Raw genomic sequence first — 57671 nt, 5'->3', positions numbered from 1 at the left:
CAACTTCACCGTTATCCGTCAGGGCTTGCAGACCCACCAGACCACCGTGGTAGCTGGAAAGGATCAAGTAACGTCCGGAAGGATCACGTTGGATATGACATGGCGGAGCCGAAATGGAGTCATGACGATTCAGCAACGACAATTTTCCTGTAGAAGGATCAATGCTCAGAGCTACAGCTTCAGACATTTTATTACCTTCGGCAGACGCCGTTTCACCGATCGCATACAGTTTGTTACCTTCAGCATCCACGTTTACAAACGTTGGATTTTTCACGCCCGAGATGCCGTCAAGCTTGGAGAGGTTACCTGTATCCTCATTCAATTCATATGCGTAAATGCCCTCATTTTCCGCTTCGGCATAAGAGCCGACCAATACGAGCAAGCGTTTTGATTCACTCATTACAGTTTCCTCCTCTATGTGTATGTAATCTGGTTGCACCTCTTCTATAATAAATCTGCCATATCAAAATAGCAATCCACTGCCTCTGCGCATCCATCAAAGAAGTAGCCTCAAACATAAGCTCATTAAACAGGTCAATACCAAAATCCATTCCCGACAAAGATCAACTTCTGCTATGATAAGATAGGTTTTTCATCCAGAAAGGACTGAATCCGGTTGTTTAATTCATTTCTGCTCACGTTATATCATGTTTTTTTGCCCATATCGCTTCCGGTGATCGGAGGCATATTGTTAAAACAGTTCAAAAATTGGGACACTCGGCCGCTGTCGACCTTTTCCCTTTATATTTTGAGCCCTGCGCTTATCTTTGATACACTGCTGCATGCCGAAATTACATGGACAGACGTAACAGGCACGTTCTGGTTCTCCATCTTCAATCTGATCGCCCTGTGGGCACTAGCTGAGCTGCTGAGTCGAGTATTCCAGCTTGGGGCAAGCGAAAAAGCAGGACTTACCCTTGTCTCCACGTTTACGAACTGCGTGAATTATGGGCTCCCGCTTGTATTGCTTGCCTTTGGACAGCTTGGATTGGATAAAGCTTCGGTATATGTCATCGGACAGATGATCATTGTTAACACAGTAGGAATTTTTTTTGCTGCCAGATCTGAATTCACGGTCAAAAATGCGATTCTGTCCGTCTTCCGTATGCCTTCCACCTATGCTGCTTCGATAGCCATCATCCTGCGTGCATCCAATCTGAGCTTGCCAGTGGCACTGGATGGAGGCATCTCCATGCTCGCAGCCGGTTACTCCCCTGTCGTACTAGCCATTCTCGGTGCACAGATGCTAAGACCGCGCGGTGCCTCCGAACCTTGGAAACCCAACGTTCGCAAAGCATTCTGGACGGGGCTTGTCGTACGACTGGCCGCAGCGCCAGTACTCTCATATCTAATCCTGACTGCACTTCAGATTGAAGGAACGTTATTCAGTGTGCTGCTGATCCTGGCTTCCATGCCAACTGCAGTGAACGCAGTCATTTTGGCCGAGCAATTCAATGCATCTCCGCAGTTTGTGTCTCGCTGTATTCTGTGGACAACCGCTGCCTCCATGGTCATTCTGCCGATTATGATTGTGATGTCTTCCTGATCAGCACGGGAGCTGGATTTGAAGACATTGCTGCCTGCTTGCGTTTCTCCAACCGGCGTTCAAAGCGGCGTTTAAGTGCTCTGACATAAAAAAACTTAACGACAAAGTAAGAAATAACACCCAGGATGACTCCAAAGACGGACATGCCTGCCAAAATATCCAGACCACCCAGCAAAAGTTCACTTAGCGCGGACCAGTTGCCGCGAAACAGCTCCATAAAGGCACTCTCATGAACAAGCCCCTGCCCCATGCTGTGCGCCGGCAATATCCAGGAACCGATTTGCTTGGCAAGCGGCATCAATATGATGGGCAGGAACGTTAGCTTGCCGACCACGTTGCCCACAATAGCCGCTGGCAGCGAGCCACCGGACAAACGTACAATGGGATAGAACACGAGATATACCAGTGACGCTGTCGAAATGACGATCAGTTCCAGACCAAAACCCAAAGCAAAGCCGGTAGATACTTTATGTGCCCCGCCGGGAGCACGTAACAATTTGAGAAAATTAAGCTTCAAAGCACGTGTTAAACGCGCAAAACGTGAGTTTTTGCTTTTCTGTAGGTTCATACCGAACTTCCCCTTATCTTACACAAATGACGGTCAAGCCGCCTATTCTTCAGTATATCACACCGCGTTAACCCCTGCTGTTATAATCACTGGCTGTGTCTCGAGGGCAACGTTACCTGCTACCGCTCTGGAGATCATGCAGGACTCTTCTGCTTTATGTGCCAAGCGCTCTGCCTTCGTTACATCAGCATCAGATGCGTCAGCTTTGAGCACAATGCGAGGTCTGTGTATGATCCGTTCGTACGTAAATACGTTATTGGTAACATCGACCGTCGCTTCGGACTCCAGTGTCAGCTCATCCGGTGTAATATCCGATCGCTCCAGCATTGCTGCCAGCGTAATTAAATAACAGGTGGAAGCTGCACCCAGCAGCATTTCATCCGGATTGGTACCGGTACCCGGACCACCCATCTCCTGTGGAATCGAAATGACTGTTTTTAACCCGCCCGCATCAATATGCCCTTCACTGTTACGTCCACCATTCCAAGTAGCTTTCAGGTGAAAAGGATGTTTCATTATATTCATTCCTTTCAAATTAGACACGGACACATGCTATAGATTGTTCATTCAGTGCGTTAACCTGCTCTTCCACTAAGCCCAGATCCGTTATTACTTTTGCCACACTGCCGAGCTCCGCCACTCTTGTAAAAGCCTGCACGCCAAACTTGCTCGAATCTGCCAGCAAAATAACTTCATCAGCGATGCTGATCATCTTCTGCTTCACCAGCGCCTGCAATTCATTCGACTCACTGATACCCTTGGTCAGATGTACACCTTTGCAGGATAAGAAAACTTTATCCACATGATAAGCATCAAGCGAACGTTCAGCAAGCGGCCCTACAAATGACAGGGACTTTGATGCAAGCTGCCCGCCTGTCGCGATTACACGGATCTGTTCCTTGTTACTCAGCTCCGCCGCGACCTTAATGGAGTTGGTTAACACAGTGAGTGGTATGTTTGGCAGACCTGCTGCCATATACCACGCCGTTGTACTGGCATCCAGCGCGATCCGGTCACCAGGCTCTACCATTTTCACCGCTTCGTCCGCAATTCTGCGTTTCTCTTCTGCATGAGTTACAGCCCGCTCCGGATAAGGGATTTCCGACTGCCCCTCTTCTTTATATTTTACGCTGACAGCCCCGCCATGGGAACGTCTGAGCCTTCCCGCCTGCTCCAGCTTGTCCAGATCACGACGGATTGTCTCTTCCGTTACGCCGCAGCGCTCACTAAGCTCGGTTACACGCATACTTCCCTGTGCATCTACCCATTCCACAATTTTCTCATAACGTTCAGCCACGAGCATCTTCATTCACTCCAAACCGTTGATTATCCAAGATGAATCCTGTTCATCCCATCATACCACAGTGCCCCTGGAAGGAGAATTTCATTGAGGGCGCAGAGGGTGCAAAAAAGAGGGAGCTTATGCTCCCTCCATTTTCAATGAAATAGTGTCTTATTTATCGTCAGCCATAGGGAACCAGCCCGGTGTGTGGATGATTGCATTCCACAGACCGTCAGGGATAACCAGACGTTCCTGATCCGATTTGGTGAGAATCGTCTCGATATCTTCCTCACGTCCACTTTCGATTTTCTCAACCCAGTCAGGCTCGATAATCAGCTCACGGCCAATCGCAAGCAGTGGCACACCCGTTTGAAGAGCTTCAGCTGCCTCATCTGCGGTACGGATGGCCCCTACACCAATCACAGGCAGTTTACCATCCACACGGTCAAGGATGAATTCAATTCTGGAACGAGTATCTGCTTCACCTCGTCTTGGTTTGGACCAGAACTCGTTGAGGGATACATGCAGGTAATCCAGATTTTTATCCTTCAGCGCATCCACCAGTGCATACGTCTCTTCCATAGTCAGTCCCGGTGTTTCCGGTTCTTCCGGTGAGAAACGGTATCCAACGATAAACGGCAGTTTCGTATGTGCAGCTACCACCTTCTGGACTTCATCCACCACAGCCAGTGGGAATGTGAGACGTTTCTCGATGCTTCCACCCCAACGATCTTCACGTCGGTTGGAATGCGGAGAGAAGAACTGCTGAATCAGATAACCGTTCGCACCATGAATCTCAACACCGTCGAATCCAGCTTCAATGGCGCGGCGGGTTGCTTCTCCAAAGTCCTTGATGATGGACGTAATTTCGTCATCAGACAGCTCTCTTGGAACAGGCGACCCCGGACGCTCACTCGCAACAGCACTTGGAGCAGCGACTTGACCCGCCGGTACCGCTTGTTCTGGCGTGAGACGACCTGCATGGAAGATTTGCAGTACGGCTTTGGAACCTTGCTGCTTAATCGTATCGGCCAGACGTTTCAGACCGGGAATAAAGCTATCATCATAGCTACCAAATTGAGCCGGAAAACCAATTCCATTCGGAGTTACATGAGTTACCGCTGTAACAGACATACCAGCACCGCCGGTACGACGTGCATAATAAGCAAGTTCAGCGTCTGATACAGTACCATCGGGATTCGATGACATATGAGTCATGGGAGCGAGCACGATCCGGTTTTTCAGTGTAATGCCGCTTGGCAGTGAAACTTGTTCAAACATTGGGCTATACTTTGGATTCATTCGTGGTTCCCTCCTGATTAAATATCTCTTTTAATAGATATATGAATATATGCGTTCGCTTACTGTAATGATTATAGTTACGTTTTACTCACATTGCAAATTTTCATTTTTCACCCCCTATTCATTCCATGCTTATAGGCTCGTTGCTCCTTTCATTTCCTGCCTTTTTTCCATTACACTTGTTCCTTCTTTCTCAACCCAAAAAGACGGAGTGTCTTACGACCCTCCGCCTCATTACACTCCTTGCTCAGCTTAGAAACTGCGTACGTATGCCAGCTTCTGGTCCATCTCTTCCACACATTCATAACAGTCATGCTCATCATTGGCTACCATCGGAGTAACCGGATACAGATTCATCTCTGTACTGTTGTAGGATTTCAACAACGGCAGCAGCTGGGTCACGCGTGTGTTCGCCGGATCCAGCCAGGTATTGATCTCTTCTTCAGACAGAATCGCCGGCATTTTGCTGCCAAACTCCCGTGTAACCATGTTCGCACCCGCCATCAGCATCGTGCAGGTACGCAGTGGTTGTTTGCGCGTATCTTTCCAGACCTCGTATAATCCCGCAATGCCAAACAATCCGCGATCGGGCATAACGACACGCACCGCATAGCTTTTCTTGCCTTCCTGACGCCAGTAATACAAACCATTGCATGGGATCACACAACGCTTCGTCTCTACCAGCTTATAGTAGGCTGGATTCTCATGCACCGTCATGAGGTTGGCGTTGACTGCATCGCGTCCCCAGAACGGAATGAATCCCCATCGGAACTCGTCCAATACCCGCTCACCATCCTGATGCAAAATAATCGGTGTATGCTGGGTTGGGCTGATATTGTAACGGTTTTTGTAGTAATACATCACCCGTTCAATCTTAAAATGATCCCTGACCTCATCCAAATCCGCTGCCAATGAAAAACGGTTACACATGCTCAGGCACTTCCTTTCCCTGCGTGAATTTGAATGTATTGTTTGTTATTGCAGGGAAATTATGCATGCACCTATGGACAGCAATCGACTTTTTCAGACGAAAAGAAGGTCTAATCCAGCAAAATCCTTTGTTTTCAAGACGAAAACAAAGACTTAAGACTCATTTCAATCGTTCTATTCCTTGTTACTATAATAGAGAAAAAATACAATTATTGGAGGTTTTAAGTATGAAAAGGAAGTTTCTCATGAGCATCATGTTGTTTTCAGCCATCGCGATGTTCGGCAGTACCATCTATGCAGCAACTTTTTTAACCTACGGCTACCCGAGCTCCACCATCCCGATTCGTACTTATAACTACGCCTCCGCGTGGCAAACCCCGATGGATGCCTCTCTCAGCAACTGGAACAATGCCGGTGCCAAAGTACAGTTTACCAAAACGAGCAGTTCCCCCAACACGATTACGGCCGGAAACTTCAATAACACAGCCTATGGTGTCAACTACGCCTCGGTGTCTGGCAGCCAGGTTGTAAGCTTCCGTATTGAATTGAACGCAACCACCATTACGGCTGACGCAACCAACTTGTCCAACTTTATTCAAAGCGTATTCGTTCATGAGCTCGGACACTCCGTTTGGCTCGGGGACAATCCCTCCACTACCAGCCCTTCCATCATGCTCTACTCCCGTAACCGGAACACAATGACACAGCCTCAAACTTTCGACATCAACAATGTCAGATCCAAGTACTAATCCGCTATTTTCAAACCCCTAAATCCAAGGAGGATTCCTATCCATGAAAAAAATTCGCGTATTAACGATGCTTGCCTCTTCCATTTTCATTTTATCTGCCCTAGGCTGCTCCTCAGCAACGACAAATACAGCTGCCACCAAGGATGAACCAATCACGATGATTGCTTCCGAGGACTTCCCGAGCTACTCAAGCATCGGCGATCTCTCCGAGAGAGCAAACACCATCGTTAGAGGCAGTGTCATCCAAACACGGGTTGAAGCATTGAATGATATGGTACAAGCCCCTGCTGTTAATGAAAGTGCTCTGGATGAGGAAACGAACCCGGGCGGTGAGGATATTGTTCCTTTTGATAAAATCTATACAATCTATACCATTAAGGTTGCTGAATGCTTCAAGGGGACTCATGCTGCCGGAGACACCATTGAAGTGAAACAGCTTGGCGGACAGCTGGGAAATACCGAGATTATTAACGATGACAATATCAAATTCATTCCTACCAAAGATTATGTACTCTTCCTGGAAACGTATGAGGACACCCCTGCCAGCCTGCTGAATTCCGTGCAAAGCCTGTATGTGATCAAACCCGCAGCCAAATCCACTCAACCGGGTGAGCAGGCATTGAAGTCCGACGTTATTGTGAGCGCGAACCCCGAGAATGATCTCAAATTAAGCATCGATGAGCTGCAGGAAATCCAAAGCCAAAATCAGAACAAATAACCTCGTTGGGCATGGATCTATCTCCCGCCTCCTACTGTTCAGTCATATAGCAAAAACGTGCCGCTCAGTAGAAACTGGGCAGCACGTTTTTTTAGTATTGATGGTAGCCTATGCCTGTTTGGTACGTGATAACTTATTCACTATATTTGTTGAGATCATATTTAATGTGATATTTATTTAAGTCTCACTTATCCCTCTTATCCCCCGTTTCCCTAACTGTACAATGATCTAAATTGCTGCGGTGTCATCCCGATATAGGACCGAAACATACGAATAAAATAACTGCTGTGTGTAAATCCGCACTGAGAAGCAATTTGTTTCACGGATAATTCCGAGTCTACGAGCATTCTTTTTGCGACCAGAATGCGGCAATCCAGCAGATATCTGCCCGGCGGAACCCCCATGATGTTCTTGAACATGCGATTAAAATAATACATGCTGTATCCCGCAGTATCCGCCATTTCAGAAAGACTTAACGGCTGTGTGCAGTGACGACGAATATAATCAGCAGTAGAGCGAATCGTATCCTGATGGTTCAGTAAAGACGCCCCTTTAATTGACTCTGAATTCCGTGCCAGTTCAACTAGTAACTCATACAGTACCGCCGACAATTTCGGTTCATGCACACTCTCATAACCTGCACCGAGCTGACATAATTGTTCATGCAACTCCTCGAAACGGTCCTCTCCAGAGAATGAAAATAGCCACACTTTATCCGGATTCCGCAAGTCTAACAGCCGCTCCAGATCGTGGGCTTGCAGATGAATCCATCCGATATCCCAGGGATCAGTTGGATCGGCATAATATTGCTGTGCCTGTCCCGGCGCATATAGAAAGCCTTGTCCAGCCGTTAATCGGACGTTCCCCTGCTCGGTCCTCACTTCACCCTGTCCGTTGAAAACCAGATGCAAATTATACTCCCGTATTCCGTGCGGACGATGTTCCTTGTGCTCTGGATCAAGATATCTTCCGTAGGCTACCGGATAACATGCATACCCTGCATATCCTGGCTCCGGCATAAACCAATGATTTCGCATGTGTTCTTCCTCCAAAAATAGCAAGATCATGATACCCTATCGCAACATGTTATTATATTCCCCTCTCATTATCCATTATAAAATGAATTAGACTCGACACTTCTCCACAAGATGATGATAGTGGAGTCAATAAGCACGGGCTTGACCGTACTTAAAAATCATTATTTTTCTGACCAAAGGAGCGTAACATATATGAACCAAAACCGACCTGTTCAAATGGGCGTTGATTATTATCCCGAACATTGGGACCCTCATCTGTGGGAACAGGATGCCAAATTAATGGCCGATAGTGGTGTACGTATTGTGCGTGTGGGTGAATTCGCATGGAGCCGAATGGAGCCTGCCGATGGGCAATTCGAATGGTCATGGCTGGATCAGGCGCTCGATACCCTTCATCGTAACGGGCTTCAGGTGGTGATCGGCACACCAACGATGACACCTCCGCGCTGGCTCATCGACAAGTATCCCGATATTCTGCCAGTGCTGCCAAGTGGACAGCTGTACCATGAAGGAGTTCGCGGCCATCGCTGTTATAACAGTCCGAGCATGCGAACGTACAGTGCACGAATTGTTCAGAAGCTGAGCGAGCGATATGTAAGACATCCGGCTGTGATTGGCTGGCAGACCGATAATGAATTCAGTTTCACAGATTGTCAGTGCACTGCATGTTCTGAGGCTTTTCGCGAATGGGTTCGTACCCGTTACAATACACTAGAGCAGCTCAACCAGGCTTGGGGTACCGTTGTCTGGAGTGGAGAATACAGCGATTGGGAACAGGTGACCCCACCCTATGGCGGCTCTCCGTTTCAGAATCCTTCCTTCCTGCTGGACTACTCCCGTTTTCAGTCGGATTCCATTGTCGCTTTTCAAACCATGCAAATCGAGATCATTCGACATAACTGTCCAGATCATTTTGTCACTCATAATTTTCATAGCTATCCGCAAAAGGCAGATCAATATAAAATCGGTCAGGATCTGGATTTCGCTTCTTTTGATTACTATCCCAACCCTTCACCGAACAAAACAGACACCGCACCTTACAGTGGCGCATTGTCGTTAGATCTGACACGTGGCATCAAACGCCGCAATTTCTGGATCATGGAGCAGCTAAGCGGACCTCCGGGATGCTGGTTTCCAATGTGGCGCACACCACAGCCCGGCTTCTTGCGTGCTTACTCATGGCAGACTATCGCCCGTGGAGCAGATGCGGTCGTGCATTTCCGCTGGCGCAGTGCCACTATTGGAGCAGAACAGTTCTGGCATGGACTGATTGATCACAGCAATGTTCCAGGGCGACGGTTCAAGGAGTTCCAGCAACTGTGTACCGAAGTGAACAGTCTGGGCGAACGCCTGCAAGGCTCTACATTGCAGAACGAAGTCGCCATCCTGCATTCGCATGATCAGTTAAACGCTCTACGAATTCAGCCACAGGCCGAAGGTCTGGAGTACTACGAAAATATTAAAGTATGGCATCGCGCCTTGACCAAGTGGGGAATCAGTACAGATGTTATCCATTCCTCGGAAGCGCTGGATGGCTACAAAATCATCATCGCTCCGCATTTGTATTTGCTGGACGAGAACACCGCGGAACGTCTGCAAGCTTTTGCAGCGGATGGTGGCATATTGGTCTTAACGCATCGCACTGGTGTCAAAAACGATAACAACCGCTGTGTCATGGCGTCACTTCCAGGTATGTTATCTGCCTGCTCGGGCGTGCGTGTTACCGAATATGATCCCGTCGGTGGTGACCAAATTCAGATTCGGGACGAGAAGAGCAACATATATGCTGCTTCACAATGGGCTGATGTGTTGGAACTGGACACGGCACAGGCGATTGCGGTTTATGCGGATCAATTTTATGCCGAAAGTGCGGCTGTCACCCAAAACAACTGGGGTAAAGGTGCTGTCTATTATGTAGCGACCCAGCCGGACGAAGCTTACCTGAGCCAGTTATTGCGAACCATCGCTGAACAATGTGGCCTCTCCGAGATTCATTCTCTGCCAGACGGTGTCCAGGTGACAACTCGCTCAGGACCGAATGGAACGTTTCGTTTTATCCTGAATTTAAGTCCTGAATCTGTCTCCATTCCGTTGCAAGCATCATACACCAGTGCCTTGGATGGAACTATAAAGGGAACTCGATTGGAACTGGGGCCGTATGATATCGAAATCCTGGAGATTCAATAATATGTAACATCTCTGCAGATCAAAACAAAATGAACCATGAAAAGGCCCGGTATACACGTCAAGTGCATACCGGGCCTTAAAGAATTGGCAAGAACACCGTAAACCCATCTTACTTGATTACAACTTGATGAAATCAGCCATGGAACGAACCTGAATGGCCCCTGCCTTGGAGACAGCACCATCAGATCCTTGCAATTCCTCTCGGGATGTGAACTTGACCTTCACCGGAATGCCAGGAATAAGGTCGAAGAAATTGTCCGAGAACACCCCTTCTGCTTCAGTAGAAATCCACACTTGTTTGGCTAGTACATCACTTTCCAGAACCAGATATACGCCATCATTCTCGGTAACTTCGGTTACTTTAATTTGCGCTGGTTGCAGTGCAATGTCCTTTGATGGTGCAAAATAATGCTCCTGTATGATATCGGCTGCCCCATCCTGCTTCAGATCCATACGCAGCAATGTTGCTGCAGCATCGCGACCTTCCAGCCATTCCGTCTGATTCAATGACAGCACCTGTTGACCAGAGTTCGATGCCAGAGCGACTTCATGCTCTTCCTCACGATAGACCGTGCCATCAAAGCCAATCAGGCGTACCTGGAGCTTGCCTTTCACAGGTTCAAGCTGATCCGAGATGAGGTAAATATCTGTCACATCTTCCTTCGTACCATCTACTGATACCAAGATATCACTGAAGCTGCGTTTCGCGTAATATTGCAGTGCTTTCCAACGTCCGAAATAATCCATACCCGCCCAGGAAGCCACCGGCCAGCAATCGTTCATTTGCCAGTAGAGCGTTCCCATACAGAACGGTTTGCGACGACGGTGAGCTTCAATGGCTGTTTTCATCGCCTCAGCCTGGAGTACTTGGCTCATATAGAGGAAGGATGGGAAATCCTTCGGTTCATGCATGTACATATCCATGTATTGTTTGATCAGACGATTACCTGCCCCGTTCTTCTGATGCGCCAGCATGACTTCAGACTCTAGTGCCAGATCCTCTTCCTCCGCATACTTGCGAACCGAATCATATTCAGGGAAAGACTGGAAGCCATACTCACTCATGAAGCGTCCAACATGAACATTGTAATTCTCAAAGGGCTCCACATTATGCCACACACCCCAATAGTGGATATCCCCTTCCGATGTGGAGGGGTGAGCATGCTGCCTGTCGTCACCCGAAAGTGATACCAGTGGTGAAGAAGGCCAATAATCCACACCAGGAGCATAGGTTTCGACCACTTCCGGCAAAAGATCATGGAAAATAGCTTCGTAATCCGCCCAAATGCGTTCTCTTTGCTCGGCGTTGTAATCTTTTTTCCAGCCCCAGCCGCCATCCTCAATGTAATGTGCCCACGCTGAATCAATCTCGTTATTACCACACCACAGCACAATGCTTGGATGATTACGCAGACGTTTCACATTATCAATCGCCTCATGTTTCACACTGTTCAGGAAAGCCTCGTCTCCAGGATACATGCTGCAAGCAAACATAAAGTCCTGCCATACGAGCAACCCATATTCGTCACACAACTCGTAGAACACGTCTTCTTCATAGAAGCCACCACCCCAGACACGAAGCATATTCATGTTCGACTCGGCAGCAGATACAATCTCATGCAGATAACGCTCACGTGTCACTTCGGTTATGAAGCTGTCGTTGGGAATGTGATTTGCCCCTTTGGCAAAGACAGCAACTCCGTTTAACTCAAAATAAAAGGAGGCTCCCACTTCATCTTTGTCACGAACCAGACGAATGGACCGAATACCCGTTTTGACTGTGGACTCAGCCACAGCCTGTTCGCCCTGAATCACTTCCGTATGGAAAGAATACATATGCGGTTCACCCAGTCCGCGACTCCACCACAGCTTCGGCTCAACAATAGAGATTGGAACTTCCACAGTCTGGACGCCCGGTTTAAGGGTTACAGCCTGCTCCCAGCTCTGTCCATCCGTTCCTACTTGAATAACCGTTTCTACTAATTGTGTAGACTCCACTTCCACAACCGCAGTGAGCGAAGCGGAAGCAGCAGTTACTTCATTTTGCTGAATGAATACATCATTAATTCGTATGTCCGTCCATCCTTCAAGGCGTGCTTCACGCCAGATTCCGCTGGTTACAAAACGTGGACCCCAGTCCCAACCATAATGATACGGGGCTTTCCGTGCAAAAATACTCACTCTTTTGTCGCCTAGTCCCCCCACGTCGGATTGATCATTCGATGCAGGCAGGGCATATCCGAGCTTCTCCAGCTTCGGCAGATCTTCATGGATCGGAGAACGAAAGCGTATTCGTAAAATGTTGCCATTTGCCTTTACAACGGATTTCACGTTGACTGTCCACACCCGGAACATATTGTCTGCCGACAATACATGTTGTTCATTTACATACACATCTGCATATGTATCCAGACCATCAAAAACCAGCTCCAGATGCTGCTGCGACAGCAGTGCTTCATTCACATCAAATTCGGTACGATATTCCCAGTCTTTCTTATCGACCCATTGAACTTCTTTTTCGTTAGTTCCATAGAAAGGGTCCGGAATTTTACCCAGTTTCAGCAAATCCGTATGCACACAGCCGGGTACGTGAGCCGGCAACCATTCCTGATCTTCACAAGCCTTGAACGTCCAATTCTGAAAAGTCTGCGATTGTATTTTGCTCATGACAGCCTCCGTTATCCTTATTGAAGTAGTTTGAAAAACACTTTGTTAGGTTTTGTTATTGTAAAAACGAATAACTTACAAAACAAAATTAACATGATATGCTTAATTCAGTCAATCTGTTTTGTGGATTATTTCTAAAAAATATATCCGATAAACAAAAAAGACATGAAGCCCAATGTCTCCATGTCTTTTCATCCCAAGTTTATAGCGCATTGGCGTGTGCTATTTTTCTCATTACCGATTCACGTTCGTTAACTTTACGGCAAAATAGCATTGTACTCATCACGAATGATTAATTCCGAATAGATCAGCTTTCTTTCAAAAGGCCCGTCCGGATGCTCCATGCGCCATAATAACTGGTCCACCGCACGTCTGCCCAGATTTTCCTTATCGATATGCATCGTAGCAAGAATAGGCTCTGCTGTACGGGTATTATCGAATCCGGTTACTGCACAGCGCTCCGGCACCTCAATGCCTCTGCTTTGAAGTGCACCAATCACAACAGCGGCCATGTGGTCGTTAGCACATACCATCACTTCGGGGATATCCTCCATCTTCATACCCACAATCGATTCCCGAATGTGATCCAGATCAGGTCCCAGCAAATCTGCTTGCTGTGAAACCTGCAGCTGCATCTCTTCCAGTACCGAACGATAACCGAGCCATCGCTCTCTGAAACTGGCTGCATCAGGCAATTGGCCAGCAAACTGCAGCCGTCTGTAGCCTTTTCCAACGAGCATCAGAACCAGTTCCTGCATGCATTTCATGTTATCTGTAAATATCGTGTCTCCATGAATTGCCGGGTCTTCATGATCAACCATCACAAGTGGAATATGCAGTCGATAAATCTCGAGCAATACGGATGTGGAGATGGAACCGACGGTAATAATTCCGCTGATGGCTTCAGGATTAAGCACAGAAAACATGCGATCCGAGGAAGGTTCCGTCAAGGTTAGGATATCCATGCCCTTCTCATTCAGGCGTGCAGATATTCCATCAAAGATGGGACCCCAGTACAGGGAGGAGCGATTCTGAGAACGAATGTTAGGAAACAAGATCAGAATAGTCCCCTGTCTATCTATCTTCATCTCCTGTTCAGCAGGGGTTTCCACTAGATAACGTTTCGGTTCCGCTTTGAAATATCCGAGCTGTCCTGCCGTCCTGACAATCATCTCCCGGGTATGTTCACTGACACCAGGTTTGCCGGTCAACGCACGAGAGACTGCGAATTTGGATACCCCCGCAGCATCGGCAATTTGCTGCATGGTTACTCTTTTGGCCATCTTTCTCACCCGTTTTTCCTTTATTTTTCATTTAGTGTAGCATAAAAAAAGAGATTCAACAAAACAAGTTATGAAAAGTTTCATTTTGTTAGGTTGAGGATTTGCTATAGATTTTTAAAATTGCTCAAATAAATAACAAAAAAAGTTCCTCCACCACCTTCACAATGAAGTTGATGGAAGAACTCTTGCTTTATTTCTAAATTATACGCCCGGTGCTCCCTGATCTCCCAGTTCGGTCTGCAATGCTGTCCGCTTTCTGCGCCAGAATACCGGATAAGGGACTTTGATCTCCGTTATCAGGACACCAATGAGCATCAGTGCTGCACCCGCATACCCTTGCAGTGTAAGGGACTCCCCTTGAAAGGTAAATGCAAATGCTGCTGCAAACAGTGGTTCGAGCGAAAAGATCAGACTCGTTCTCGTTGGTGATGCATGCCGCTGGGCCAGAGTTTGCAAAATGTAGCCAATGCCGCTGCAAAGTACCCCCAGTCCTATAATGGCAGCCCAAGATTGTGGTGTGTCAGGTAAACGTGGTGTCTCCAGGAGAAATGTAGCAGCCAGCCCCCACAGGGCCGCAACGCCTAGTTGAACCGTTCCCAGCGTTAGTGGATCATGCTTCGGCGTATACTTGCCAGCAATCATAATGTAGATCGCGTACACTAATGCTGCGAGAATGCAAAGGATATCCCCCATATGCAGACTAAGCTCATGTTGAAGTGTCAACAATGCAAGCCCGGTTACCGCCACGAGAATACTTATCGTTAACCGCAAGTCTGGCATTCGCCGGTGCAGAATTGTCGTCAGGATGGGCACAAAGATCACTGCCAAACTGATCAAAAAACCTGCCTGGGAAGCCGTTGTGCGCTGTACTCCATACGTGATAAATACAAAGGCAGCGAATAACGCTGTTCCCATAATAGCCCCTGCTGCAAGTGTTCTGCGGTCCATTTGGAACAGTCGCCGATGGAAAAGAACAGCCGCCGCGATAAAGGCAATTCCAAACCGGAAAGCGACCAAATTCAACTCCTGTATGGACTCCAATCCTGATTTCATAAACAGATAGGATGATCCCCATATTACCGTTGCGAGCAGCATCTGCAAATCCGCTCTTCTTGATGCCTGACCTTGTGGTGCACGTACTCCGTTCATCTTGCTTCGACCTTCATTCTATGTATTGTAATCTGACCAAGGCTCTGTCGAACTAACTCGCCTTGGCAAGTATAAACGATCTCTTTGCATTATAAAAATGAATATTTATAATAGTTAATATGAAATAAAGTCATGTATTAAATGAAGAGAGGAACGGAATCTTTCATGTCATTGGTCAAATACGAAATTTTGAATGCCGTAGTGGAATACGGCAGCCTCACCAAAGCAGCAGAAGCATTGAATATTACCCAATCTGCCGTCAGTCATGCCATCGCCAGTCTGGAGACCGAGTGTGGTTTTTCACTGCTGAATCGAGGCCGCTCCGGTGTACGACTTACTGCTGAAGGGGAACGTATTCTGGGCTATACTCGTGAAATTCTGCGGTGGACGGAACTGATGAACCAGGAAATTTCATTAATTCGCGGCGCCGAGATTGGAACCGTGCGTATTGGCACCTTCGCCAGTGTATCCACGCAGTGGCTGCCTGGTATCCTGAAGCAATTTCGCCTCGGTCATCCCGGCATCGAAATTAAGCTGTGGGAGGGGGACTATGCTGAAATTGAAGGCTGGCTGGCTGGAGGTGCCATCGATCTTGGTTTTCTGTCCCTTGGCGATTCTTCACCTTTTGAGACGATTCCATTACAAAAAGACAGGATGATGTGCATCCTGCCTCTGGAACATCCACTCGCTACGGAGAAGTCTGTTTCATTTGATGTACTGCTGGAACAACCCTTTATTTTGCCTAAATGGGGTGGTGATAACGAGATCGAACGGTTGATCCGGCAGCATGCGGCCAAGCTGAATGTGGTCTATGAGGTCGCCGAAGATCAGGCCATCATGGCGATGGTTCGAAACGGTCTGGGCATCAGTCTCTTGCCTGAAATGGTTCTTCAACACCATACGAACGAGCTCGCTCTTGTTCCTCTCACTGGAGATCCTTTTCGTACCATTGGCATCGCATGCCCGTCTCTCACCAATCTGTCTCCTGCTTCACGTCGTTTTATCAGAGCGGTACAGGAATGGCTAACTCCATCGTTCTAACCGACGTTACTTATAAATTGTATAATGCCAATGACCAGCATGAGAACAAATACAACGGCAATCACAATTGCAAAACCAATCAGGAAGCGTACACCGGGTGAGCGTCTGTTCGCATGTTGAGCTTCTGCCAGGTAATCCAGCTTCTGCTCAAGCCGGTCAAGTCTTTCGTGCACTTGTTCTTGTTCGTGATTCGAATTCATCCAATCATCTCCTTTAGATTAATTGTTATCGCTCGATTACATTAGTTTTACTCCCATACTCGATCCAGTTGATCTGCATAGAAACGGATGGCTCTGCTGTAGTCGGTTATTCCCTTATCTTTTGATGTTTCGGCCAGTTGTACAAGCAGCCGTCTCATAGCCTCCGCATGCTCGCCCAGATTGTAGAGCACCATGGCAAGAAAAACTTCAAATTCCCGGTTCTCCGGGAATTCATTTAACCCCTTTTCAAACCAGGCCTTCGCCTGCTCATACTGCCCCAGAGTCCGATATGTGCTGCCAAGTCCAAGTATGGCACCTGTCCTGTCCTCAACCGGAAGCCCCAGACTTAGAGCCTTCTCATAATGCGGTACTGCTTCCCGCTCCAGTCCAAGTGAATCATGAGCCCAAGCCAGCTGGTACCAAACCTGTGCATTGTCCGGTTCATGTAATGCCAGTTCCTGCAGCAGCTCTATCGCCTCCTGCATTTTCCCCTCCGTTCTCAAGAGGATAGCCTGCTGTAAATCATTCATTTACTCCACTTCCCATTCTTCCAAAATCATTTTCCATAGTATAATTATAACAAAAAAACACCCCGAGAAGTACGCCCGGGACAACCAGAGGTTGTCCAAGCCTATTCTACAGCGTGCTTTTTCGTAAGATGCCAGCTACCTTGACATCTTCATATTCGAATATTTCACAAAAGTACAAAAGTGATGAGTTGCTCAGGACCAGGTTGTGTTTGCCACCATGACAATGAATACAACCATGAGATAATTGACGGAGATCAGAAAGTTAACCTTGGCCCATTTCTCATTATCCTGAGTTTTCAATCCGCTTAGTGTATGGACAAACCAGATCAGACCACCAATGACGGATACAAGCAGAAACACAAGCCCAACATAGTTGTAGTAATACAACAGAAATACAGCAGGAAGCAACAGAAACACGTAAGGAATCATCTGCACCTTTGTACGCTTCACACCTTTGACTACCGGCAACAGTGGGAAACCGGCTGCACGATATTCTTCCACTCTGCGAATCCCGAGTGACCAGAAGTGAGGTGGCTGCCACAGGAATAACAGCGCAAACAGCAACCAGGCACCTGCATCAATCTGATTGGTTACCGCACAATAACCGATTACAGGCGGCATCGCCCCCGCAATTCCACCCAATGACGTACTCCAGGTCGAGCTGCGTTTGAGCCACATCGTGTAGATCACGATATAAGCAAACCATCCGAGCAGTGCCATCCAACCGGATAACGGATTGACCAGGAAGTACAGCAGCACAAAACCAACCACACCAAGAACAATTCCATACCCCAATACAAACTTGGGTTTAAGATGATTGATGTAATCAATCCGTTTTTTGGTGCGCTCCATCTTCTGATCCAACTCACGATCCCAGTAGTTGTTAATGACACAAGCCGAAGCGATGACCAAGGTTGATCCAATCAACACCATGAGCAGAGATATCCACGAGATATCCCATTTTGAAGCGACCCAGAACCCTACCGCTACCGCAAACACATTCAGCCGCAAAAGTCCGGGTTTCGTTAATGCAATCATGTCTTTAAGCATGAGAAGCCTCCTGAACTATGTAAAAACACCATTCCTATAATGATACATGTACATACCATGAATTACAATCTCCTTCATGAATTTGTCATAAGCAAAAAGCATCCCTGCCGGTTCAATGAAACCGGAGGAATGCTTAACCGTTGCATTTGATCTAATTTTAAGGGATGTACTGCTGTACAATTTTTGTCACTTTGCCGTCCTGCACAGTGAGGTGATACGGGAATACGGACAGATCAAGAATATTGGTATTGTCATACAAGGATTCAAACTTGCTGAGCGCCACGGACTCATTCCATTGAATAGTAGTGCCCGACACTGTTCCATCACGATCATACAACTGCATCAGCACTTCAGCATTCGCACTTACTTCTACCTTTTCCTGCTCTTTGCTGTCATTGACAATATAATAACCATCAGGAGCACCATCTATACCCGAGTCCGGATTGCGTTGTTCAAAAACTTTATCGGCCTCTTCCCCTTGGTACCAGCCAATCTTGTCTACAATTAAATACAATTTACCGTTCTCATGCTGTATGTCATTCACATACGCTGTAAACATCTCGGAGTTAGCAGCCTGCGCTTTGGCAGAAGCCTGTACAGAGTCCCTGCTCTCCTCAGCGTTCGCTGGTGTAAGTAAATATGTAGCAAGCACAATCATGCCAAGCAATGCAACAGCCGCACCCAGCATTCGTAATTTCCATTGTTTCGCCGCGTTCTTCATAGGCAGCATCTCTCCTTATTATGAACGTTACTATTCCTTAACCGGAAGGCTTACTCTTCAAACGCTCATATGAATATTTACTCTTTCTTTTACTCTCTCTATCATAACGGGTGTACACCCTGCAAAAGTATCAGCCAGATGAAAAATAGTTACAATAGATGTCATCAAAAAGAAACCCTGAATGCCATGGCATCCAGAGTCTCTATTGGCTTAGCTTTTCGTTGCAGCTAAATTTTAATGATTCGGGGTTGAACCTTGTGCCAGACGCACAAGCATATGAGCCAGCATATGGCGTTCTTCCTCTTTCCCGACATTCCACAGTTCTTGCAGCAACTTCTCTTCACGGTTACGCGGCTCTTCCCGGGCTGCCAAATAGTCTGCTACTTTCTCGGCAATTTTGGCCATCTGCTCCTCACCTAGTCCAATCGATTCTCCCATTGCAATTCGTTTGCCCAGATAGCCTTTAAAGGTATCAAAATTCTGTAAAATCTGTTCCCGTTCCTCCGGCGCAATCTTATCAATCGCATTATCTACCTTGTCAGTTGAAACTTGGCCATCCTTATGGATAACATGATTTTGTTCATTCATCTGAAAAACCTCCTTGAGAATAATTGCTTTGTGATATGTAAGCAAAATGCTTAATCATACCAGGTTATCTATAATATAAACTTCTCGCTGGAGATTAATCAGACCATTTCTATCCTTTATCCATCTATTGTCTCTTTAGGGATGCTTCGTAATCGCCATACTACCAGAGCTCCCCACATATACAGTATGGCACTCAGATAAAATAAAACATCAATCGTCAGCCAATCAATCAGCACACCGCCTACAATAACCGCAAATCCTGACACGGCGGATGTCCAGAAATGATAGTGACCTACAGCTGGGCCACGCTGCCCAGCCACCGTATTATCGGCGAGCAGCACTCGTTCACTCATTCGCTGCATCGCATTGCATGTCCCCATCATGATTTGCAGCAGCAGCACCCAGATGTAGGAAATGACCCACGGAAATGCGATCATGGCTGCGGCCATCCCCACCGAACTTACTATAAGCCACTGCTTGGCGTGTCGATCCATCCGGGGAGCGAGCCATTGTGAAGCAGCAGCCGAGCTGATTGTAAATACGGCAAAGGCAAGCCCATATTTGGAGAAGCTGTTACCCAGATTTTTGAGAAACAAAAGATAATACGGATAAATCATGCCCGAAGCGAGCGTAACCATGCTTTGAGATCGAACAAGCCACTTGATATTCATGGATGATTTCCTCCATACTGCTCCATAAAATAGTTCATAAAAAGATGATTGGGGTCAACCTTTTCTTTGGCTGCAAAAAACTCATTCTTTCGTGGATAGGCCTGTTCGAACTGCTCTGGAGTTGCATAACCTGCATAGGGCAGATAATATGTTCCGTTATATCGAAGGACGGCATGGATCAGCTGCTGCATACTTTCCTTGAACTTCCCTTGTTCTTCCTCGGACAATGAAGCGTGAAATAAACAGACAAGACCGAACATATCCTGCGTTGCATAAGAAAGCACAGCTTCTTCATCATGTTTCACATACCTGACTGTAATGTTAAGCAGATCCAATTGCTCCTGGGATACAATCTCACCCATCTCCTGAACAAATGCGGGAAAGGCATCAACCGGAATAAAATATTCCTGCAGCAGATCATTTTCGCCGGGCTGGTGATACTCCATAAAGGCAGACGCAGAAGCCATCGCATTGTTTCGGCTGAGCCTCTTGCCATCCTGTGACTCGAAGTATCGCTGCTGCAGCGGCCAAAACCAGGCCTGCCCCCACTCGAATTCACGGTTCAGGTTGAATAGAAGTTTGCTCGTGAGCACGCCCCTTTCACGTTCATCCAGATGATTATAATCATCCAGTGAAGCCGTAGGATCATAGGCATAATTCAATGCATACATCTCGCGAAAGTAACCTTCACCCGGCTGAACTGAAATTCGGGCCAGATGCATACGCATCATCGGGTCTCCCAGGATATTCTTTTGAAAATAAGACGGGTAGTCCTCAACCTGCACCTGCTCCGTTGTGAGACGATAGACTTCGTCATCCGTTAACGTCAACGTAACGTCCAGAATTACGCCAAACAGTCCGTAACCGCCGAGAACAAGCGGGAAAAGCTCGGCATTCTCGGTGCGACTTATTTGCCGAATTAGACCGTCTGCCATCAAGAGATGGAAGGAATCAACACTTTCAATCAAGGAACCCTGCTGAAGCTCTCGACCATGTGCATTTACACTGATAGATCCGCCTACGGTGAAAATATTTTGGGACTGCATATTTTTGACCGCCAATCCATATGGATTAATGGCTCGCTGTAGGTCAGCCCAGGTCGCTCCAGCCTGCACACGCACCTTTTTGGCATCGGCATTGACTTCCAGCACTTTGTTATACGAGGTCATGTCTATGACAATGCCGTCTTTATAATAGGTGTGTCCTCCCTGACTATGGCGCTGCCCGGCAATCGATATCGTCAGGTTTCGCTCTCGGGCATCCTGGAGCAGTTCAACGAGCTGCTGCTCTTCATGACCTTTCACCACACGTTCAACCTTAACCGGATGAAGGCGGCTGTAGTCGGTAATCAGATACGGATTCTGATCATCGCTATCTGTCCTCCAATATGTCCACACACATAAAATCAGAAGTAACAGGAGCATGCTCGTTTTTTTGAACAGATGAACTCCTCCTCCCCTAACACTTAGCGTTTCAATTTGATTTAATTGGTTAATCGTTTACATATACATTACAAGGATTGGATATGTTAAGGAACACCTTAAACATACCTGAATAAGGAGGAATTTTCCATGAATGAACATAAAAAAGAACGAAAAAACAAAGATCTGCAGCCCGGTGTGAATGCAATTATTCAACCTGACCCGGACAATCCCGGACCAACGGACATGATTGAAGAAGCCGTAGGAGAAATCGTAGACAACATCACCCATCCTCACAAAGCCAAAACAACAGAGACCCGCAATACAAACAGCAAATAATTTCAGACCATACTTTTGTAAACAGCTTGCGTACAACGCAAAAAGTCCTCCAACCTTTGTCTTAACGGTCGGGGGACTTTAAAATTGTTTTTTCTATGAATGGGGCTGTTCACCATCTGCATTTTAATTTGCGTTTAGATCTGCTTCACCTTATTTTCCTTTTTCATCTGTTGCAATGCCTTGTGAATCCAGATCGCAGCAATTGAGCCTTCACCCATGGCAACCGTAGCTTGTTCCGCGTGCAGACCCAGATCCCCGGCAATCCATACATTAGGGGCAGCCTGCATGCTGCGTGCGTTGGCTTCCACGTGTTTATTTTCCGCAATGACGGCTCCAAGCTGCTCTGCCAGTTCATAATGTACACGATTGCCTCCAAATGCGACAAATCCACGCTCTGACTCATATATCTGTCCATCTTCCGTCAATACACCTGTAATATGGCCATCCTCCATCTGTTGCACTTCTTGAACGGCCGCCTCAAGGTAACGAACTCCTGCCTCTTTCATGCTTCGATGAAGCTCAGCGGAGATTGGCGACTGCTCATGGTTGATGTACAACAATTCATTCGTGCGTTGAATCAAAACCATAGCCATGTTTGCACCGGCTTCGCCTGCACCCAGCAATATCGTGCGCTGGTCCTGAATCTCATATCCATCGCAATCCGGGCACACATATACTGTTCGTCCCAACGTAGGCCTTAATCCCCGAATAGCGGGTATTCTGTCCGTTAGTCCGGTTGCCAGCAAGACTGTTTTTGCCATATATTCAGAGCCGGAAGAGCCGAACAATCGAATCTGTTCTCCCCGGCGTCCTGCCTTAATGATACGGTCTTTCTCAAAAGACACTCCAGTCCGCTCTGCCTGCATTCTGCCTTTGGAGCGCAGCTCTTCACCGGATACTCCATCGGGAAAACCAAGAATATTATGATAGGTTCGGCATAACGTTGATCTGCCTTCTCCGGCGTCCACTACCAACACCCGATGGCAAGAGTAACGCCCCATCTGAATGGCTGCCTGAAGTCCTGCGAGTCCTCCACCTACTATGATGCAATCATACTCTCGCATGCTCCATCTCCCTCCTATGCTTCTATCTACTCATATGTTATTGGACAGTTCACTATCCTTCTATCCATTTACACCATTCAACCAAAATCAAACGTGATCCGTTACAACTTAGCTTTTACCAAAATAAAATAACCCAAACCATCCGTCTGAATAACGGTGCGTTTGGGTCAGTTAAGAAAGGGTTATGATTCCTGAATTCAGAAAATATATGATTCAAATCGTGAAGCATTCGAAATGGCATTCCATACATCTGCCGTCTCTCCACCCATATACCAGTAGGCCAATCCGGCAATATTACGTTCTCCGCTCATCATTACTTTCGCGGATAATGAACGACTGTCCTCTGCCCATATATATCTCGGTGTCCCATTACTGTTGTAGCCAATGACATATTGGACCAGATCTGCATCCCATCGTCTCACGGAACCTGAAGCTCGTGCACGAGTTCCCTGTTCTGCCAAGGTGATGTCCCATGAACTGGCTGCCGGATTAACGGAAGACCAATCCCGTGTATATAAAGGCAGGGCCAGAATGCTTTTGGCGCGAACGACCTCAGCGAGCATCGTGTCCAGAGCCTTTTCAACCCAAGGGAGAGAGGCCACAGACCCTGCTTGCGGATCGCCGTTCCAATGCTCCTCATATCCCATCAGTACCATGTAATCCGATACAGCGCCCAATTGCGCATAATCAAATGCATCCGTCCAGTCTGTCCCCAGATCGGGTGATACGTCCACGGATACAACAGCGCCCAGTGCATGTAGAGCCGTTGTCAGTGAAGTAATAAATGCGGTCATTCCTTCACGATCAGCTGGCAGTACGTTCTCGAAATCCACGTTAATGCCATCCAGTTTATATGTTTTCACATAAGATGCGACCTGTGAGATCACTGACGTCCGGTTGGCTGAGCTCGATAACATCTGGTGGGTAAGGTCCGGGTTCGAACGATTGCCAAGCAACGGCCATACCTGTCGGTCTGTAGCAGATGCCCATGATAATAACGATGTGTCCGTGAGATCCGTGACTTTCATGCTGCTATTCAGGAAGAACCAACGGGGAACCAGCGTATTGGCTTCCGATTGTTCGACCTGTTTCTTGAACTCAGCAGTAGAGGCATTATATTGCCATCCTAGCTGAATACCAAGCTGATCGTGGCCTTTCAGCTGATCTGACCAGGTTTTCTTTTGCAAAATGGCATCCAGCATCACTGCTGCCTCTTCTCTGGTCACTTGGTCATGCGGGCGAAACTTGCCATCACTGCCGCGCATCAAGCCAAGCTGATATACGGTCTGCACATAAGGACGCGCCCAGTCGGAAATCTCAGCTGCATCATCATACGTGGATGAGAGGAGATTCGTTGATTTGGAGGATTGTTTCAGCATCCTTACCAGCAGTGCAGCCGCTTCTTCCCGAGTGATGGAGGCGTTTGGCTGGAACACGCCCTGACTCTTGCCCTCAAGAATGGAAAGATTGGTCATGGCTGCAACGTTCCCGTAATACCAAGCGTTCATGCTGACATCGTTATAGGGATTAATATTGTTTTTAACAGGTTTCAAACCTAGCAGTCTCACAGCAAATGTTGCAAATTCAGCACGTGTGACTGCCTTTTTGGGTTCAAACGTATTCTCAGAGGTTCCGGCAGCAATTCCCGCCTTGACCAGATGTGCAATGGCATCCTTGGCATAACTGGAGGTTGTATCCTTGAATACCTGCTGAGCCGCTGCTGCCTGAGCTGTGGATTCACCGATGGAGATTGATCCTATCGCCAGTACACCGCACAAAACAGCATTGCATAGCTTTTGCCGGATACGTTTGTATATTCTATAATTCACATCAAAAAGCCTCGCTTCATTGGAGTACGATCTACATCATCGTATCAAATTGAAGCGAGGCCGTATGTGGTTAAATATTGGGAAATTCGCTGAACCAGTGTTTCTCAATTTTTTTGTGAATCGAGGTCACATTCGGCTTTGAGCGAAAGTCTTACTTGTGTACTTTTACACGTTGTTCAATCGGTTGGAATTCTTTCTCGCCTGGTGTTGCTGTTGGTTTGCCGAATGGCATTTGAGCGATTAGTCTCCAGTTCTCTGGAATGTTCCATTCCTGTTTGACCTTCTCGTCAATCAACGGGTTATAGTGCTGCAGGGAAGCGCCCAGGCCTTCTTGTTCCAAAGCAGTCCAGATCACCAGTTGCAACATACCGTTGGATTGGTTCGCCCAGATCGGGAAGTTATCGGCATACGCTGCAAAATTTTGTTGAAGCTGCGCGATCACATTGTTGTCTTCGAAGAAGAGTACTGTACCGTATCCACTGCGGAATCCGGCCATTTTCTCAGCTGTAGATTGGAAAGCTTCTGCATTGCCAACCACTTCACGCAAAATTTCTTCTGTGTGGTTCCACAGTTTGTCGTGTTGTTCACCGAGCAATACTACGGCACGAGATGTTTGTGAGTTGAAAGAAGTCGGAGTGTATTTTACCGCTTCTTCCACGATTTCCTGGATTTTAGCATCCGAGATCGTGGATTCCTTGCTGATTCCATAATAAGATCTTCTGTTTTTCAACGCTTCAAAGAAAGATGTAGACATAAATATTCGCCTCCCAAAATGGTATTTCCTAAGTTACCAACATAGTAACTATAATATAGTAACATACATTAGTCAACAAACTAATTTATTCTCACCACAAGTGCTTTTTGTTTATTTTAAACAGCTATTGCATCCATCTGATCACTGCGACTCGCGAAAATCTGCTCGATATTTCTCTTCCGATGACGAATTGCTCTTGGTCTGATCCTTATTCTTCTCTTCCTGCTTCTCCATATTCAGATCTTCCATCGGAATGGGGTCCACCGTCTGCTCTTCTTCATATCGGTCAAGCAAACTTTCCTGCTCTGTTGCATACTGCTCCGGATTGTCATGGGAACGATCCTGATGTGCATCCTTGTTATTTTGATCCGGTGTGCGCTCTTTCATTCGTGATTCCTCCTTCGTTTTCATTTTTCCATTTAACCTTCTTTTACCTTTTCTGTCTGGCTTCTAAACACGGAGCAGTTATGAGATGAATGTAACAGGTACGCCATGTCTGCATCAGGAGGTAAAATAGAAAAAAAGCCAACCAGAACAGACTGGTTGACTTCATCTACTTGTTTTCAGTTCCATTTCATTGATTAATAGGCGAAGCGGTTGAGTCTCCGAGACTTAATTTGGCTTCAAAAATAATGCTCTCATTCTCTTCGGCCAATCTTCCTCGGACCCACACAGCTCCCTCTGTAACTTCTGAACGCTCAACGATCATTTGCTCCTGCATACGAATCTCACGATGATATGATATTTGCAGACGGATCATGCCTGCAGCCAGTTCATCCAGTGTTAATGCATCACAACACACGTCTGCATACCGGGCGTTGTTCATATGACCATTACTGTCTGTGCTGCTGTATTGTACAGTTAAACGATATTGTTCCTGCAAGCTGAGTTCAGAAGGGACCGTGACTTTTGCAGGGGCTTCACCTAAGGATAAATCCGGATATGATTTCACTTCAAAAGGCAGAGCTGATGGTCTGACGACTCTGCGTCTCTTTAGATCGACCAACGCCCAAGCCGTGCGAGCCTCCGCCAGATGTGTTCCCTCTCGATCTGTGAGGATATAATCCCTTAACCAGGTCACACCTTTATTTTCTTTATGCCACGTCTGCAAGGATACTTCTTCTTCCAATCGGGCTGGGCGCATGATCGTGACATCTGTCGTTAATAACATCCAGCCCAATCCCTGATCCAGCATCTGCGATACGGTAACTCCCATACCTGCTAAATCACGGTCTGCTGCCAACTGCATATGCTCCAGTAAAGCAGATGGGCGACATTGTGATCTGTAATCAGCATCGGCTGATCCAATGCGGTAATCAAGCTTGAATGGTTGATCAGATTGCATTCCGTAACCTCCTCAGGCTGTGAAGCATGTAAAATTTTTTATCCGTAAAACAACATTAATCAAACGGTCGCTGTAATCGACTGCGGTAGAGATCCGGTGCACAACCTACACTTTGTTTGAACATACGGCTGAAATGGGATAAACGTTTGAACCCGGCCAATCGGCTGGCCTCTGTCACACTGATATCCGGCTGGAACTGGAATAACAGCTTGGCCTGATTGATGCGGCGGTCATACACATATTTAAATATGGTACTACCCGTCATTTCTTTAAACAATCCTGCCAGATAAGGCTTGGACAGATGAAGCTCATTTGCCAGATCATCCAGACCAATGTCCTCCATGTAATGGGTTTCGACATATCCAATAATATGCTGTACATGCCGCTCCTTCTCGGAAGAGGGAAGGTGGTCCTCAACCCTGCCTCGGCAGATTCCAGCTATAACATACAGCAGGTCACATAAACGAACGTTCATGCGTTCCTCTTTGAAATCACCCGGATTCACCGTAAGCTGATGCAAACTCAGCAGCAGAGATTCGAATTCGGAGCGGATATTGCCTGTCAGATTGATCCGGCAGTTTCTCAGTTCTTCGAACGGCTTCAACACTTCGCTCACCCGGTCCGGGTGCAGACTGCTGCGGATGGCTGAGGGATCGAAGTGCAGCGTCGTTCGCACATACGGTTTCCCCGGCATGGGATGTGGCCGATGAAGAGTCATGCCATGCATCAGGACCAGATCACCCGGTTCAAGGTTGTAGACTCGATCTCCAATCAGATAGGTGCATTCGCCATCATGAAAATAGTACACCTCATATTGCGGATGTGAATGAAATCCGTCCGAGGCTCCAGGGTCGTACGTGCTGGTGGAGCGATAGCTATATTCCAATGGACCACTAAATTGCATTACACTTGGCACGTTCAAGTACCTCCTGTTCTGGAGAGGTTTCTTACCATTTTACCCGTTTCACATCATGTCGGATAGTACTGGACAGACTTTGAAATATAGAAGGCCATGCACATATCCGCTTGTTTGCACGGTACGTGTCATGGCCCTTTGGGAGATTGGGAAAGATAACTTACAGAAGCTGTTCTATACTCGCCTGAATCTCGTCAATCGAATCAACAGGTTCAAAACGTTTAACCACATGCCCTTCGGCATCAATCAGAAATTTCGTGAAGTTCCACTTGATTGCATCACCATGCAACCATTCCGGTGCTTTGTCCGCCACCATCAGCTTCAACAGTTTCGCTTGCACATCTGACTCATCAAAACCTGCAAAAGGTCCCGACTTTTTCAAAAAGTCATACAGCGGATGTGCCGCTTCTCCATTGACATCCATTTTGGAGAACATGGGGAATTTCACGCCATAGTTAATCTGACAAAAGGACTCCGCCTCTTCGCTGCTTCCCGGCTCTTGCTCCGCAAACTGATTACACGGGAAACCAATGATCTGAAGCCCTTGCCCTTTATATCGGTCATAAAGCTTCTGCATGTCGTCGAACTGATGCGTGTACTTACACTTGCTCGCTGTATTCACGATCAGTACAGGTTTTCCTTCGTATTGATAGAGCGGGAAACGCTCTCCACTCGTTTTGGTTACGCTAAAGTCATAGATGGTTGGCATAAGATTGGTGCACCTCACGATGTTATGTAGTTATAAAGACTCATATGAATTTCTATTATATACGAAATAGAAGATTCTGTACCGTAAAAAAAGCCTATAACTGCTGCACGAACAAATCAATCTCATTATCGGGATGTTCAGGTTGATATCGTTCATCCCAAATTTCAAAATTATTCATCTCAACATCCGTTCCAGCACTATCGCAACTCCGTCAGAATCATTCGTATCAGTGATCTCTTTCGAGAGAATCTTCAACTCTTCAATTGCATTACCCATGGCTACCGACCAGCCACATATTTCAAATAACCCGATATCATTAAAATCATCACCGAAAACCATTACATCTTCAACTTTTATTTTCATTGCCTTACATAAAATTCTCAATGCATTTTCTTTGGAGGCTTTGATTGATGAGACTTGAACAAGATTACCACCGTCTGTAACCAAAACATTTAATCTGGATGCAAACTTCTTTCTGAGAAAATCTATATCCTTGAATCCCGTAAAAAGTACTTTTGTTGCAGCAATACCTTTGAGCTCTTCTAATGATTTTATCGATGGGTTTTCTTTAACTCTCATAAGCGTTGTATAATCATATTCTTTTAAACTAATCCATTGATCCTCCACTTCAAGGCTTAAACCCAGTTCATTGTTATTCTTCATGCCATAATTTATTAATTCAGCAGTGATCGCAGGGTCTATGTGTTCATATTGTTGAATACCAGTGTAATTGCAGTGGATATAGGCTCCATTGTAATATATAAAAGAACCGCTACGGAGCAATTCCTCAGGTAAAAGCAACCTTACTGCTCTTGGTGGACGTGCTGTAGCATAGATAAATCTGATCCCTTGTTTAGAGCATGTCACCATTGTCTCATAATTCCGTTTCGAAATTTGTTTATCTGTGTTGAGTAATGTTCCATCCAAATCTAATACTACTATTGGATACTGTATAGAAATCCCCCCCTATGCCACTCAAGTTCACTCTACACTTTCGTTGCGTTATTGAATCGATGTATTCCAAATTCTTTGAAATCCGATGTAAGTATCGCCTCTCTCAGTGGGTACAGATTTGGAGTAAATCTGAGTTCAATTCCTTTCTTAAATAATCTCTCCATTAAACCATCCATGCGGTCTATATGTAGAGGCTTAGTAACCTGATAAGAAATGTAGTATCCCGCCGTTGGATCAAAGTTCAAAAGTCGTGTCATCGAATTGGTACCTGTACAGGGTCTGATTCATAATGCTCGGATACCATGAACTTTCAACCGTAACGATGATATCTGCATCAGAATGCTTGAAAAACTTCTCCCTATTCTCATCACTTAAAGTGTCAGTCTTTTTACAGATGATTCTCGGGCAAGCTCTTGGAAAGTAATATGAATATTCATGCTCTTCATCAATAGCCCACACCACTGCTGGAAATTCAGCTCTGTTTTGTTTCTCTCTTGGAATAAAAACCTGGATATCTGAAACCTCGCTAAAATGATAAAGCATTCAGGCACCTCTCATCATTTAGTGATTCTTAAGCCTCGGAAAGATTCTCTTACATTCCAACATTGCCCCACTTCTCGTCACATAAAACGACAGAAGTCTCGATTTGTCTTTCGGGAACGTTCCAGTATCGAGTTAATAACTGCTTCTTCTCATCCGAAGAAACTAGGGTAAAACCATTTTTCAAATAGAATTTTATAGCCCATTCTGCGGAGTCCCAAGTTCCTATTAATATCGGTTTATCGGTGGATGCCACCAGATGAGCCAACAGCTTTGTGCCTATTCCGCTCCCCCGTTGGTGAGTTCTTACATATGCGTGCCTGATTAAAGCAACATCACCTTTATCCTGAATTCCCATAACGCCCCATAATCTATTATTTTCTTCAAAGCCCCAGAATACGACGCCATCATGGATTTCCTGATTCAATTCTTGCAATGGCATATAGGGTTCATGATAGCGATCCTCAGGAATTACACCCTGGTATGCCTTTGCTGCATCATTAATGATCTCAACCATTGCATCTGCGTCCATGCTGTTACACAATCTGATCATGGCATAATCCTCCTGAAGGTTTACATTCTATTAATTGAACTATCGTAATGGATATACCAATTCAATAGGTTCGTTAATCAATTCCTCTTTGAAAATATAATTATGATCTGCTCCCACAACACATAGAATTTTCTTACCCGGATTCGAATGATATGTGTTCTTCACACGTTGAATCATGATCTGATTTCGTACGATCCATCTAAAGTTATTTGCTTTTGGATTAATCTGATCCAACCATTCATATTTCTGTTTGGTCATCGTATCAAACGCATCCGAGTTAAAGGGAATCGATCCAACATCATGTGTATTCATTTGTTTAGCAAACCATTCATCATCGATCTTCTCCAATGCTTTACGCTGCTCTTCTGAGAAACCGTTAAATGGATCAAAATCATTCCAGACATCTAACTCAAACCAGTCAATAGGTACAAACTCTATATTCCGTTCTTCGCATAATGGAAAGATAAGCTCCCAATACTCACTGGCTGGCTCCCCCCAATATCCCTTATCCTGTTTATCCTTGATATACTTCTTCCAACTCTGGGGATGCACTTCACCGCAGATGATATCCGGGTTGAATTCAGTGATCAGATCCTCATACAGGGTAAGTGAACTATTATATTTCTCTCTTAATTCTTGATTATGAATTGTCCCCAAGATTCCAACGACGGTCATATCATTTCTCCTTTGTAGATGTTATATAATGTTGCTGAGATTCCTATGTAAGTCTATAATCTTTTCTTCAAGAAATACTGAATAATTCCTTCCGGGTATTCATCTATCATTCCAAACACTTCGTAACCCATCTTCTTGTAAAATTCAGGAGACTGATAAGAAAATGTACTTGTATGCGAAAGTTTGCAGCCCTCACTAACAGCAATGCTCTCTGCTTGCATGATTAATGATTTCCCATACCCATTTTCTCTGTATTCTTCATCAATCCAAAAGTTATCAATATATAAAGTATAACAGTACGTAGCACAGAAGATCCCACCTACTGCTTTGCCTGTCTTATCCCTTAGAAACAAATTGATGCTTTTGCCAGGTTTCTTTAACAAACCATTTGTTTCTCTTAGATTGTATTGATACAGATTGCTACAGACAGCATGGTAATCCTCCTCATGATCTTCCAATACAATGTTCAATTCATCGTTAACAGCAGGGTTATTCATTTTTTTTGTCCTCACGATTTCATAGTATTTGTCTATGATTACATGTTAACAATGATCACCCTCTTTTTCCAATGATTTCTGAATACCCTTGAGGAATGAAAGCATAAGCAAAAAAGGCCGCCCTGCAGGCAGCCCTTTCCAACCTTATTTACGAACGGAGAGAATGAACTTCTCCAGCAATTCTGTATTGGTAATGCTGTGATTACATCCTTGGTTGTGAACAGGTAATAAACCTTCTTGTGTGTCGATGGTACTCTTTTATTCCGCTGCTTTTGATTGTAATATCTGATCATTCACAAATCCTTGTAAGAAGAAAAGCTCATTGTCATTCGCTGTTCGATTATTGGCTGCTTCAAAACGCTCGATCGCATCTTCTAATGACGTGGATTTCACAGCATCATTGGCTGAGATGAGCTCTCTCCAAAACGTATCCATCTCCTCCACGTCACAGATCGACTCATGACCAAGCAAGAAATGAACGGCATCATATTGCTGAATGTCCTCAATCATAGGCAATAACTTGTCTTGCTTAATATGATATAGCGAATTTGTAGTTGTGTTGTAAGCACTGTCCCCCAGAAAAATGACCTTTTCATCCGGAATATACACAACTGTTGAATCATCCGTATGCGTACTTCGAATGGTTTCCAAAATACACACTTTATTTCCCAAATCCACATGAAGTGATTTTTCAAAAATGATATCCGGGTGGCTTAATTGAAAGGTTTCTCTGTCGGGTATTTCATGTTGTATCGTTTCCATGCACAGTGTGTTCATCTTCTTGGAATCCACATATTCCTGAAGAGAGCGGTCATCATAAGAATAGTTCCACCAATCCTTCATCTTTTGGTTAGTTAGACTATTCATAATAATCGTAGCTCCGTATTCATTCATTCCTAAAAAATGATCCCAATGGGCATGAGTGATGACCACATATTTAACGGGTGGAACGTTTAACTTCTCTATTTCATGTAAGAAATCCCTGGCATGTTGAACCGAATTTCCAGCGTCAACGACGAGGCTGTATTTATCACCGCAAACTAACCCCAATGTCGGTCTTTCTTTATCATTTTGGTTAGATAGATAATAGATGGTTTCACTTAATTGATTTAGCATGTTCATTCTCCTCTATAATAAATTCTTGATCCATAAGAGAGAAAATCTGCATGCTTATTTAAATCAACATTTAGATTTTCTCATTTTATTTGTTTACCAATGGAATCACCTCCCTTGTTTACTCATGGATAGAAAATGTTAATTATATCCAAGCACTAAACGTTAGCTTAACTCATCTGATAAAAATATTCCATTAATTTTTCCTTATATGATAATTTCCACTCATAATTATAGGTAGCTCTAATGCAAAATAATCCCAAACCAAAAGGAGGATACAGGAAACTGTATCCCCCATCCTCCGTACAAGTCCGCCTTATTCTATTCGGCGGTTGGAACCCGCAAGCCCTCAATCAGGATAAACAACGTAAGTGCTTGTCCATAACCCATCGGACTGATCGGTATATCTTTATAAAACTGAGCATCCTGCCCCACAGGTGTACCATAGGACACCTGCTGTACAACACCGTGATCATCAATTTGTTTCAACACCGCTTCAAGCGCACTCAAGCCATTCTGGCGATAGGATTCATCCAGGTATCCATACCGGATTCCCTTGAGAATGCCGTATCCAATCGCTGCTGTTGCCGAGGTTTCTTTGTAAGATGCGGGGTCATCCAGTACGGTGTGCCACATGCCATCCTCACCCTGAAGCTTGCTCAGTGCTCTTACTTGAGCGGTTGCTGTATCCAGCAGATAGGCCTTGAGCCCGTCTTCGATCGGAATGATATTCAGGAAATCCATAACTCCCGCCGTATACCATGCATTGCCCCTTCCCCAATGAACAGCACCATAGTTATGATTTTCATTGAAATCCCAGCCATGATAGAACAATCCGGTTTTCTTGTTGTATAGATATTTGATATGCACAAGGAACTGTCGCTTTGCTTCTTCCACCATGTCCGGTTTCTTGAAGTATACCCCTGCCTTGGCCAAAAATAGCACCGTCATAAACAGGGTATCAATCAGAATTTGACCATCATTGGCGTCTCCCGTGATCATATGCTGAAACGCACCATCTCCGGTTCGCAGCAGTCCATCCATGATCCAATTGCTCCACTCCTCACAGACATGTTCGTACTCCCTGTTTCCGGTCAGCTCGCATAGTGAGATCAAAGTAAGGAGCGGAGCGCAGGTGTTCACATTTTTTTCCGGTAATCCTTCCATCAGCCTTGCATTGTACCATGATTCGAGAAATTCCAGCACTTTGGCATCCTTCGTTGCCTCATGAAGTTGAAGCAAGCCATACAGACCGACACCTTGCGGCCATTCCCATAGATGTATGTCGATTAATCCGATTGGAAACTGTTCATTGATGCTTGTGTTTTTCATAGACTCCATCGCTTGGGATACCTTGCTTATTCTCTCCTGCAGCACCATTTGATTCGGCATGTTGGTTCTCACTCCCTTGGTTTCTTACACACGATTCAGCGCTCCATGTCCAGTAACTTCAGTTGTCCCTTCACTCCATAACCTTCATGTACAATTTCCTTTTCTTGAATATGAAAAGGCTTGTTCATTCCCCATTGAATTGGACCATATACCGGGTCTGCTAGCGTGAGAGTTAAAGCTTGATTATCGAATTCCGGGCTGGCAGAACGAACTTGGTTGATAAAAGCGTCAAACGACCCGAATAGCTGTTCGCTTCCTGCTCTTATAATCCAGGCGTTACGCAAGCCAGGGGAAATAAGTTCGCGCGCTCTTGTCACTCCGTTGCTCTCCATACTCGTCCCGTTGGCCGCATATATGGCTGCATACCCCTTATCCAAACGGGCAAAATGCCAGTTCTCATGCTGTACCCATTCTGTGAAGGAGTGGGTAGGAAAATAAGCATGTGTCCAGTCAGCGGTCTGATCGGCAGGAATATCAAACATCATCAAAGCGATCCCTTCATGCTGAACAACATCGGGCAATATCCCATTCCCGGCCCAGAAGCAAGGCCGACCATCCCCATGCTTGTATATTTCTGCCGGATGATTCACCCAAATCTGCGCCTCAGGTGACAGAGATAAATGCTGAACGTGCTCCTGATAACCTGGCTTGCCTGGACGAAAGCGAATGATTGATGATAAGGAGTATTCATTTGTCCGAAAGTGATAGAGCTTGGCGTAACCTCCCTTGCCCTGCTGATTGGCGAACACCAATTGCTGATTTTCCCCAAGCAGCAGATGCTCCTGATATGCTGCTGGAGGACTGTAATCCGATATACTCAAGGCAACATTACTGATTGAATAATTGTTTACATTGCCAACGCCATAAGCGATCCAGCACATGGAAGTCGTTCCCGCTGCATAACTACCCAGCAGGTCCTTCTCATAGCTGCGCCCAAACGTTGTGGACACGACGCCTTGATGCATCTGAACGGTAATATAATAGAATAACAGGTCCATTGCCTTTTTGGCTTGCTGCCTGAGCTGTTCATTATGGGCAAATTCATAGATATGCAGCAGCCCAACCGCATCAATCGGAATGTATGCACTTGAATTCCATTCTGCCAATCCTTCATCCAAAAAGCGCTCGAACCATAATGCAAGCCTCTGCTCTGCTTTTTGGCGATGTACTTCACCGGATTCACCACTGTTGCTGAATGTTTCATCCCCAAACAACTGTCCGGCTAACAGCTCATTGGTGTGGAACAACAAGGCATGGTTCTCACTGAAGAACCACATCACATCATCGCCAGGTTCATCAATCCAATATCGATAGCCCAGAATACTTGCTTTTACCCGATCCCAGAACAATTCACTGAACAGACCGCTATTTCGCTCATCTCTCCAAAGACGGAACAGTCCCACCAGATAGAAGTCACTGCAATCCTTCCGTTGTTCAATCCCTTCCACACCTTCAAGCAGCATGTTCTCTGCTTCTTGCACATTGCCATTTGTTTTTAACATGGCGATAGCCGTATGAATGTTAGGACTGCCCTTCTCAGCAATACATTGCAGAGCCAGAGATTTGCGTGCTTCAATATCCGCAGTTTGCTGAGCAGCCTCATCATAACTGGTATCGTAGGATTGACAGCCGAACTTCTTCGTCAATGCTACGTTTGAAACTGAAATCGTCAGCGTGAAGTATACGTAATGATGACCAATTTCATTGGTATGTGCCAGAACCAGTTCCGTTTCCTTCTCAGCTATGTGTATTGTCTTGTTTTCGGTGCCATCAAAAAAATTGCCATACTGGATATCAATCTCTCTAACGATGTCCGGTAAGGGAAGCGGCAGCTTGAGCTTAATCTGCTCACCTCTGAAGAGATCCGAAGGAAAATAAGCCTGTTCGAGGGCTTGCTCTGCGGATTTTACAGACTCGGCCAAATGAGGAGCAATAGGCAGGGAAATCACCAATTCCTCGTCTCCCAGATATTCCACCGAAAAAGCATACATGGTATCCCGCTCAGCCAGATCCTCCCAGCAGGCATAGATTTCATTGATTCCGGCTACAAGTTCAGCTTTAATAACGATTTCCTGCTCCTTGTTACGCATGAGTGGCGCAAAATCCGTTACCATTTCCCCATTCATCCACAACGTCAGACTGCCATAGGTCTTAATTCGCAAAGAGGCGGTATGAGCAGTCGGAGAAATTAGTCTTGTCGCCGCGTAACTGCGCAGATGTGTCGGTACAAACCAGAATCCTGATTTCTCCACCCGTGGATTATTCCAAGGAGAATACAGTGCCCAAGGCATTCCGTTCTCTTCTCCAACAAAGTCGTCTCCCGGGCTAGGAAACTCGCTCCATTGATCAAAAAATCGGTTCACAGGCTGCGTTCTCCTATGTTCTACAAATTCCTTTCTGCATGGATTCTCATGAATAGCAAAACCATCGATAAGCCAATCATTAATATCTCCCTCCATCGTTGTGGGAACAAAGGCAACAGGCTTCGTATATATACCGCTGATCATCCAATGATTAATGACCTGATTGTGACCTAATTTCATAGGTTTATAATTCAAGGTATCCATCTCACTCCGGGTGGTATCTGACATTCAACTCATCCTTTCATTCCTGAAGTAATCATACCGCTGACAAAATATCGCTGGAAAACCATAAAAACAATCAGTACCGGAAGCATCGTGATTACGGACATCGCTAGCAAACTTCCCCAATCTACGTTGTATTCACCAATAAAATTAGAAAGCGCAAGCTGAATCGTATATTTCGATGGATCACTAATAGCAATTAACGGCCATACAAAATCATCCCATCTCCACATGAAGGAGAAGATCGCGAGCACCGCAAGAATCGGCTTCGCTATGGGTAGAATAATGCTCCAGTAAATTTTCCATTCGCCCGCTCCATCCATCCGGGCAGCCTCCAGCAGCTCGTCCGGTACGGACAACAAATACTGCCGCATAAGGAATACACCTGTTGGGGTCGCTGCTGGCGGGATAATAATCGCGAGCAGACTATTATATAACCCCAGTGCGCTCAGCACCTTGAATATGGGAATCATGATTACCTCAATCGGAATCATGAGTGTTGAGATAAAACCGATTAATATGATCGTGCTTCCGCGGAAGCGATACTTCGCGAGTGCAAAGCCTGCCATGGAATTGATCAATAACAGCAGCACCGTTGAGGACACCGTTACAATCGTACTATTCATAAAATACAAGCCAAAATCGCCTTTCCTGAATGCCTCCTTGAAATGCTCGAAGGTGACGGGCTGCGGCCACAGCTTGGGTGGGAAACTATACAGATCGCTATTCGTTTTCAAAGCAGAAATCACGACCCACAGGACAGGCAGAAGCCACACCACGGCGGCGACACTTAACATACTGTAGATGACAATTTTGACCATAGGCTTCATTACCATCAGACAGCCCCTCCTTTCGATAGACGGAATTGCAGCGCCGAGAATCCGCCAATAAGGATAAACAGCATCACCGACATGGCACTAGCCAGACCAAGCTCCTGTCTGTTAAAGCCGATCTCATAAATATATTGAACAATATAGGTGGTTTCTTTGCCCGGCCCACCACCTGTAAGCGCAAACATAAGTGGGAATGCTTTGAACGCGTCAATCAGAGTCAGCATCACAACAAGCAAGCTTGTGGGCTTCAAAAGCGGGAGCGTGATATAGCGGAACACCTTCATTCCCGTTGCCCCGTCCAAGCGGGCAGCCTCATAATAATCCGTAGGTATAGCCTGCAAGCCTGCAATAAAAATGACCATGAAAAAGCCTGCACGTGACCATACCGTCGCGATGATTACAGCCGTATTTGCCCAAAAGGAAGAGGTTAGAAAGCCGACCGGTTCCACACCAACCACGGTTAACAGATGATTCAAGATGCCAAATGAATCTCCGAAAATCCACTTCCAGGTCAACCCTACGATAATGTAAGAAATCATGGTCGGCCAGTAAAATACGGCCCTGAAGAAACCGCGCATTCTAATCTCGCGTGCAAGCAGTAAAGCAATGCCTAACGCTGCTGCATAGATTAGCGGGACAACAATTGCTGCATAAATCCCCGTTCGTCCGATGGTCGACCAAAATTCCCGATCCCCTATAATTTTGATATAATTGTCCAGCCCGTTAAACTTCATTGGGTTCAATCCATCATAGACATGAAAGGAATAGTAGAGGCCCAATAAAGAGGGAAATACGATAAAAGTGCCAAAGATCAGGAGGTTGGGAAGTATAAACAGATAAGGAGCAATAACGAGCTTCCTGTTCTGTTTTGCCAGCGTATTCCTGTTTAATCGTTGTCCTTCACTCATCTGCTTGCCCCTTCCTTATGCGTTATTCGAAAGGGGGGCTTTACAGGAATCGGTAAGCCCCCGTTATGTGAACTAACCAAATGGCTTTAGGTTTATTGACTGCCAATAGCCTCATTAATCAGTTTGGCTGTTCGATCCAAAGCCTCCTGCGGAGTTGCCTTGTCAGACAGAACGTCCATAATATTATTTTTCAAATCCGTTGAAATTTTGGATATAAGCGTTTGCCTAGACCAGTCATTCGCTGCAAGAGGCGAACTGTTCTTCAGTTCATCTGCGAAAATTTCAAACATCTCCTTGCCAAATTCATAATTCAGCACAGAGCTGTCCTTCCGTGGACTCATGAACAACGACTCCTGATTGTATTTGGAATTCACCTCTTTGGACGTTAGATATTCAATAAATTCTGCCGCTTCCTTCTCATAACCACTGCCTTCGAAAGCCATCAGGAACTTGCCGCCTGGCACGGAAGAACGTTGAGTTTCTTTCGGCATATAAGTGACGCCCCATTCAAAGTCGGTGATATCCTTGTAATTGCTGATCATCCAGTTGCCAGCCCAGTGAGTAGCCACCGTTCCGGAACGGAACAGGTTGTTCGGATTTTCCCCTCCGAGCCAAACGGATTCGGGCATGATCCCTTCTTGATGAAGCTGCTTGAACTTCTCCATGGCACGGATTCCGGCTTCATTGTTAATGGCCGCCGCACTGCCATCCTCTGTTAAGATGCTTCCACCATACTGGTACAAAAGAGTGGACCATCGATGCGGTGTGACATCCCATACCATGCCATATCGTGCCCCGCCTTTGTCCATAACCTCTTTTAACGCAGCGGTGTATTCATCCCACGTCCATACCTGGTCAGGAGAGGTCGGTACTTTGACACCCGCTTTATCAAATAAGGTTTTGTTATAAATAAGCCCATTCGCTGTGACATCCATAGGCGCAGCTACCAGCTTGTCATTCATAACATAATAAGGTTTAAGGGAGTCAATAAATTGATCCTTGAATTGATCCGCATTGCCCATGTAAGGTGTAAGATCAACGGCCTGATTAGCAAACGATCCCGTATCCGTGACCCGACTCAGGGCAGGAGGCTTTCCGCCGGATAACATCGTTTTCAATTTGGTTTGGATATCCTTGAAGCCGACTTCAATGAGATTGATCTTAACCTGGGTGTTGGTCTGCTCATAATCTTTGATGATTTCCTTGATGACTTCTCCTTCTTTTCCGTCAGAGAACCACAAGAAATCAAGAGTTGCTTGTTTTCCATTGGCACTTGTACCTGAATTCCCGCAAGCAGTCAGCACGATGAGTAACATGACCAATACCATGCTAGTGATGAGCTTAAACGTTGTTCTTCTTGTCATATCAACATCTCCTTGGAAGGGTTTAATGAATTTGGGCTTCCTTAAGCAATTCACTTTTACGGAATGCCTGTGGTGATACACCCACATATTGTTTAAAGGCCCTGCTAAAATATACCGGTGTGTTAAAGCCCAGTGTCTCTGATATGGACAAGATCGGCGCATCCGTAGACAGCAACATTTTTTTGGCCTCAGCAACTCTTTTCCGTATTACATAATTGCTTATCGTATATCCCGTCGTCTCTTTGAAAGAATGACAAATGTAGTACTTATTCAAATGGAGTGTTTTGGACAAGTCATCCAAAGATACATTCTCCGTGTAGTTCTGGTTTAAATAATGAAGAACCCGGCTTACGCTTGTCTGCTTTTGGGAAGAAAATAAAATATCATTTACGGATCGCTCACTGGTCATTTTCCGATAAATCCGCAGTAGCAATTGGGTAAGACTCAATTTGACCATGGTTTTGTACCCTGTATTTCCGGCATCCATCTCCTCTTTGATCCCCTTAAATATACCTGTGATATGCTCACGTTCCTCCGGGGGCCAATGCACCAATAACCCATTGGGATGACGGAATATGGACATCAGATTCTCCAACTGACTGACAGCAAGCATGTCCAAAAGCAATAATTCCGTGAAATTGACGAAACTTCGCTTGTACACGATTTCTCTTGAAGGATTGATTCGGTGCGGCACACCGCCTCTGAATATAAACATATCTCCGGGCAACGGCTTATATATTCGGTCACCGATTAAAAAGGTTGCATCTCCTTGAATAAAATAATGTATCTCATACCCATTATGCGTATGAACAGGCCATTCATCCTGAAAATTATCTGCTTCTGATCGCACATAAACTTCATTTTCTTGCAAAGCAATATTCGTCGGGGTGTGTATGGTTAGCATCAGTAAAGATCTCCCTTCCCAGAATATAAAAAGCAATATAGTTTAATAATTTACAATGATAGCGCTTTACAATGAATTGTATCACAGTTATTTCGATCTAATCTGAACTATATTGCTGTATTGTTGATCACAATTGTTGAAAATGAATAGAAAGGAATTCATAGGGATTCGAAAGATGGAAACAAAAAAACCGCTGTCCAGCCCATAGGCTATCACGCGGTCAATAAGAAACATTTGGATAATCATCTTAAACGACTTGAAGGCAACACCAACATATATGCTTGCGCTTCAAAAGCTATTATTCGATGTTCTATCAATACTATAGGTTCGATCATAGATTCGGTTTTTTTCTATGAGCTGTTAGCTGTTCAAAGGAAAAGGCAATACGAATCAACACCGATTCACTAAAGGCTTTACCTGCAAATGTGATTCCAAATGGCCTTCCACTTTCCTTATATCCCGCAGGTACAGCGATCGATGGATACCCAGCTCTTGCACAAAGATCAGCACCAGCATAAGAGGGGAAAACAATGGCGTCCAGTCCAAAGTTATGTAAAGCATAATCAATGCCGTTATTTTGCGAATGATATAGATCCGTTATTAACTCCAAGATGTAATTCGAATTATTTAATGGATTATTCAACTGTTCTCTATATTCGAGATGGTTTTGCCCATATTTTAAAGCCCTTTCTGCATTTTGCTTATTCCACTCGATTAATTCACTGAGGGTATGGACAGGTAAATGCGATGGAAGACTTTGCAGATAATGTTCAACGCTATGCTTAAATTCATGATTCAACTTGTTCCACTCCCACTTCCGGTCAAACGATGGGATATCTATATCTTCAATAATATTAGCCCCAGCTTCTTTGATCTGGGTTACAGCGTTTTCAAATAGAACTTCATCATATTCTTCGTTATCTCGATATCGTGTAAGGGGGGCTTTTCTAAAGATGCCTATGTTTGCATTTTTCAACCCATTGAGGTCTAAACATGTTGTGTAGTCTACTGTAGAATACGGATTTTTCCAAGTAGCAGGGTCCTCCTCGTCTTTTCCTGAAAGTATTCCTAGTAGGATTGCTGCATCTGTTACAGTCCTTGCCATTGGACCAGCAGTATCTTGCGAGTGTGAGAACGGTATTATTCCACCACGGCTTATTAAACCTACAGTTGGCTTTATACCAACAATAGAGTTCTGAATGGATGGACTTAATATGGAACCAGATGTTTCGGTTCCTACGGAAACCATCGTAAAGTTAGCAGCTACCGCAGCAGCAGAACCTGTACTTGAACCCCCTGGAAAAAAATCGCCATAAGGATTCAAAACTTGTCCACCTCTGGCGCTGTATCCTGCCCACATATCCGAAGACATGCCATTTGCCCATTCTGTCATATTTGTTTTTCCAAGTATGATTGCCCCAGCTTCCCTCAGTTTAGTAACAAGAAAAGAATCCTTAGAACTAATATGGGTTTCCAAAGCCAGTGCTCCAGCAGTTGTATGCATTCTGTCGTTGGTTTCTATGTTATCTTTCAACAGAACCGGAATCCCGTGTAAAAGTCCTCTCGGTCCCACTGATTTCCTTTCAGCATCCAAGCCCTCCGCAATAAAAATCGCATCCGGGTTTATTTCCAAAACAGAATTGATCTTTAGCCCATTTTGGTCATATTGTGCAATACGATATAAGTAATTCAGAACCAGGTCTCTTGAGCAAAGCTCTCCCTTTTCCAGGGCAGCCTGTATTTCAAAAATCGTGTTTTCCTCAACATTAACATGGTTCAGTTCAGATAAATTTTCCATACCCTCACCTCTTCTTTGTGCCTCAACTTATTACCATACCGCTTTCTCATCTTTCTTTAGTGAGCGTCATGATACCATCTTCGAAGTTGATTAATGTGGGCTTGATGGTAACGACTATGGTCAGCGATATGCCATATACCCCAGCGTATGGTCGCTTGCTTCTCATTCTCATGTCCAAAAGTGACAAGCCTCGCTAAATCATCATCCTTTAAATGTGAACACGCGTCCTTCAACATAGCTATGACACCTTTATATGTCGACATAAATGTACTCAAAGATATTCCTTGAATCATCGGAAGTCTGCCATTTTCATCAATCATAGGGCCATGTTGCTCTCTTAAGGTCTGAGGAAGTGGTAGTCCCTTTATTCGATAAACCCAATTCAGATCGACGTAGGTAATATGTTTTATTAATTGAGCAGTACTATTGAAGTTGTTATTAGGTCCTTTATAATCTATTTCATCTTGCGACATACCGCCCGTGATTTGTTGGAGTCGTTGGCTGTTTTCTTTCACCGCAGAATATAACAACCCAACAACAGGTGACATATTGGCTTCGCCTTTTAAATCGTAAAGCACCGTAACTCCTCCTTGATGTTGTCTTCATCGTTCTTCCCTTAGAATCTCCTTGATTTCTCTTAATTCTTGCAATATTTCTTTGGTGTACTGGTTACTCTTAGAATTATCCATTCCGATTTTCACAACAAAAATACCAAGAATCAAAGACACTACCAACATTAATATAGTCCCAATAATAACCTTCCTTTCCTCATGCAACAGAAACCCTAGAGATTAAAAAGAGCGAAGCTGTCCCGTCCAAAAGATTCTCTCGGATATGTTAGTTGATTAATTTAACCGTGACTACTCATGTACAGGAATATACATCGTTTGTATCTCTTGAACACCGGGAACAAATCCAAGATTAAAATAGACAGACTCTGCATCATTGCCTTCCATGACATATAACCTTAGAACTGGATACTTGCCTTTTAGTTCAGTCAGGGCTCTTTGCAGCATGCGTGTAGCAAGTCCTTTCCCTCTGTAAGCGGGGTTGACTCCGATGCTATATACTGCTGCTTGATTGTCCTGCAAACATAGGCGACAGTTGGCTACGAGCTGTCCAGTAACCTTATCATATACAAGTGTAGAAGCTTGAGTTAGGTCCTCATTCGTATAATGGACTTCTTCGTTCGGGATAAAGTCTTCAAGGGATGTCTTCTTTCTGCGTAAGGCTTCGAAACCGCCTACAAAGCTGTCAAAGTCACATTGAGCAATTTCATCTTCATTAATGTATTGTTTGGTCCCCGTGTTATTCTCGATAATTTCGGGGCTCTTAATTATAAGATCATGATCCCAATACACGTTGAAATGATCTGTAGGGCGCTGCATCCAGCGACATCTGAACTCATCTGGCCAGAATCCAGCCCTCGTAAATAAATGTACTTGATCGGGGAGAATTTCATATATCTTAATACGTTGAGTTACATCAGACCACTTTATGAGTATTCTTTTAAGAAGCTTAAGTACCTCAAATGAATCATTGAATGGGGGAATAAAGAATAGATGATATAACGAATTAGGTGCCATCCTTACCCCACCGATTTTTGACTCTCCTTTATAAATCCAGAAAGAGTTATTCCGCGAAACATTGAAGTAATCTTCCTCTCTAAAAAATCCAGTATAGGCCATATTATAATAGACGGAACAATACAGTCCCCATTCTTCGGGCTCAGCCTTTTGAATGGAATATTCATTTGATAAATTATAAGAATTAAGTTCCTCGGACCAATGATTTAATTCCACGCGTTATTCCTCCTCATTAATGCTAACTACCTCTAAAATATTTCAAGCGTGTGTGATCTAACCATTTCAAGTCCCCTCCTTAAATAACATGTCCTTTACTATCTAATAGATCAATTCCGTCATTAATCTTATTTTTCAGCAGCTCATGAAATTTCCTGTCCTCCTTCTTTAAATGCTCCTCAAGAAAAGCAGAGATATACTTATTAATCGTGGAATGTTTGTGTTCTATCCCATCTTCGTTGTAATGTATCGGAATATCGCTAAAAGTCATATGATGAGCACCGTTTAGTTTAATAAATGAGCTATTCAGATCACTCGAGTTAAACAAAGACTCATACCCACTCAGTAACAAAGCTAATAGGTCTGGAGAGATTTCATTTCCCAGTTCTTCAAACGAGCATTTCTCTTGCCGAGCTACCAATAACGGAGCAGATACTCCCTCTTCCTTACTCACCGTTATTAAATGGAAACTAGGATCGAATAGAATACTAGCCTTAATTCTCTTTTCTGTTTTAAGCAATTCATAAGCAGCAGCCCCACCTAATGAATGACCGATGATCCCCATTTCATTCACATCGACTATAGCTCTAAGATCCTGATCTGAATCCAAGACCTTGTCTACATTTTTCAAAACCCAACTCATATCTTCAACTCTAAGCTTCAATAATTGTTTCCAAGAATGAATATCTAAACTGTCTATTTTGGAGATCTCATTGGATTGTTGGATAAATCGACCGTCAGGAAAAATTGAAAATATAGATTCGTGAGTGGCTCCTATGGTAATGACAACAAATCCGCACTCCACTAAATGTTCTACACAAAAGGAATACATATCTCTAACGACACCAAAAGCCGGAGCTATAAAAATAATGGGACAGTTTTTAGCAGTAATATCAACACTCTCATTATTATGTATTTTTGTAGCCAGATTACGAAAATAATCCTTATCTACTCCCATACTAGAGAGCATATCAATAGAGGAAGAGATATTAGGTTCAAATAACGAAATATACTTCGACTCATGCTCCACTGGATTGGAAGGATAGTATATACTAATGAGCACTTCTCTGGTTTCCTTACTAATTGGATCAATACGCGATTTATCCTTTATAACAAAAACCTTTCTTCCAACAGTCATTGCATTCACCCTTATACTATTTTTCCGTCACCACAACGCATAAGTGGTGTGGGCATCTTATAACGTGCACCTTATGCTTCTGGATAAAGGTCTGTTGATAAATATCGTTCCCCTGTATCCGGAAATAGAACAACGATACTTTTATTTTTATTCTCTGGCCTTTTGGCAATTTGCACTGCTGCATATGCTGCAGCACCAGACGAAATACCAACTAATAATCCTTCGGATTTAGCTAAAAAACGAGCTGTTTCAAATGCATCTTGATTTCTTACCTGTACGATCTCATCAACGACAGATCTATTAAAATTGTCAGGAACAAAACCGGCACCAATTCCTTGAATGGTATGCACACCTTTAGTCCCTCCAGAAAGTACCGGGGAATCCGAAGGCTCTACAGCTATAATCTTAACATCTTCTTTTCTTTGTTTAAGTGCTTCGCCAACTCCAGATATGGTTCCACCTGTACCAACTCCACCAATAAAAATATCCACTTGGCCTTCAGTATCTCTCCAAATCTCTTCTGCGGTAGTTACCTTATGTACTTGTGGATTTGCTGGATTTTTAAACTGTTGAGGTATAAATGAGTTAGGGATTGTAGCGGCAATTTCTTCAGCCTTTTTGATGGCTCCAGACATTCCTTCTGTGGCAGGTGTAAGAACTAGTTCAGCCCCCAAAGCGATCAAAAGCTTCCTACGTTCTACACTGAAACTCTCAGGAAGTGTTATGATTAATCTGTATCCTAATGCTGCAGCTGCAAAAGCAAGCCCAACACCTGTATTTCCGCTCGTTGGTTCTATGATCACTGAATTTTGGTTAATTAACCCCTGCTCTTCAGCGTCTTTAATCATTCCATATCCGATTCTATCTTTTACACTACCTGCTGGATTAAAGTATTCCAATTTGGCAATGATTTTCGCCTCAACTTGATACTTTCTCGCAAAATTAGAGAGCTCCAATAGTGGAGTATTACCAATTAGATCTGTGAGATTCTTCGCGATGTTAGTCATAATTATACCTCCAAAATACATTTCCAACTAAAATAGTTGGTTTTAATATCACGTTATCATGTATGGTAAAAAAATACAACTGTTGAAATTTTACTTTATGACACAGGGAAGCAAGTGCTTTTAGACTGAGTTTGAAAGATTGGTATAATAACCCCATCTAAAAATAGAATTCACAGTTCCAATACTGTTATGAGCTCGTCGTGGCACACTTCACCATTTTCATGGAATCCAAAGCTCTCATATAGCTTTTTGGCAGCCAAGTTATCGGGACTATAAGGAATCCAACAATAACGTGCAGGACCAGCTGGGAAAGTTCGAATAAACTCCAATATTTTCTTTAATGCTTCCCGGCCATAGCCCATGCTCTGATGATGCTTGTCAATCATAAGTCGCAAAATACAATAGCTATGGTCAGCAATGACAGGAAGATCATAACCCGTGATTCCGTAAGTTATCATTACAAAACCTACAGGCTGCTCATCTGCGTAAATGGCAAGCGGAAACGGTGAGCCACCATTGGTTGCAAGAACATAACATGATGCTACACTTGAAAGGTTTGATGCAACGTATTGTCGCTGCTCTTCTGAAACTTCCAGGTTAAATATAGAACGTCGGTTCTCTAGCGTTATTTTTCTGAGCGTAATCATGTGGACCCTCTCCTTTCTTCACCAAAAATAGTAGGTTTAAGCGATTTCAAGATAATAACCAGGTTCATTCTTATTAGATCTTCTTTCTCATATACAAAGCTATTTCTTCCTTTTGGCTATGATTATTCGAATATAGTGATACATCAATTCCTTCTATTTGATAACCACATTGCATGTAAAAATGAATGGCTGGAACGTTCGTATTCTGGGTTTCTAACGTGATCGCTCTGAAGCCCCGTTCCTGGGCAATCTCATTGACTTTATTGATCAACAGTCTCCCATATCCTTTTCTTATGTATTTTTCATTCACCTGAAGATGCCATATCATCAGCGTATTATTCCAAGTTTGTGGTTCAGAAATGGCGAGCGCTATGATTTTCCCATCTATATATATTCCATAAGAATATCCCAGTTGTATGATTTCTTCATATCGTTCCAAATCATCTGTACTGTTCAATTCTTCTTTTTCGTAGATGTCATCCAAATTTATTAACGTTAGATGCATACTAAAGGAAGCTTGTGTCTCTTTTTTGGTAAGCTCATATTTTTGAGTGGATTTATAACCAAAGCTTCCAAGTTGAAGCCAATCTTCATTAGATAGATTCTCTATTTTTTTGATCTCCATTACATCACCCCAGAATTAAAATACTTGGCTATTCGCTTATAAAGTTGTTTCATTCTTGCTTATATCTCTTCTTTCGACCTTAATTTCCATATTCCTGCACCCCTACTTATTGTTTCCTATCAACATAATTATGGAATATCAAAGAAAATAATAATAATCCCGACAGGACAAACCTGGCGGGATTTCGTTTGCATAGATATCGAAAGACGTTTTTAGTTGTTACGTAGCAACCACATGGTTCATTTCTTCACTTGTTATAAAGTCAGAACGATTCACGTAATACAAATCATAGATTTGTTCCGTATTGTTTATTAACTTATACACTTCGTGGTATATATCAGTTGCTAATTTGACATAAGGCAATTTTCCAACCGCAATCTTGGATCGAATGTTTTGTTTTCGAATTTTAAGAAATACCGTTTCAATTTCATGTTGAAGAAATAACTCAGCGAAAAAGGCTTCCTTTGCTCGTTGATTGTAACCTTTTCCGAAATAAGGTGCTCCAATCCATGTCGCAAGAAAACCTGTCTTATGTTCCATGTGATATAAATCAATGGTTCCGATGGGATGTCCCAGCTCATTAAGGATCGTTCTGGAAATACATGTGTTTTGCTCTTCTTCATCGATCACCTGTTTGGTTGCAAATAAATATTCTTCATAAGATCGGCACTTATGACGAACGTATGGAAAAACAGCGGGGTCCACCATCAAATCATACAGTGAGTGGCATTCGTGCAAGTCTCGTTTTTTCAACATTTAAACAACCACCTAGTCCTTTTAGTTCGCTGAGTCAAACAAACTAAGTATATAAAAGGACGTGTGGAATTTAATGAATTCTGCATTGCTTTTATGTAAAATCCTTCATAGAAATGTTTTCCAGATTACATGCATAAACATATCTTTTTTTTGCCATATAGCTTAAAGAAATTAACATGCCAACTAAGGACAGAATCCGCTTGCTGCTTGATCGTTTCAGGTTTGACATTCAAATCCATCTACCCAACTGAATTTGTCATTCGATCATGGATTCAGCGATATTCAGTACCCATTCTAGCGACATATCGCTTACTATGATCTCATATTGCAATGCCTTACCACCCGCATCTTCTTCAATCCAGATCAATTGTCTGTTCTCAGCATTGGAAATATAATACGCCTCATGACCGCGCACATCCAGTTTCTCGATTTTGAATGATTCCGTATCCGGTACATGAATTCGGCTCTTGGTAGTGCCAAAAACGTGAAGCATAAACACTCCCCGATCCGATTGATATGTGATGTTGATGCCTGTAATAACATGATTAGGTTTTAAATCTCTTATCACGACATTGCTTCCGGTCCTTTCGCTTTCTTCAATCATTTCATTTATTTCTTGGTCGGACAGGTTATCGAAGCCGTGAAATACTTTAATATCTTGCACAACCGAGCACGTTGGAAAACGGGGTTGCCAAGGGTGCAGCTTTTCTCTCAAGGCGCCAAAATCTCCCTCCCAATCTCTGGCTGCATAACTCGTTTGTTGAGAAAATTTGTTGTCCTCGGCGTTAGAGATATAAATGCCTTTTCCATCACCTGGCTTCAGATCCATAATAATTTGATGTACCATGCCCTCATCTTCACTAGTCTGAAACTGAATTTTCCCAATTACATCTCCACTCTTGTTTTTAATATCCATGCCTTCAACTCCTCTTTTCAAAGTGTTTTTTTGCGAGAAACTTGGTCATACCACACAGTTGTTTGCTTCATTCATTTATTCTCGATTACCAGGCCAACTCCTTTCGTTGATCAAAAACAAATTCGCTAACAGCATTTCATGCCCATGGATAATTTTTTTGGTACGAGGAAACATTATTTATACTACTTATCCCTGGGAGTGATGTTGTTATGCTGTACCTTATCAGCTTTGTGCTCATGTTTGCTGGCTTAGCCTGTATCAACATTATTTTTTCATATCAAAGCAAGCATATTGACACTCAATTCTGGTCTACGTTTAAATTCCATCTTTGGATGCTGCCTTTGTTTCTCGCTGCTAATCTAAGCGTAGGGTACGGCATCAAATTTGGACTGAAAGCGGTTAGTCAACTGGGCTATGTTCTGGTCATTGCCAAATGCATAGAAGTGCTCATCTCCATATGGATGGGATACTGGTTTATGAAGGAGATCCCTTCCTGGAAAACGTGGATTGGGCTTGTGGTCATCATCATCGGTGTTGTACTGGTTAAGCAGAAATAGGAGGTCCAAAAAGGGAGAGCTGCATTGTTTAGAGGGACATAACAGCACGATGCCACACTTGAAGATTTTTCTCAAATTAGGGATCTACCCGATTCTTTTCACAAGAAAACCTATCCTAAAGTTGAAACGTTTTTCAACCAGCCCCACACTGGACAACTCAGATGGGGGCGATTTTTTACGTACTAGTTACACAATGTCTTTAAAATGGTCTTCTCTCTGTCAACGGTCGATTCAAAGAAATCTTGCTTAATATCTTTTCGAAATACTTCCTTATATCTATCTCTACCAATTTGATCAAAACGTTCTTGTACTCGCATGACATGTTCGTTGTCAGACTTGATCTTCTGCTCAATCTCTTCATACTGTTCAAACGTATCGTATTCCCACATCGCAAAAATCTCACTGGTTTCATCATCCATATGCTGATGCCATCTTCCAATCAATCTCGCTCCGTACTTGAGTTGTGAAGGTAATAGAATATCATTAAATAAAGCATTAAACTCTTCTACGAATGAAGATGCTACAACATATGTCTTCCTCCGATATATCATCACTGCACCCCTCTCGTTAAATTAAAAAACGAACCGGTAAACCATTTCACCATCATATACATCTCCGGTCTCTGAAAACCCCATTTTTTCATATAGCTTTCTGGCGACTTCATTTTCTGCACATACAGTTAAATTCAAACACTTGCTATGGACATAGTTCTCTTTTATATGGCTAATTACCGAATCTATCGTTGCTTTTCCATATCCCCTACCTTGATAACTTACATCGATCATAAAACCATTCAACCAATAGGACCAAGCTGTTGTTTCATCGACAGTGATCATAACAAAACCCACTAACATATCCTCCGTATTATATATGCAAAATGGCAGATACTTGTACTCATCCCCATCGGGACGAATGTGCACTTTCGCTAGAGACACGGCTACTGATGGAACATAATGATTTTGATTGGCATGAACTTGTATGTTTAATGCCTCTTTCCAGTTCTCTCTTGTAGTAGGTATTAATCTGATCACAATAATATCACTCGTTTCATTTCATTTTTTTATTTGGATTAACTCCAATCATCAAAATGCTTCTCAAGGAACCTTACTTCCTTCTCATAATGAGCCAAATGACCCTCTTCAATCATTTTGATAAAAGCTATTTCTCCAGACGCTGCCCGATCAGATAGTGTGGTACACATGAAATGAATTCGAGAAATCACCCACTCCTTCAAATCTGTCGGCACATCCATACCATAAGCCTTAAAAAATAATGCTATACGTCTTTTTCGCTCAGATGCATGGTCCCGTTTATGATATGGAACGACTTCTCTTTCATCTTTCCCCGGTGAAAAGCCTGCAAGCGGTACGGCTGTATACAATGTATATACGATATCCCATAGACGAGGACCAGGCCCGGCCATGTCAAAATCAATGATTCCTACAGGAAGCCGTTCTTTAAACACAACGTTATACAATGCAAAATCATTATGACACACAACTTCATGCTGAGCACTATCTGAATACACGTTGGATGAAGGCGAAAAAGCTGTAAAATCCAACGTTGCATCATGATAACTTCTCAAAAGTTTAGCGAGTTCGGTTAACGTCTCATCCGACCACATGTAGCGTTCAATTTCTGGATACTCATTTCCCGAAACTACGCCTTCGATATAAGAAAGAACTTCTCTCCCCTGCTCATCGCGTCCCAAGTATTTGGGGGAATTGGGGTAGCCAACCTGTTCAAGATGTTTAAGCAATGCATGTACATATGAATTCGGTTTAGCATCACGACGAACTGTATTTCCAACTTTCGTAACCTTGTTCACATTGCCTCCAGCTAAAAGTTCCTCATGCTCTGACAATTGTACACCTCCTTGATCAGTAATCTGTATCCATTCTAGCTTGGCCTTTAAAGTAAATATCTGGGGTTCAAGTAAAACATTATTATGGATAACTTTTTCGATTTCCATCTCCCTATTCCTGCATAAAAATCCCGCCAAGGTAAACCTCGACGGGATTTCATTATAAAGAATCCGCATAGTTTCATCCAAACCATTCATTAACATTCAAATAACCACTTCGGATTTTTAATTTATCTCCAAATAATCAAGGTAAACATCCCATGTTCCGTCATCCGCTGTCACAACAAGCTGAATCTCCTGGTTTCCGGTCCCATGACTGATATTGTTAAGGGTATAGACCGCAGGACTGCTTCCGCCGAAGTAAAAGGTTCCCTTCGTCTGGCCGCCGATCTTCAAGTCCACTCTGGCCATGTTGGAATTACTTGATGCCCCGCGGAGTGAAAAATTGTGGGTGCCGCTTGCAAAATACTGCGTGTATTTGACCAAATCGTTATTAGCGTACAGAACAACTCCGTTAAATGGCGAGCTGATATTGCCGGTATACTGACCGCCTTTGGTCATATTCTCGGCTTCCACTTTTGTTCCGGTGCTTGGAGGATTAGTCGTGCCTCCATCAGGGGCAACCGCCCGTCCCGTACTCGAAGAGATCATGCCGGAGCAAAGGCCGCGGCTCTTCAGATTTTGCGCAATCTGCGGAATCGCTTGCAGTGTCGTCTGGTATTGATCATGCATCAGAATAACGTCACCACTTTGCATCCTGTTCACTGCGGCTACGATCTGGGCGGTGGAGGCGCCATTCCAGTCCTGGGAATCCACGTTCCACAGCACTTCGGTAAGACCGTTCTGACTGATAACGGATTTCAAGGTTGCGTTGGTCGCGCCGTAAGGCGGTCTGAACAGCTTCGGTGAAGTTCCGGTAATCGACTGGATCGTCTGCTGTGTCCGAGTGATTTCCGAAGACATCTGGGAGCTGCTTAATGTTGTCATATTAGGATGCGTGTAGGAATGGTTACCAATCCACATGCCTGCGGCCACCTGCGCACTAACCAGAGATTGATTGTTTTGCGCGTTCTGTCCCACATTGAACATCGTTGCACGCAAGCCTGCCTGCTTCAGTGCATTGAGCACGTTTGTTGTGTTATTGCTTGGACCATCATCGAACGTCAAACCTACATAACCGTTCGGACAACTGGCATCGGCCGCGTTAGCGGAAGGCAGGTTCGGGATAGTGAACAACGTGCTCAAGAGCGCAACAGACATTACTGCCTTTACAAGTTTTGCTTTGAACATTATAAATACCTCCTCTTCAATATCATGCCAGTATCGTTGTCCGCGGCACTCCCAGCCGCTTCAACTCTCTCAACTACACTAGGGAATTTGAATTTAGCCTCCTCTCTTTCTATTTTCCAACCCTTTAAAAAAGCGCTTTCATAAACATGAGTGCTATTTTCCCTTTAGGTCGAATGAAAGCATTTTCTTCCAGGTGAATCCAGTATAAACGATTTGTTCACTTAAAGTAAATTGAATTTAATCCAAATTATTCTATTTATTCACACCATTCTTCCCTCTGGATACCTCAAGGAAGCCCTTATTGTATGCCTTGCATAATTGCATTAATAATGCCTTGCTGGGTTACGGTGTTGTTGGAACGATTAAACAACGCAAATCCATGCTGTCCATTGTATCCGTTATCCCAATATACCGGAACCATCTTGTACGTTTTAGCTTTTTTGTAACTGCTTTTGCAAATGCGGCACGATATACATTGTTTGTGGAATCATATGCTGCTTTGTCAATCGCGCCAAATTCGCCGATTACGACAGGATAACCTTGAGTTACAAATTTATCGTACATGGATTTGAACTGCGATTCCAGATAGTCCTCTTGCCCCCACGTTGACTTCTTGGCAGGATTGGTGGCAGTGGCTCCCCATTGCGCTATATTTCCGTTTTCCTCGCCTGCAAAATCCCAAGGAGAGTAATAGTGAGCCGAGATCATAATGCGTTTCTGTGAACTAGCTTCTATTGTGGGTCATAATCAATGATCAACTCCTATCTACCAGTTCCCATGACGGATAGAAAGGTAGCAAGGTCATCCCTCACCAGAACTAGTCTTCCGGAAAAACAAGTCCCCCTATGATCGGTTTTGTGGGTACCTATTTGTTTTATCCTTTCTGGAATTCCCAGGGAAACCAGCAACCAATAGCACAAATCCGACGAAAAATAAGAAATATACGAGAATCCCTGTGAAACCATTATCGCTGGCTGGGATTATCTCCCGTGTCTTCCCACCTGAAGCGTATCCCGCTTCCACTATGGCCATAGAAATTCTCACCGAGATTCTATCTAAGGTTGAAATAAAAATACTGCTAATCATGAGAACCGCACCCAGGATTTTATTTGTATTGTTCATGAGCTACCTCCTATCTCACTCTGATTCTTATCTTTCAGTCCATGCTGTTCGGACATATCCCAACTTCATGCCCACATGCTCCATATTGCGATGGCTTTGAGATAAAAATGAACATTGCCCTACCACCAGATTACATTCCTTATTCAAGGCTTCCGTTATTCTTCTATTCAAAAGCTGCTGATGTACCCCCTGATTTCTAAACTCAGGTAATGTTGCTGCAAAGGTTAAGGATGCCTTTTGATTCTTAATAAACAGAACACTTACCGCTGCAGGGACATCATTGACATATGCGATGTAAAATTTCCACCCTGGACGGTGATAAAGAACCTTATTATTCTGGGCGACATAAGGGATACCGTCATCCGACAAACCGGTCCCCCTGCAATGGATGGTCGCGTATAGCTCGAACTGATCCTTTTCAAGTTCTTGAATTCGGATATGTTCTGAGCGATTCTTTTTTTCTTCAGGCTTGATGATCAGAGATGAATGAAATCCCGCTGTATACATGCCTATATCGGTTAAGCGTTTCAAGAAGTTCTGATCCACCACAGATGGAATGACTTCGAACTGAACCTTTCGACCTCGCTGTCTATAAAAATCAATGATAGAATCCAGGTGTTCCAGTTCATTATTTGTTAGCCCCTTCACCGTATTGAACGTGGGCCATGGCATGGTCTTACTGTAGAAACACATGGCATTTCCAAATTGCTGAATCTCTATTCCTTCTGGATTAGAGTCCCGACCTTGTATAGCAAGCATGCGATCTGTCATATAATCGATTTCCGAGATTTCAATTTCTTTAATCAGATCTAAGGATGGAATCAGTGTATTCATATATTACCTCCATTAAAAATAACAATAGAATTTGCATATGGTTTTATAAAAAAACAGAAAGCAGTCAAGCAATCTCTAACACTCCATCCACAAAAGTAAAACTTTTCCATCTGATTTAATTTTCAATATGTAATCCTCCGCATTGGGTTGAACTTTATTTTTTCACTTTATTTCTACTACTCCGTAGTAAATCAGATCCTCATATCGACCTTCTTTCTTGACATGATCCCTCAGTACGCCTTCTTTTATCATGCCAATCTTCTGTATAACTTGTCCGGATGCCGGGTTAGAAGCAAAGTGTCGCGCATATACCTTATGATATTTTTTCACATCAAAAGCGAAGTCTAACATGGCTTTAGCCGCTTCCGTTGCATAACCTTTTCCCCAAAACGGCTGACCCACCCAATAAGATAACTCCCCGTTATCGTAACGTTGTTGATTAGATAATGCTATTGCCCCGTATAAATCACCTGTTTTCCGATCACAAATAGCAAATTCATAACATTTATCCGCATTAAAATTTTCGTTATGGTGCTCTATCCAAGACACTGCACAATCTAATGTATACGGGTAGGGTAATGTGAGGGTACTTTTATAAATGTTGTAGTCATTACATAGTCTCGTAACGGTTTCAGCATCTGCTTTCGTAAATAATCTTAACAGCAACCTCTCTGTGGTCATCGTTTTATTGAGATCGTCGTACACCATACTATCCCCACCTTTTTTTATTAAAATGGATCATTGCACCTTCAAAATGACTGATTTCTGCTTATTTCAATTTTATTTTATATACTACTTCACCATCCTGATTTTCAAATGCCTGATCAATAAATCCTATCTTCTCATATAACGCTCTTGCATGAGCATTACTTTTTTCTACGGTTAGTGAGATGATTTGGCATTGTGGATGCTTATCCTGAATACTTTCCAGTATCGTATAAAGTGATTTCCTTCCTAATCCTTTTCCTTGATAGTTCTTATCTATTTGAAATCCTCCAATCCAATAATTATCAGTACTAGCTGGTGTGTAGGATAAATAGAAAAAACCGAAAGCTTTATCGCCTTTGCGCAAAAGATATGGATCAAAAGCTGCATCCCAAGGTTTCACGTAGGCATATGCTAAAGATTCGATGACCGTCGGAACAAGATTGACTTGCGTTTCAAGTAGAGATATTGCGATCGCTTCTTCCCAATTCGTTTTATCGATTGGCTCTATAGTAATTGGATTCATTCAAATATCCCTTTCGTTTGCCGAATTATATTTCGTTGGAGTAGATTAATGACTTACTTGAGTCCATATTGTTTTGCTATGATTCAAGATACCTTCACCCATATGTTATTCAGAGAACTCAACTAGAATGGGATGAGTGCTCTCATCCAATGCTTTGTGAATTCTCTCCTTGAAATTCCCCCAGGTTATCATTTCATTGGCTTGTTCTAGTGTAAAAAAACCAACCTCATCACTTTCACTACTTGTAGTTAGAGTTCCTCCAATCGGTTTTCCAGTGAATATATGGTTACATACTCCCCGCGTAGTATTCTGATATAGGCCACAAAACTTAATAAGTTCAATATCAATTCCAGTCTCTTCCTTCACCTCTCGAATAGCAGCTTGTGTGATGGTCTCACCTTCTTCCACACAGCCTTGAGGCATTTCCCAACCTCTCCTTCCCTTCATAAGTAAGATTTCATCGTTCTCATTAAGGACAATCACACTTGCAGACACAATAAATTTCATTTAAAGTCCTCCTTTTTATGTTTTAGATTCAATACTTCTAAGTAAAATAACAAGCACCCTTTAATCAAAAGGTCCTCTGCATTCAATTAGCAATAACAAAGTGCAATCCGTGAACCCACAGTTCTTATTACTCTTCCCTTCGAACCGTTCCAAATGAAATCTTCATGCTGGCTGCATAAGTCAACCAAGATTCATCATCAAATACTTTGGAGAGTGTTAATTCAGCTTCATACTGTGCCTTTGCTTCATTTTGGGTTAAGCCTCGAGTTGATAAGCGTGTTACCTCTACTGAATCACCAGGGTCCTGTCCTATACCTTCTTCTTTCAGTGAGTGATAGAGAATGTTTTTTCTGGCAGAGTCCATGTTTTGATCTAGAAAGTTGACCTTATCACTCATTCTACATTCCACATTCGTTAATCCCAATTGACTCATTAATATAGGCAATCGCATTCCAATATTTCCATCTTTACCTGTACGTATATGATCTTGTTCAAATAATCTCTGTAAAACGCCTAGTTTAATGATTTCACTTTGTTCAACGCCCTCCACATGATAGTTCGCCATATTCCCAATCCAATGAGGTTCAAAACAAATGATTCTTCCACCCTCCAACACACTTTCAATCATCCTTTGGAGTATTTTCACAGAGTCATCCATATGTA

At 44.0% G+C, this 57671-nt stretch carries 62 protein-coding genes and 1 pseudogene (2 of these 63 cut by a window edge); 7 read left to right on the top strand and 56 right to left on the bottom strand.

The annotated features are described in order from the left end of the window. Nucleotides 1-400: the start of a lactonase family protein gene (locus tag BMY78_RS08270; protein WP_090896569.1), read on the bottom strand. Its footprint begins 683 nt before the window's first position; the window shows 400 of its 1083 coding nt (coding positions 1-400); the start codon lies at nucleotides 398-400; the stop codon falls past the left edge of the window. Nucleotides 401-616: 216 nt separating this feature from the next. On the opposite strand from BMY78_RS08270, the gene BMY78_RS08265 reads away from it, so the two are divergent. Next, nucleotides 617-1546 (top strand): AEC family transporter, encoded by a 930-nt coding sequence (locus BMY78_RS08265; RefSeq protein WP_090896564.1) that lies wholly within the window; start codon nucleotides 617-619, stop codon nucleotides 1544-1546. Here BMY78_RS08265 and BMY78_RS08260 read toward each other — a convergent pair. From BMY78_RS08260 to BMY78_RS08240, 5 genes are all read right to left on the bottom strand, one after another. Next, nucleotides 1524-2114 carry a DUF2062 domain-containing protein gene (locus BMY78_RS08260; protein WP_090896561.1) on the bottom strand — a complete coding sequence of 197 codons (591 nt, stop codon included), beginning with the start codon at nucleotides 2112-2114 and terminating at the stop codon, nucleotides 1524-1526. The two genes, BMY78_RS08265 and BMY78_RS08260, sit on opposite strands and share 23 nt — an antisense overlap. Before the next feature lie 57 nt (nucleotides 2115-2171). Beyond that, a complete protein-coding gene (locus BMY78_RS08255; protein ID WP_090896558.1) occupies nucleotides 2172-2630 on the bottom strand; it encodes an OsmC family protein in 459 nt (152 codons plus the stop codon). Nucleotides 2631-2649: 19 nt separating this feature from the next. Further along, on the bottom strand, nucleotides 2650-3417 hold the full coding sequence (locus tag BMY78_RS08250; protein WP_090896555.1) for a DeoR/GlpR family DNA-binding transcription regulator: 768 nt from the start codon (nucleotides 3415-3417) through the stop codon (nucleotides 2650-2652). 150 nt (nucleotides 3418-3567) lie between these two features. Beyond that, nucleotides 3568-4698, bottom strand: coding sequence for an NADH-dependent flavin oxidoreductase (locus BMY78_RS08245; RefSeq protein ID WP_090896553.1), 1131 nt, complete (start codon nucleotides 4696-4698; stop codon nucleotides 3568-3570). Between the two features lie 252 nt (nucleotides 4699-4950). Continuing rightward, the gene (locus BMY78_RS08240) at nucleotides 4951-5628 is read right to left on the bottom strand and encodes an SOS response-associated peptidase (RefSeq protein WP_024632055.1); all 678 of its coding nucleotides are present in this window, start codon (nucleotides 5626-5628) and stop codon (nucleotides 4951-4953) included. Between the two features lie 227 nt (nucleotides 5629-5855). Here BMY78_RS08240 and BMY78_RS08235 point away from each other — a divergent pair, with 227 nt between their 5' ends. After that, entirely contained in the window at nucleotides 5856-6377 is a 522-nt protein-coding gene (locus BMY78_RS08235) for a zinc metalloprotease (protein WP_090896550.1), read from the top strand. A 43-nt stretch (nucleotides 6378-6420) separates the two neighbouring features. Further along, nucleotides 6421-7095: a hypothetical protein gene (locus BMY78_RS08230; RefSeq protein ID WP_090896547.1), complete on the top strand. Its 675-nt coding sequence runs from the start codon at nucleotides 6421-6423 to the stop codon at nucleotides 7093-7095. Nucleotides 7096-7307: 212 nt separating this feature from the next. On the opposite strand, the gene BMY78_RS08225 is transcribed toward BMY78_RS08230, so the two are convergent. Continuing rightward, on the bottom strand, nucleotides 7308-8132 hold the full coding sequence (locus BMY78_RS08225; protein ID WP_177185677.1) for a helix-turn-helix transcriptional regulator: 825 nt from the start codon (nucleotides 8130-8132) through the stop codon (nucleotides 7308-7310). A gap of 192 nt (nucleotides 8133-8324) precedes the next feature. On the opposite strand from BMY78_RS08225, the gene BMY78_RS08220 reads away from it, so the two are divergent. Continuing rightward, entirely contained in the window at nucleotides 8325-10319 is a 1995-nt protein-coding gene (locus BMY78_RS08220) for a beta-galactosidase (protein WP_090896542.1), read from the top strand. A gap of 117 nt (nucleotides 10320-10436) precedes the next feature. On the opposite strand, the gene BMY78_RS08215 is transcribed toward BMY78_RS08220, so the two are convergent. The 3 genes from BMY78_RS08215 to BMY78_RS08205 form a co-directional block, all read right to left on the bottom strand. Beyond that, a complete protein-coding gene (locus BMY78_RS08215; protein ID WP_090896540.1) occupies nucleotides 10437-12986 on the bottom strand; it encodes a beta-mannosidase in 2550 nt (849 codons plus the stop codon). A gap of 257 nt (nucleotides 12987-13243) precedes the next feature. Continuing rightward, on the bottom strand, nucleotides 13244-14269 hold the full coding sequence (locus tag BMY78_RS08210) for a LacI family DNA-binding transcriptional regulator (protein WP_090896536.1): 1026 nt from the start codon (nucleotides 14267-14269) through the stop codon (nucleotides 13244-13246). Nucleotides 14270-14470: 201 nt separating this feature from the next. Then, nucleotides 14471-15418, bottom strand: coding sequence for a DMT family transporter (locus BMY78_RS08205; RefSeq protein WP_090896534.1), 948 nt, complete (start codon nucleotides 15416-15418; stop codon nucleotides 14471-14473). A gap of 165 nt (nucleotides 15419-15583) precedes the next feature. On the opposite strand from BMY78_RS08205, the gene BMY78_RS08200 reads away from it, so the two are divergent. Beyond that, on the top strand, nucleotides 15584-16459 hold the full coding sequence (locus BMY78_RS08200) for a LysR family transcriptional regulator (RefSeq protein ID WP_090896530.1): 876 nt from the start codon (nucleotides 15584-15586) through the stop codon (nucleotides 16457-16459). On the opposite strand, the gene BMY78_RS08195 is transcribed toward BMY78_RS08200, so the two are convergent. The 7 genes from BMY78_RS08195 to BMY78_RS08165 all read right to left on the bottom strand — a co-directional run bounded on the left by BMY78_RS08195 (nucleotide 16456) and on the right by BMY78_RS08165 (nucleotide 21643). Further along, nucleotides 16456-16659 (bottom strand): hypothetical protein, encoded by a 204-nt coding sequence (locus BMY78_RS08195; RefSeq protein ID WP_090896527.1) that lies wholly within the window; start codon nucleotides 16657-16659, stop codon nucleotides 16456-16458. The two genes, BMY78_RS08200 and BMY78_RS08195, sit on opposite strands and share 4 nt — an antisense overlap. 47 nt (nucleotides 16660-16706) lie before the next feature. Continuing rightward, nucleotides 16707-17189 (bottom strand): tetratricopeptide repeat protein, encoded by a 483-nt coding sequence (locus BMY78_RS08190; RefSeq protein ID WP_090896526.1) that lies wholly within the window; start codon nucleotides 17187-17189, stop codon nucleotides 16707-16709. Between the two features lie 192 nt (nucleotides 17190-17381). Further along, entirely contained in the window at nucleotides 17382-18239 is an 858-nt protein-coding gene (cyoE, locus tag BMY78_RS08185) for a heme o synthase (RefSeq protein ID WP_090896523.1), read from the bottom strand. A gap of 157 nt (nucleotides 18240-18396) precedes the next feature. Further along, nucleotides 18397-18960, bottom strand: a complete 564-nt coding sequence (locus BMY78_RS08180; protein WP_090896521.1) for a hypothetical protein — start codon at nucleotides 18958-18960, stop codon at nucleotides 18397-18399. Between the two features lie 234 nt (nucleotides 18961-19194). Further along, a complete protein-coding gene (locus tag BMY78_RS08175; RefSeq protein WP_090896516.1) occupies nucleotides 19195-19548 on the bottom strand; it encodes a DUF3243 domain-containing protein in 354 nt (117 codons plus the stop codon). A gap of 116 nt (nucleotides 19549-19664) precedes the next feature. Further along, on the bottom strand, nucleotides 19665-20219 hold the full coding sequence (locus BMY78_RS08170; RefSeq protein WP_090896512.1) for an MFS transporter: 555 nt from the start codon (nucleotides 20217-20219) through the stop codon (nucleotides 19665-19667). Beyond that, nucleotides 20216-21643 carry an FAD-binding oxidoreductase gene (locus BMY78_RS08165; RefSeq protein ID WP_090896509.1) on the bottom strand — a complete coding sequence of 476 codons (1428 nt, stop codon included), beginning with the start codon at nucleotides 21641-21643 and terminating at the stop codon, nucleotides 20216-20218. The genes BMY78_RS08170 and BMY78_RS08165 overlap by 4 nt, the downstream gene beginning before the upstream one ends. Before the next feature lie 147 nt (nucleotides 21644-21790). Here BMY78_RS08165 and BMY78_RS08160 point away from each other — a divergent pair, with 147 nt between their 5' ends. Continuing rightward, complete coding sequence (locus BMY78_RS08160; protein WP_090896506.1) at nucleotides 21791-21979, top strand: hypothetical protein; 189 nt, start codon at nucleotides 21791-21793, stop codon at nucleotides 21977-21979. A 134-nt stretch (nucleotides 21980-22113) separates the two neighbouring features. On the opposite strand, the gene BMY78_RS08155 is transcribed toward BMY78_RS08160, so the two are convergent. The 28 genes and pseudogenes from BMY78_RS08155 to BMY78_RS08020 form a co-directional block, all read right to left on the bottom strand. Beyond that, the gene (locus BMY78_RS08155; RefSeq protein ID WP_090896503.1) at nucleotides 22114-23043 is read right to left on the bottom strand and encodes an NAD(P)/FAD-dependent oxidoreductase; all 930 of its coding nucleotides are present in this window, start codon (nucleotides 23041-23043) and stop codon (nucleotides 22114-22116) included. A gap of 197 nt (nucleotides 23044-23240) precedes the next feature. Further along, the gene (locus tag BMY78_RS08150; RefSeq protein WP_256221999.1) at nucleotides 23241-24872 is read right to left on the bottom strand and encodes an S-layer homology domain-containing protein; all 1632 of its coding nucleotides are present in this window, start codon (nucleotides 24870-24872) and stop codon (nucleotides 23241-23243) included. Nucleotides 24873-25023: 151 nt separating this feature from the next. After that, nucleotides 25024-25626 (bottom strand): nitroreductase family protein, encoded by a 603-nt coding sequence (locus tag BMY78_RS08145; RefSeq protein WP_090896498.1) that lies wholly within the window; start codon nucleotides 25624-25626, stop codon nucleotides 25024-25026. A gap of 141 nt (nucleotides 25627-25767) precedes the next feature. Next, on the bottom strand, nucleotides 25768-26013 hold the full coding sequence (locus BMY78_RS08140) for a hypothetical protein (RefSeq protein WP_090896495.1): 246 nt from the start codon (nucleotides 26011-26013) through the stop codon (nucleotides 25768-25770). Nucleotides 26014-26200: 187 nt separating this feature from the next. Further along, a complete protein-coding gene (locus tag BMY78_RS08135; protein ID WP_090896489.1) occupies nucleotides 26201-26971 on the bottom strand; it encodes an acyl-[acyl-carrier-protein] thioesterase in 771 nt (256 codons plus the stop codon). A 55-nt stretch (nucleotides 26972-27026) separates the two neighbouring features. Then, nucleotides 27027-27887 (bottom strand): AraC family transcriptional regulator, encoded by an 861-nt coding sequence (locus BMY78_RS08130; RefSeq protein ID WP_090896487.1) that lies wholly within the window; start codon nucleotides 27885-27887, stop codon nucleotides 27027-27029. A gap of 160 nt (nucleotides 27888-28047) precedes the next feature. Next, a complete protein-coding gene (locus tag BMY78_RS08125) occupies nucleotides 28048-28596 on the bottom strand; it encodes a glutathione peroxidase (RefSeq protein WP_090896485.1) in 549 nt (182 codons plus the stop codon). Between the two features lie 174 nt (nucleotides 28597-28770). Further along, nucleotides 28771-29538 carry an HAD family hydrolase gene (locus BMY78_RS08120; protein WP_256222201.1) on the bottom strand — a complete coding sequence of 256 codons (768 nt, stop codon included), beginning with the start codon at nucleotides 29536-29538 and terminating at the stop codon, nucleotides 28771-28773. 44 nt (nucleotides 29539-29582) lie between these two features. Then, a pseudogene (locus tag BMY78_RS33685) lies at nucleotides 29583-30093 on the bottom strand (DUF6886 family protein). Between the two features lie 49 nt (nucleotides 30094-30142). Further along, nucleotides 30143-30643 (bottom strand): GNAT family N-acetyltransferase, encoded by a 501-nt coding sequence (locus BMY78_RS08110; RefSeq protein WP_090896480.1) that lies wholly within the window; start codon nucleotides 30641-30643, stop codon nucleotides 30143-30145. 39 nt (nucleotides 30644-30682) lie between these two features. Further along, a complete protein-coding gene (locus BMY78_RS08105; RefSeq protein WP_090896477.1) occupies nucleotides 30683-31318 on the bottom strand; it encodes a hypothetical protein in 636 nt (211 codons plus the stop codon). 53 nt (nucleotides 31319-31371) lie between these two features. Next, the gene (locus BMY78_RS08100; protein WP_090896474.1) at nucleotides 31372-31815 is read right to left on the bottom strand and encodes a GNAT family N-acetyltransferase; all 444 of its coding nucleotides are present in this window, start codon (nucleotides 31813-31815) and stop codon (nucleotides 31372-31374) included. Nucleotides 31816-32073: 258 nt separating this feature from the next. Next, nucleotides 32074-32931: an MBL fold metallo-hydrolase gene (locus BMY78_RS08095; RefSeq protein WP_090896471.1), complete on the bottom strand. Its 858-nt coding sequence runs from the start codon at nucleotides 32929-32931 to the stop codon at nucleotides 32074-32076. Between the two features lie 318 nt (nucleotides 32932-33249). After that, on the bottom strand, nucleotides 33250-34320 hold the full coding sequence (locus BMY78_RS08090; RefSeq protein ID WP_090896468.1) for a beta-galactosidase BglB: 1071 nt from the start codon (nucleotides 34318-34320) through the stop codon (nucleotides 33250-33252). 35 nt (nucleotides 34321-34355) lie between these two features. Beyond that, nucleotides 34356-36911: a hypothetical protein gene (locus BMY78_RS08085; RefSeq protein WP_090896465.1), complete on the bottom strand. Its 2556-nt coding sequence runs from the start codon at nucleotides 36909-36911 to the stop codon at nucleotides 34356-34358. 5 nt (nucleotides 36912-36916) lie between these two features. After that, entirely contained in the window at nucleotides 36917-37735 is an 819-nt protein-coding gene (locus BMY78_RS08080; RefSeq protein ID WP_371129152.1) for a carbohydrate ABC transporter permease, read from the bottom strand. A gap of 5 nt (nucleotides 37736-37740) precedes the next feature. After that, on the bottom strand, nucleotides 37741-38646 hold the full coding sequence (locus tag BMY78_RS08075) for a carbohydrate ABC transporter permease (RefSeq protein ID WP_090896461.1): 906 nt from the start codon (nucleotides 38644-38646) through the stop codon (nucleotides 37741-37743). A 92-nt stretch (nucleotides 38647-38738) separates the two neighbouring features. After that, nucleotides 38739-40010 carry an ABC transporter substrate-binding protein gene (locus BMY78_RS08070; protein WP_090896456.1) on the bottom strand — a complete coding sequence of 424 codons (1272 nt, stop codon included), beginning with the start codon at nucleotides 40008-40010 and terminating at the stop codon, nucleotides 38739-38741. A gap of 22 nt (nucleotides 40011-40032) precedes the next feature. Beyond that, nucleotides 40033-40914: a helix-turn-helix domain-containing protein gene (locus BMY78_RS08065; protein WP_090896452.1), complete on the bottom strand. Its 882-nt coding sequence runs from the start codon at nucleotides 40912-40914 to the stop codon at nucleotides 40033-40035. 331 nt (nucleotides 40915-41245) lie between these two features. Then, nucleotides 41246-42712, bottom strand: a complete 1467-nt coding sequence (locus tag BMY78_RS08060; RefSeq protein WP_090896449.1) for an amidase family protein — start codon at nucleotides 42710-42712, stop codon at nucleotides 41246-41248. Nucleotides 42713-42768: 56 nt separating this feature from the next. Continuing rightward, entirely contained in the window at nucleotides 42769-43290 is a 522-nt protein-coding gene (locus BMY78_RS08055; RefSeq protein WP_090896446.1) for a DinB family protein, read from the bottom strand. 282 nt (nucleotides 43291-43572) lie between these two features. After that, nucleotides 43573-44514: a GNAT family N-acetyltransferase gene (locus BMY78_RS08050; protein WP_090896443.1), complete on the bottom strand. Its 942-nt coding sequence runs from the start codon at nucleotides 44512-44514 to the stop codon at nucleotides 43573-43575. 79 nt (nucleotides 44515-44593) lie between these two features. Further along, on the bottom strand, nucleotides 44594-45652 hold the full coding sequence (locus BMY78_RS08045; protein WP_090896439.1) for an alpha/beta hydrolase: 1059 nt from the start codon (nucleotides 45650-45652) through the stop codon (nucleotides 44594-44596). Between the two features lie 71 nt (nucleotides 45653-45723). Beyond that, nucleotides 45724-46659 (bottom strand): cysteine synthase A, encoded by a 936-nt coding sequence (cysK, locus tag BMY78_RS08040; RefSeq protein ID WP_090896436.1) that lies wholly within the window; start codon nucleotides 46657-46659, stop codon nucleotides 45724-45726. 170 nt (nucleotides 46660-46829) lie between these two features. After that, nucleotides 46830-47306 carry a GNAT family N-acetyltransferase gene (locus tag BMY78_RS08035; RefSeq protein WP_090896434.1) on the bottom strand — a complete coding sequence of 159 codons (477 nt, stop codon included), beginning with the start codon at nucleotides 47304-47306 and terminating at the stop codon, nucleotides 46830-46832. A 73-nt stretch (nucleotides 47307-47379) separates the two neighbouring features. Next, complete coding sequence (locus BMY78_RS08030) at nucleotides 47380-47931, bottom strand: GNAT family N-acetyltransferase (protein ID WP_090896430.1); 552 nt, start codon at nucleotides 47929-47931, stop codon at nucleotides 47380-47382. A gap of 219 nt (nucleotides 47932-48150) precedes the next feature. Then, nucleotides 48151-48687, bottom strand: coding sequence for a GNAT family N-acetyltransferase (locus tag BMY78_RS08025; protein ID WP_090896427.1), 537 nt, complete (start codon nucleotides 48685-48687; stop codon nucleotides 48151-48153). Nucleotides 48688-48943: 256 nt separating this feature from the next. Further along, a complete protein-coding gene (locus BMY78_RS08020) occupies nucleotides 48944-49603 on the bottom strand; it encodes a DUF4367 domain-containing protein (RefSeq protein WP_090896425.1) in 660 nt (219 codons plus the stop codon). A gap of 209 nt (nucleotides 49604-49812) precedes the next feature. Between BMY78_RS08020 and BMY78_RS08015 the strand changes: the two genes are divergently transcribed. Continuing rightward, complete coding sequence (locus BMY78_RS08015) at nucleotides 49813-50160, top strand: hypothetical protein (protein ID WP_090896422.1); 348 nt, start codon at nucleotides 49813-49815, stop codon at nucleotides 50158-50160. 182 nt (nucleotides 50161-50342) lie between these two features. On the opposite strand, the gene BMY78_RS08010 is transcribed toward BMY78_RS08015, so the two are convergent. From BMY78_RS08010 to BMY78_RS07960, 11 genes are all read right to left on the bottom strand, one after another. Next, nucleotides 50343-50711 (bottom strand): NIPSNAP family protein, encoded by a 369-nt coding sequence (locus BMY78_RS08010; protein ID WP_090896420.1) that lies wholly within the window; start codon nucleotides 50709-50711, stop codon nucleotides 50343-50345. 21 nt (nucleotides 50712-50732) lie between these two features. Next, nucleotides 50733-51194, bottom strand: a complete 462-nt coding sequence (locus tag BMY78_RS08005) for a GNAT family N-acetyltransferase (protein ID WP_090896418.1) — start codon at nucleotides 51192-51194, stop codon at nucleotides 50733-50735. A gap of 35 nt (nucleotides 51195-51229) precedes the next feature. Continuing rightward, nucleotides 51230-52228 carry an aminoglycoside phosphotransferase family protein gene (locus BMY78_RS08000; RefSeq protein WP_371129124.1) on the bottom strand — a complete coding sequence of 333 codons (999 nt, stop codon included), beginning with the start codon at nucleotides 52226-52228 and terminating at the stop codon, nucleotides 51230-51232. A 21-nt stretch (nucleotides 52229-52249) separates the two neighbouring features. Then, nucleotides 52250-53314, bottom strand: coding sequence for a polysaccharide deacetylase family protein (locus BMY78_RS07995; RefSeq protein WP_090896413.1), 1065 nt, complete (start codon nucleotides 53312-53314; stop codon nucleotides 52250-52252). 342 nt (nucleotides 53315-53656) lie between these two features. Further along, on the bottom strand, nucleotides 53657-54022 hold the full coding sequence (locus BMY78_RS07990) for a cellulase family glycosylhydrolase (protein WP_256221997.1): 366 nt from the start codon (nucleotides 54020-54022) through the stop codon (nucleotides 53657-53659). 135 nt (nucleotides 54023-54157) lie between these two features. After that, nucleotides 54158-54436 (bottom strand): hypothetical protein, encoded by a 279-nt coding sequence (locus BMY78_RS07985; protein ID WP_090896409.1) that lies wholly within the window; start codon nucleotides 54434-54436, stop codon nucleotides 54158-54160. Nucleotides 54437-54463: 27 nt separating this feature from the next. Beyond that, nucleotides 54464-55270 carry an N-acetyltransferase gene (locus tag BMY78_RS07980; protein ID WP_090896406.1) on the bottom strand — a complete coding sequence of 269 codons (807 nt, stop codon included), beginning with the start codon at nucleotides 55268-55270 and terminating at the stop codon, nucleotides 54464-54466. A 162-nt stretch (nucleotides 55271-55432) separates the two neighbouring features. Next, on the bottom strand, nucleotides 55433-55978 hold the full coding sequence (locus BMY78_RS07975; protein WP_090896403.1) for a GNAT family N-acetyltransferase: 546 nt from the start codon (nucleotides 55976-55978) through the stop codon (nucleotides 55433-55435). Nucleotides 55979-56039: 61 nt separating this feature from the next. Further along, complete coding sequence (locus BMY78_RS07970) at nucleotides 56040-56501, bottom strand: GNAT family N-acetyltransferase (protein WP_090896398.1); 462 nt, start codon at nucleotides 56499-56501, stop codon at nucleotides 56040-56042. A gap of 105 nt (nucleotides 56502-56606) precedes the next feature. Next, the gene (locus BMY78_RS07965; protein WP_090896392.1) at nucleotides 56607-57008 is read right to left on the bottom strand and encodes an NUDIX hydrolase; all 402 of its coding nucleotides are present in this window, start codon (nucleotides 57006-57008) and stop codon (nucleotides 56607-56609) included. Nucleotides 57009-57135: 127 nt separating this feature from the next. Next, nucleotides 57136-57671: the 3' portion of a class I SAM-dependent methyltransferase gene (locus BMY78_RS07960; protein ID WP_090896389.1), read on the bottom strand. It continues 346 nt past the right edge of the window; the window shows 536 of its 882 coding nt (coding positions 347-882); its start codon lies off the right edge, out of view; the stop codon is at nucleotides 57136-57138.

Source organism: Paenibacillus sp. OK076 (assembly GCF_900110055.1).
Classification (GTDB): domain Bacteria; phylum Bacillota; class Bacilli; order Paenibacillales; family Paenibacillaceae; genus Paenibacillus.
The sequence above is the reverse complement of the archived record's forward strand: the minus strand, read 5'-3'. Positions and strand labels throughout refer to the sequence as shown.

Bases quoted from the DNA above. Each gene is read 5' to 3' on its own strand.
- BMY78_RS08200 (WP_090896530.1), top strand. From the start codon at position 15,584: ATGTCATTGGTCAAATACGAAATTTTGAATGCCGTAGTGGAATACGGC.
- BMY78_RS08225 (WP_177185677.1), bottom strand. From the start codon at position 8,132: ATGCGAAATCATTGGTTTATGCCGGAGCCAGGATATGCAGGGTATGCA.
- BMY78_RS08035 (WP_090896434.1), bottom strand. From the start codon at position 47,306: ATGATTACGCTCAGAAAAATAACGCTAGAGAACCGACGTTCTATATTT.
- BMY78_RS08110 (WP_090896480.1), bottom strand. From the start codon at position 30,643: ATGATCAGATTGTGTAACAGCATGGACGCAGATGCAATGGTTGAGATC.
- BMY78_RS08135 (WP_090896489.1), bottom strand. From the start codon at position 26,971: ATGCAATCTGATCAACCATTCAAGCTTGATTACCGCATTGGATCAGCC.
- BMY78_RS08260 (WP_090896561.1), bottom strand. From the start codon at position 2,114: ATGAACCTACAGAAAAGCAAAAACTCACGTTTTGCGCGTTTAACACGT.
- BMY78_RS08205 (WP_090896534.1), bottom strand. From the start codon at position 15,418: ATGAACGGAGTACGTGCACCACAAGGTCAGGCATCAAGAAGAGCGGAT.
- BMY78_RS08250 (WP_090896555.1), bottom strand. From the start codon at position 3,417: ATGCTCGTGGCTGAACGTTATGAGAAAATTGTGGAATGGGTAGATGCA.
- BMY78_RS08220 (WP_090896542.1), top strand. From the start codon at position 8,325: ATGAACCAAAACCGACCTGTTCAAATGGGCGTTGATTATTATCCCGAA.
- BMY78_RS08240 (WP_024632055.1), bottom strand. From the start codon at position 5,628: ATGTGTAACCGTTTTTCATTGGCAGCGGATTTGGATGAGGTCAGGGAT.
- BMY78_RS08145 (WP_090896498.1), bottom strand. From the start codon at position 25,626: ATGTCTACATCTTTCTTTGAAGCGTTGAAAAACAGAAGATCTTATTAT.
- BMY78_RS08100 (WP_090896474.1), bottom strand. From the start codon at position 31,815: ATGAATAACCCTGCTGTTAACGATGAATTGAACATTGTATTGGAAGAT.
- BMY78_RS08215 (WP_090896540.1), bottom strand. From the start codon at position 12,986: ATGAGCAAAATACAATCGCAGACTTTTCAGAATTGGACGTTCAAGGCT.
- BMY78_RS08030 (WP_090896430.1), bottom strand. From the start codon at position 47,931: ATGGAGATCAAAAAAATAGAGAATCTATCTAATGAAGATTGGCTTCAA.
- BMY78_RS08065 (WP_090896452.1), bottom strand. From the start codon at position 40,914: ATGCTAACCATACACACCCCGACGAATATTGCTTTGCAAGAAAATGAA.
- BMY78_RS08060 (WP_090896449.1), bottom strand. From the start codon at position 42,712: ATGGAAAATTTATCTGAACTGAACCATGTTAATGTTGAGGAAAACACG.
- BMY78_RS08175 (WP_090896516.1), bottom strand. From the start codon at position 19,548: ATGAATGAACAAAATCATGTTATCCATAAGGATGGCCAAGTTTCAACT.
- BMY78_RS08080 (WP_371129152.1), bottom strand. From the start codon at position 37,735: ATGAAGCCTATGGTCAAAATTGTCATCTACAGTATGTTAAGTGTCGCC.
- BMY78_RS08090 (WP_090896468.1), bottom strand. From the start codon at position 34,320: ATGCCGAATCAAATGGTGCTGCAGGAGAGAATAAGCAAGGTATCCCAA.
- BMY78_RS08095 (WP_090896471.1), bottom strand. From the start codon at position 32,931: ATGCTAAATCAATTAAGTGAAACCATCTATTATCTATCTAACCAAAAT.
- cyoE (WP_090896523.1), bottom strand. From the start codon at position 18,239: ATGCTTAAAGACATGATTGCATTAACGAAACCCGGACTTTTGCGGCTG.
- BMY78_RS08210 (WP_090896536.1), bottom strand. From the start codon at position 14,269: ATGGCCAAAAGAGTAACCATGCAGCAAATTGCCGATGCTGCGGGGGTA.
- BMY78_RS07965 (WP_090896392.1), bottom strand. From the start codon at position 57,008: ATGAAATTTATTGTGTCTGCAAGTGTGATTGTCCTTAATGAGAACGAT.
- BMY78_RS08235 (WP_090896550.1), top strand. From the start codon at position 5,856: ATGAAAAGGAAGTTTCTCATGAGCATCATGTTGTTTTCAGCCATCGCG.
- BMY78_RS08170 (WP_090896512.1), bottom strand. From the start codon at position 20,219: ATGAATATCAAGTGGCTTGTTCGATCTCAAAGCATGGTTACGCTCGCT.
- BMY78_RS08140 (WP_090896495.1), bottom strand. From the start codon at position 26,013: ATGAAAGAGCGCACACCGGATCAAAATAACAAGGATGCACATCAGGAT.
- BMY78_RS07990 (WP_256221997.1), bottom strand. From the start codon at position 54,022: ATGATCTCGGCTCACTATTACTCTCCTTGGGATTTTGCAGGCGAGGAA.
- BMY78_RS08045 (WP_090896439.1), bottom strand. From the start codon at position 45,652: ATGACTGTTGGAAGAAAGGTTTTTGTTATAAAGGATAAATCGCGTATT.
- BMY78_RS08190 (WP_090896526.1), bottom strand. From the start codon at position 17,189: ATGAATGATTTACAGCAGGCTATCCTCTTGAGAACGGAGGGGAAAATG.
- BMY78_RS08010 (WP_090896420.1), bottom strand. From the start codon at position 50,711: ATGATATATCGGAGGAAGACATATGTTGTAGCATCTTCATTCGTAGAA.
- BMY78_RS08085 (WP_090896465.1), bottom strand. From the start codon at position 36,911: ATGTCAGATACCACCCGGAGTGAGATGGATACCTTGAATTATAAACCT.
- BMY78_RS08155 (WP_090896503.1), bottom strand. From the start codon at position 23,043: ATGCGAGAGTATGATTGCATCATAGTAGGTGGAGGACTCGCAGGACTT.
- BMY78_RS08180 (WP_090896521.1), bottom strand. From the start codon at position 18,960: ATGAAGAACGCGGCGAAACAATGGAAATTACGAATGCTGGGTGCGGCT.
- BMY78_RS07995 (WP_090896413.1), bottom strand. From the start codon at position 53,314: ATGTTCAAAGCAAAACTTGTAAAGGCAGTAATGTCTGTTGCGCTCTTG.
- BMY78_RS08020 (WP_090896425.1), bottom strand. From the start codon at position 49,603: ATGGATATTAAAAACAAGAGTGGAGATGTAATTGGGAAAATTCAGTTT.
- BMY78_RS08165 (WP_090896509.1), bottom strand. From the start codon at position 21,643: ATGCTCCTGTTACTTCTGATTTTATGTGTGTGGACATATTGGAGGACA.
- BMY78_RS08070 (WP_090896456.1), bottom strand. From the start codon at position 40,010: ATGACAAGAAGAACAACGTTTAAGCTCATCACTAGCATGGTATTGGTC.
- cysK (WP_090896436.1), bottom strand. From the start codon at position 46,659: ATGACTAACATCGCGAAGAATCTCACAGATCTAATTGGTAATACTCCA.
- BMY78_RS07980 (WP_090896406.1), bottom strand. From the start codon at position 55,270: ATGAATACACTGATTCCATCCTTAGATCTGATTAAAGAAATTGAAATC.
- BMY78_RS08105 (WP_090896477.1), bottom strand. From the start codon at position 31,318: ATGACCGTCGTTGGAATCTTGGGGACAATTCATAATCAAGAATTAAGA.
- BMY78_RS08075 (WP_090896461.1), bottom strand. From the start codon at position 38,646: ATGAGTGAAGGACAACGATTAAACAGGAATACGCTGGCAAAACAGAAC.
- BMY78_RS07985 (WP_090896409.1), bottom strand. From the start codon at position 54,436: ATGAACAATACAAATAAAATCCTGGGTGCGGTTCTCATGATTAGCAGT.
- BMY78_RS08015 (WP_090896422.1), top strand. From the start codon at position 49,813: ATGCTGTACCTTATCAGCTTTGTGCTCATGTTTGCTGGCTTAGCCTGT.
- BMY78_RS08255 (WP_090896558.1), bottom strand. From the start codon at position 2,630: ATGAAACATCCTTTTCACCTGAAAGCTACTTGGAATGGTGGACGTAAC.
- BMY78_RS08195 (WP_090896527.1), bottom strand. From the start codon at position 16,659: ATGAATTCGAATCACGAACAAGAACAAGTGCACGAAAGACTTGACCGG.
- BMY78_RS08160 (WP_090896506.1), top strand. From the start codon at position 21,791: ATGAATGAACATAAAAAAGAACGAAAAAACAAAGATCTGCAGCCCGGT.
- BMY78_RS07970 (WP_090896398.1), bottom strand. From the start codon at position 56,501: ATGAATCCAATTACTATAGAGCCAATCGATAAAACGAATTGGGAAGAA.
- BMY78_RS07975 (WP_090896403.1), bottom strand. From the start codon at position 55,978: ATGGTGTACGACGATCTCAATAAAACGATGACCACAGAGAGGTTGCTG.
- BMY78_RS08000 (WP_371129124.1), bottom strand. From the start codon at position 52,228: ATGTTAATGAATGGTTTGGATGAAACTATGCGGATTCTTTATAATGAA.
- BMY78_RS08245 (WP_090896553.1), bottom strand. From the start codon at position 4,698: ATGAATCCAAAGTATAGCCCAATGTTTGAACAAGTTTCACTGCCAAGC.
- BMY78_RS08230 (WP_090896547.1), top strand. From the start codon at position 6,421: ATGAAAAAAATTCGCGTATTAACGATGCTTGCCTCTTCCATTTTCATT.
- BMY78_RS08125 (WP_090896485.1), bottom strand. From the start codon at position 28,596: ATGCCAACCATCTATGACTTTAGCGTAACCAAAACGAGTGGAGAGCGT.
- BMY78_RS08025 (WP_090896427.1), bottom strand. From the start codon at position 48,687: ATGTTGAAAAAACGAGACTTGCACGAATGCCACTCACTGTATGATTTG.